Source organism: Pseudomonas citrullilanati, from assembly GCF_030580855.1.
Lineage (GTDB): Bacteria > Pseudomonadota > Gammaproteobacteria > Pseudomonadales > Pseudomonadaceae > Aquipseudomonas > Aquipseudomonas citrulli.
This window is the reverse complement of the sequence record NZ_JAUQOP010000001.1, coordinates 1-57,671: the sequence shown is the minus strand read 5'-3', so window position 1 is coordinate 57,671 and position 57,671 is coordinate 1. Positions and strand designations below refer to the sequence as shown.

Sequence of the window (57,671 nt, the reverse complement as noted above, 5' to 3'; positions counted from 1 at the left end):
GCCAAATCATCGAACGTGAACTCATCCAGCGCATCATCCTGCTCATCCAGCACCTGGCGCGGATGATCATTGCCGGGGATGCTGCTGTCGATCAGGCTCAACAACCTTGAGCCACGGGGCGTCAACACAAAGTTCTCACCATTGCCGCCCTCTTCCTCCGGCCGAGGCTCGATGAAGCCCCGCTCCAGCAGTAACTTTTCGTACTCCCCGGCGACCGCTTTCAGATGATCGAGATTCTCGATCTCCTCACCCTGCGCCGCCTTGGCCGCCGCGTGCTGCTCCGCATAAGGCCGAGGGGTAAAGCTGTGGCCGGCGCCGTTTTGCACTTCGTGCAGCAACCGTTCGATCAAGTCCCAGTTATAAGTCGTCATCCTGGTCCATCCTCCAAAGAGTGAGATGCCTACCTAGGGTGTGACCGGGACGCCGCGCAGCCGTTCAGCCAGGTTTCCAGGCGGATCGTCTCGCCAACCGACCGACGGTCTGTCGAATTCATCCAGGGCCAGACGACCACGTGTTGAAACGCCCAGTCTCCAGGAGAAATCATCATGAACGTAGAGAACCATCCAGTCGTCTCGCGGGAAGAATGGCTCGCCGCCCGCCGCCAGCACCTGGCCCACGAAAAAGCCTTCACCCGCGAGCGGGACACACTCAGCGCCGAACGCCGCGCCCTGCCCTGGGTCAAGATCGAGAAGCCCTACCGCTTCCAGGGCCCCGACGGCGAACTCAGCCTGGCCGACCTGTTCGGCCGCCGCAGCCAACTGATCGTCTACCACTTCATGTTCGGCCCGGGCTGGACAGAAGGCTGCCAAGGCTGCTCCTTCCTCTCCGACCACATCGACGGCGCCAACCAGCACCTGGCCCACCACGACGTAGCGGTAGTGGCCGTCTCCCGCGCCCCGTTCGCCGAATTCCAAGCCTTCAAACGCCGCATGGGCTGGAAATTCGATTGGGTCTCGTCCAACGGTTGCGACTTCAACTACGACTTCGGGGTCAGCTTCAAAACCGAAGACACCGCTGGCGGACAAGCTACCTACAACTACGAAAAAACCGACACCACCGAAGGCGAACTCCCCGGCCTGAGCGTCTTCTATCGCAACGCAGCCGGCGACATCTTCCACACCTACTCCACCTATGCCCGCGGCCTGGACATGCTCGTCGGCACCTACCACTACCTCGACCTCACGCCCAAGGGCCGCAACGAAGACGAAATCATGGATTGGGTGCGGCATCACGATAAATACGAAGAAGCCAAGCAACACGGCTGCTGCCACAGCTGACGCGCCAACCCGCCCAGTCGAGCGCGATCCCCGTGGCGAGGGAGCTTGCTCCCGCTCGACTGCGCAGCAGTCGCCTGCTTTGCCTGAACCAAAGCCGACAACTGCCAGGCCAAAGGTCCTACATGAAGCTCGGAAAGCGGTGTCTTGTAGCTCAAGAGCGGATCGCCCTATAGTCCCTCGTCACCCAAAAAGGCGACCGGGTTTGGCGACCCGATCTACAGAGAGACTCATCAACTTTCGAGACTCTGATTATGACCAGATACATGCCCATCACCGGAATCGACTGCACCCCCGCCACCCTGCTCATCGACACCGAAGCACCACTCGACGTCCTGTTCGAAACCGCCGACTACCGCATCCGCAGCGTGACCCAAGTGCTGGAAAACATCGCATTCCGTTCCGACATCAGCTCAGACACCGTCGTACTGTCGGACTTCTGCAAACTGCTGACGATATCGCTGCGTGACGGATGCGATGTGATGGATGTAATTGGCCGCCGATTGCGGGCACAAGCGGCGCAGTGATGAAGACGGGCGACCTCGAGGTCGCCCGTCTCGCGTTCAAATCGGATCAGAGACCCGCTGCGCTGGCAACGGGGCTACGCTCAAACGTGGGGAAGAGCATCGAACATAGAACTTACAGTTTCGTAGAGTCAGGGTCGAGCACTGGATCAGTATTCAACAAAAAAGCAACCGCAAGACGATTTTGGCGAAGCAACCCGACCATACTTAGCGTCCCGGCCTCCGTTATTTTCTCCCTCATGCCTATTACTCTAACTCATCAAACGACCATACTTTTTTTATAAACCACACCATGCCCTTCATTTAACGCATATACGCTATCGTACTGAAAGGAAAAAACAAAGCGCGCTGACGATACCAACGATAACTCCTCCATGACATGTCTGATCTCCCGCCAACTCTGCTCGAGTTCATGCAAGGGACAATGAAATGCCCCCATGACGCCCACAAGCCAATCCACCATACAACCCTCAGCAGATACAGTACTGGGGGGCTCAAGCATCTCAAAATAAAAAAAACCATTGGAGGCGGAAAAATAGCCTTCTAACGAGTTTTTCCCCACCGTCACAGTATTGGCGATGTTCTGCACGACATGCTGGATAGTCCCCAACGTAGCGCCGCTCTCTATTTCCAAGAACATAGTAATCGTCATCGCTGAGCCTCAACAACTCTTTTACTGTCGCCCTTCATCACAAAAAACCGCTTCGGCTTGTCAATAGCGCTCGATTTCAATGCCTACTTTAACGTCTCAATGTTAAAAAAGAGACCGAGGATACTTGACTCCTCCGTGGAAGCTTTCAGCGCAGCAAAGAATCAAAAAATAAATCTGCCCCCTTTTTCCATTGGCATTTGACCAAGACCAACCTTTTTTTCATTTTTGCAGATGCATCAGTTAGTTAGCCACTACATAAACACCATTCAAATCTGCCTCTTTTTTTTCCATAGATCATTCAAAATAATTACCAACCTAGAATAAGCTAACAATTGCACTTCCAAAGCCAAAACCCTCTCAGGAACATGAATCTCCAAAGGAACTTTTACATCCACACTCTGACTCTCCGAGGCCTTTGAAAACACCTCCGCAGAGAGATGACTAACTATATTCAAAACATCAGAATAAAACACATCTACTCTCTCAGCTTTAAAATTTACAGTAAAACCTTTTTCGAAAAGCTTTAAGACACAACCCTCTAAGACAATTTCGTACACCCCTTGCCCCAACATAGGATCGTTAGCAAAAGAAGTATACGACCCATAACCAGACGAACTTAGACTCTCAAGATACCTATCAATTGGTTTTACATGGGTCATTTTTTAAGCTCCCTTAAGAAATTCTTAAGACCTTCCTTCGTAGCAGGAAAACTAAAAGAAAACCTCTCACCCACTTTCCCCGCACCTAATGCCGCGCCCTCTTCGGATGCATAATAACCCCTTAAGGTCACAGTCGTGCCGCCTTGAGACCTAGAGTACTCTAGGAGTTTTTTAAGCGGCCCGACTAATTCAGCAGCCCCGTCCGGACCATAGCCCATAAAACCTTTCGACGTACCAACAGCAAAATCGTCAAATATAACCTCACCAGCACTCAATGTCACTTTTGGAGAATATATAGTTCCGACCCCATTAGCAGCATCAAATGAAACTTTCCCGAGATCGGTTACGACAGACGGGGTTGCTTTCCCCCCCCACAAACCAAGCTTCCCTATAAAGGAGAGTAGCCCCAACCCTGCAGCCTCTGCAGCCATGAATTCGCCCCACGCTTTAACGAATTCGTTAGCAGGTAGAACGCCATCAAAACCTTGCCCCCGCGCGAGGTCTTGTTGCGCCTGTGCAATCTCCTCGGCAGTCGCACCGTTGCGTTGCATATATTCAGCAAGCGACGCTGCTGCCTGCCCATAGCCGTGATCACCCAAAAAGTTGTACTGCGTAGCATTTTTGGCAATCCAGCCGCCCTTATCCATCTTGCTGGCATCCGCATCCTCTTGCGCCGCTGCGGCCAAAACGCCAATAATTTGTGAGCTCATACTCAACAGATCTTCATTACCTTTAACCAGCGTGTTGAGATGCGTAACGAGCGCCTCGTTCGCCCCTGCTGCCAGGGCACCGGTTCTGAAATCTCCGCCAGTTGCTTCTGCCAGCAAACCTCCTACCATCGCGTGAACGGCGATCTTCGGCAAAGAACCGTCAGCTAGAACTCCTTTGGTGTAATCCCCAATAGCGTTGAAACTGGCCGCCGCCAGGGTATTGAACAACGCACCTTTCAATGCATCACTCGCGCTGCCCCCTTGCCCCAATGCCTTGCTTAAAAGCATGGACGTACCGTTCTGTAACGCCTGATTAGCGGCGAACTGACCGACTCCACTCCAAGTGCTCAAAGAGGGGGTAATGATCTTGCCCGTTACCGTATTAGTCGTGGTGCCAGTCCAGCCGTTGAAATATGCTGCCGTGAGCCCGGCAGTGGCCGCCGAGATGACATAACCTTTCATCGCATCCGAGGAGGTCACGTCCTTGAATACCGCGCCAAGATCGCCACGGTTATTGACGGTACTGACTGTTGCGTTCGTCGCCGCATTCGACGCAACAGCACCAACCATACCGCCTCCCACGCCTCCTCCAGCCATACCTGCCACGGCAGGCCCAACAAACGCGGCCATAAGGATCGCGATGATGATTTGAGAAGCAGGCCCCAGACCGGAATTGCTGTACTTGAAAGACTCGTGAATCTCCTTAACTTGGCGCCAATCCACATCACCGCGCGCTTCAGCCTGCTTCAACCAAGCCAATTGAGGATCGGCCTTTACCATTGCATCGATGGATTGACTAACAGTTTGCTGATCAACCTGTTTGATATCGATTGTCAGACCATTGACAGCATTAATTACGATATCGCCAGCAGCCTTCATTTGAGTTTGGCGGAAGGTTTCATCAGTGTTTCCTTTACCTTTTGATGAAACCCAAAAAGCGCTGTTGTTGGTCTTCTCGTGGCTCTCTTGGTGGAGATCTTTCACCCCTTCGAAGGTAACTGAACCGCCACTTTGTAACGTCAGGTCGTCACCGCTGGCCAGTTTGGCAACCTGATACCTCTGATCCCCGCCGCTGATCAGCACCAGATCGCCGCCGGTTGTTATCTCGCTTCCGACATGGGTGATTTTGGTGACTTCATCACGCTTGGTTTGCTTGCTACCCCAACTGCCCTTTTTCTTCTTGTCATACAGTGAGTAATCACTGTCTTGCGCAGCTAGTAGTTCAAGTTTTTCACCGGCTATCAGATAGGCTTCGTCGCCAGCAGCAACGCGGGACGAGATCAGTCTCATGTCCTTGCCAGCACTGAGGGAAACATCGCCGCCAGCAGTCAGCGTGCTGCCTACCTGCTTAACGTGATCTTCTTGTGTCGTAAGTTTTTTGGACTTGGAATAAGAGTGACTTTCGTCCGCCGCAGAGCTCAGCAGTATATTTTCGACGGCCGTCATGCCAATGTCGCGCTTGGCTTCGATCTGACTGCCGATCTCTGCAAGGTCCCGGCCAGCACGCACCGATAGGTCGCGGCCGATGTCGAGTGTGGATCCATATTGAGTGGTACTGGAACCTTGTTTCCCACCTAGATTCGAGCTGTTTCGCTGTTCAGCGGTAACGATATTGGCGTCGCGACCCGCATTGATGCTGGTGTCTCGTCCGCTCTCGAGCACGCCACCGTTGCTGATGAAATCACGCCCAGCATTAATACTCAGATCATTCGCAGCCTCGACGCGCGCAGCACTGTCGACGTATTCCCTGTGTAGATGCGTGTTGTCCCCAGTGGCGGCCATGGAACGCTCGATGATCACGTCACCTGCTGCTGCGAGTAGACTCACATCCCGCCCGGTAACAACGCCACCTGCTCTATTGACGAGATTATTGCCCGCCAACAGATCCAATCGATTACCCGCTTCGACCAGTCCACTGTTTACTATATCGTTGCCAGCCGTGGCACTAAGGTCCTTGGTCGCACGCAAAGTCCCGGCATTATTCAAATCCCGGCCGGCAATCAACTTGACATCCGCCCCTTGAATCAACGCCCCATTAGGCGCCAGGCGATTGTTGGCCTGGGCCATGTACAGCACCGGCACCAGGACTTTCTCGCCGTTCACCTCATGCTCTTCAAGCCAGACAATATCGTGGGTCAGCGCCGCGACCTGCTCCGACGTCAGCGTCACGCCCATCGACAAGCCGAGCTCTTGCTTGCTGGCGATGGCGTTGTTCATCAGGTACTTGAACATATCCTCGTTGGAGGTCTGGCCGTCGATGAAGCGCTGACCGGTGCGGGCGACGACGGCTTCCTGGAGCATCTTCTGCTCATAGAAACCATCGCCTAGACGCTTGGCACTGGCATCCGGGTTGTAGCCGAGCTTTTCCAACAGGTAGTCCGAACTCATGAATGGCTTGAGGTCGGTGAGCACCGGGTTGGTTTCGATCAGGTATTTCTGTGGGTTGGTTTTGAACGAGGTGTCCGGCAAGCCCTGAACCCGCGTGACGGTCTGGCTGGCCGTTGGCGTGGTGACCACATTCCCCGCCAGCGGGACGAGGTTGGTGGTTGGGGTCGGGCTGGCGCCATCGACATTGACGGCACCCACTTGGGTGACGATGACAGCGCCGCTGTTGTGGGCCGGCATTGGAGTTGAGTGGCCGCTTTCGACGGGCGCACTGACATTGAGGGCACTGGCGCTGACATTGCTGTCGGTGGTTTGACGAGTGGTCGTGGTCAGTTGTCGGTCGCTGGAGGCCACTGGGGCGCTCGCACCGATCTGCACGCTACGCGCCTGGGTATCCGGCAAGTCCTGCTGACGCTGGGCCGTGCTGATGGAGGCGCTGCTCATGTTCCAGCTTTGTGGCGCGGTATTAGCTTGGGTCGCTTGCTGGGCCGATCCCCCTTGGCCGCTCAAACGAAACAGGCCGTTTTGCCCCGTGGGTAGGCTGAAGCCCGGCAAGGTCAGTGGGTTGACCTGTTGTTGGGCGAGATTGGGTGGGAGCTGCCCATTGATCTGTATGACCGCCGGGGCCACCTGGCCGCCGAGTTGGGTGGAGCCTAATTTCGAGGCGCCGGGACTTAACGTGACACCTTCGCGAACGACGCTGTTGGTTAGGTTCTGGCTTGCATTGATGTGCACTGCGCCGCCGGCCTGTACCACCGCGTTTGCGAAAGTCGACGGGCCATCGTAGGTGATGGTGTTTTCAAAGAAGGCGGCGTTTTTAACAAAATTGGGGACTTCGGTCCGTACTCCGTCGCTGTAATGCGCGGGAGTAAAGCCGTAGTTTCCACCGTCATACTCCACCCATATTGACCCAAAGCGGATGTAACGCATTGCCTCGCCACCCGCACGACGGCCACCTATGCGGGACAGAGATTCAACCCCTTGGCTGTTCCATACATGCAAGTTCGGGCTGATGAAATCACCATTCAAATACCCGGCGGGACCCGAATCATAAGAAGGGTCATTGGCGGCGTTGTAATCCATGATCGCCCGCCACGCACTCAGGTTTTCGCCCGGGGCATTGAGCGAACGTCTTACGCTGTAATTCCCAACCGCCGCCCCCTGGTTAGTGAAGTTCTGCAGGTTCAACGTCAGGTCGCTGCCTGCGCTGATCGTGGAGGCGTTGTTCAGCAGCTCTCGCCCGTTACCGATAAAATTTCGACCTGCCGTCAAACTGGCGGAAGCAGAGTCCTGGACGATCTGCGACTGGTAGTTTTCCACCCAAACCAGATACCCGGGAAAATGGGGTTCAAAGCCATCAAACGACGAACACGAATAACACTGCACCCCAATCGCACCCGAAACCAACCCACCCGAAGCCTCGAACACATCCTTGCGGTTCTCGATATGATCGGCGGCCAGGGTCAAGTCACCGCCGCTTTCGATCGAAGCCGAGATATTGGCAATCGAAGCACTCCAGCCATTGCTGTCATCGCGGCTGATGCTGACGTTGCCAATGCCATAGACATCGGCATAACGGTTGGTGAAGTTGTTGACTCGCAGCGCCATGTCGGCGCCGCTGAAGATCAAACCATTCTGGTTCAGCAGGCTGGACGCAGCCAACCGAAGGTTGCCGGTGCTGCCCAGGGTTCCGAAGTTGTTGATTGAACCGGCGTTGACAACCATTTCGGAGGCGGACGTCATCCGCCCCTCGTTGTTGAGTAGCCCAGTGACACCGATCGTGGAGGTGCCGCCGCTGGCGACACTGCCTGCACTGCCCAGGCTCATCGAGGCCGCCATGAGTGCCAGGTCACCCCGGCTGCTATAGCGCCCATTACCGCTATAACTGCCGCTCAGAGTAAGACTGGCCGTACCATCACTGGCAACCAACCCCTCGTTGCTCCAATTCCCCCCGCTGCCCACCAGGCTGGTGGACGCCAGCAATTGCCCAGTACTCGTCTGGGTCAGGTTGTTGACATTGACCGTCAACCTTCCCGCCTGGATCACGCTGCTGTTGGTCCAACTGTCAGCCGTAAGCGTGAGCCCTCCGCGCGTCACGAGGCTGCCGCCTGCGTTGGTGATATTGGCCGTGGAGATATCGAAGGTGCCGCTGCCCACATGCAACAGCCTGCCGCCCTGGTTCTGGAAGCTCGCGGCATTGAGGGTCAGGTCACTGTTAGCACTCTCCAAAACCCCATTACGGTTATCAAACACCCCACCAATCTGGAAATCGGTCTTGCCCCCCGCCCCCAACGCCCGCAATTGCCCGGTCTGGTTATCAAGACGCGCCGCCTTGATCGCCAGGGTGCTGTCGCTCTCGATGATGCCCAGGCGGTTGTCCAGCACGCCGGTCAGGTTCAGGTCGATCTGGCTGCCGGCGATCTGGCCGTCGTTGTCGCCGCTGTTATCGAAGTCGTTGCCGGTGACGTTGACCTTGCCTTTGGCGTAGAGGCCGCCGTTGCGGTTGTCGACGTTGCGTGTGACGACGATGGCGTCGCCGCCCTGGGCCGAGACGCGCCCGCCGTAGTTATCCAGCCCGCCCAGGGCAGTCAGGTTCAGGCGCTGGGCCTGGGTGATGCCGCCCTGGCGGTTGTTGTTGAGGTCGTAGCCGTTTTTCAGCACGCCGGTCAGTTGGGTGCTGAGCAGGCCCTGGAGGCTGGCGAGGACGCCGCCGCGGTTGTCGAGGTCGCGGCCGATGAGGGTCACGTCACCGCTCTTGGCTTGGAGGCGGCCGCTCTGGTTGTCGATATTGCCCGCCACGGTGAGGTTGAGGGCGCCCTGGCTTTGCACCACGCCCTTGCCGTTGGAGACGCTGGCCGCATCGATCTGCACGCCGCTGTTCTGGCTGTAGATCAAGCCATCGGCGTCGTTCTGCAGCGCGCCGGTGGCGGTCAGGATGAGTTGGTCATTGGCGGCGACGGTGCCTTTGTTACGGTTGTCCAGGCCACCGGTGAGCAGGGTCAGCAGGCCTTGGCTGGCGATCTGGCCGCCCTGGTTGTCGGTTTGCGTGGCGCGTTCGAGCCGCAGCGGGCCGACGCTGGCGATCTTGCCTTGGGTGTTGGTCAGGGCGCCGAGCAGGTCCAGGGTCACGGCGGCATTGCCGATCAGGTTGCCGCCGCTGTTGTCGAGGCTGGTGCCGGTGAAGTTCAAGGCTTTTTGAGCGTTGACGGTGCCGCTCGCGTTGCCCAGGGTCATGGCGTTCATCACCAGCAGCGCGCCGCTGTCGATCAACCCACCTTGGGCGTTGTTCAGCAAGCCGGTGACGGTCAAGGTCTGGTCGGCACCGCTGGACAGGATCCCGCCGTTGCTGTTGTCCAGGCTGGCTGCGCTGACGGTGAGCTGTTGCTGGCCGACCAGCGCACCGGCGCCGCTGTTGAGCAGCGCACCGGTGAGTGCGACGCCGACGTCGCCATGGCGGCTGGAGAGCGTGCCGTTGTTGCGGTTGTCCAGGTTCGCGCCGCTGACCTGCAGCCCTTGCCAGCCGGAGATCAGGCCACCCTGGTTGACCAGGCTGGTGCCCTTGAGGCCCAGGTTCTGGCTGCTGATCAGTTTGCCGCCGCTGTTATCGAGTGTCCGGCCGCTGAGCTCGAAGCCCTGGCTGCTGGAGATTTCGCCGCCCTGGTTGTTCAGGTCGCGCAAGCCGTTGAGGGTCAGCGGGCCTTTGGCGGTGATCAGGCCGTTGCGGTTGCCCAGGTCATGGCCGCCCAGGGTCAGGGTGAGGGCTTGCTCGCCCAAGAGGCGCCCGCCATTCTGGGTCAGGGCCGCCAGGGTCAGGTTCAGGTCGCCCTTGGCCGAGACTTCGCCGCCGTTGCTGGAGTCCAGCGAATCGGCGCCGAGGGTGAGGTTGGCCTGGGCATTGATCAGGCCGTTGGCGCTGTTGTCCAGGGCCATGGCGTTGAGGACCAAAGCGCCACCCGCCAGCACACTGCCGCCCTGGTTGTTCAAATTGCCGCTGGTGAGGGCCAGCAACTGCGTGGCACTGATGAGACCTTGCGCCTGGTTATCCAGTTGTTGATCGATCGTCAGGACGAGGTTGCCGCGACTGGTGAGGGTGCCGCCGTTGTTGTTCACGCTCTGCGCACGGCCATCGATGGTGGCCGCACCGATCAGGCCCTTGACGTTGTTCAGCGCCTGGGCAATGCGCAGGGTCAGGCCCTGGTTGCTGAGCAGCCGGCCGCCGTTGTTGTTGAGGGTTTGCGCCGCGAGGGTGAACGCCTGTTGGCTGGACATTTCACCGCCCTGGTTGTTCACGCCGTTGAGGTTTTTCAGCAGCAGTGCGCCGGGGGCGTTGATCAGGCCATTCTGGTTGTCGAGCTGGCCGCTGTTCAGGTCCAGGCTCAACGACGTATTGCTGAACAGCGTGCCACCCTGCTGGTCCAGCCCGGAAACAGAAGCGGTCAACGCGCCTTGGCTGCCAATGCGGCCGCCGTCGCGGTTGGTGACCTGGGCCGCCTTGAGGTCCAGCGTGCCGCCACTGCTGAGGCGACCGTTCTGGCTGTTGTCGAACGCGCCGCTGGTGACGCTGACCGTGCCTTTGCCGCTGATGTTGCCCTGCTGCCGGTTGTCCAGCGCCTGGCTGGTGAGCCGCAATGCGCCGTCGGTGATCAGTTCGCCGCCCTGGTTGTCGAGACGCCCCAGGCTGTTCACGGTCAGGTCCGCGGCGCTGGACAGGCTGCCGCCAGCATTTATCAGGTTGGCGGCGCTGACAGTCAACGTGCCTTCGCTGCTGAGCTGGCCTTGGCTGTTGGTCAGGTCGCCACTGAGGTCGACGCGCTGGTTCTGTTGGCTGACCAGGTAACCGCCGCTGTTGTCCAGGGAAGCGCCATCGAGGCTCAACTGAGTCTTGGCACTGAGCAGGCCTTTGTTGCGGTTGAGCAGTTTGTCCACGGTCAGCTTCAGCGCTTGCCCGGCGAACACCTGGCCGCCGTCGCTGTTGTCGAGGCTCTGGCTGACCAGCGTGACGTCAGCATTGCCCGACAATTCACCGCCTCGGTTGTCGAGGTCGTCGACGTCGAGGTCTAGCGCTTTTGTCGCGCCGATCAAACCGGCCTGGCGGTTGTCGAGGCTGGCCGCTTTCAACGTCAGGTCGGTGGTGCTGACCAGCGTGCCTTGACGGTTATCCAAGGTGTCGACGGTGACGTCGAGCCCGGCCTTACCGGCGACGCTGGCGCTGCGGTTGTCCAGGCGGCCAGCGACCACGGACAGCGCGCCGTCAGCCACCAGCGAACCGCGCTGGTTGTCGAGTGAAGTGTCGACATGCACATCGAGCCGATCGCGGCTGCTGATCAGGCCGTCACGGTTATCCAGGCTGTCGCTGCGACTGTCCACCGATGCAGCGGAGATGACCCCTTTGGCGTTGGTCAACGCCTGCACCGTCCGCAGGGTCAAGCCTTGTTGGCTGATCAGCTTGCCGCTGCTGTTGTCGAGGTTTTGCGCCGCCAGGGTGAACGCCTGCTGGCTGGACATTTCACCGCCCTGGTTGTTGACGCCCTTGAGGTTGCTCAGCAGCAACAGGCCCGTGGCATTGATCAAACCGCCCTGGTTATTCAATTGGCCCTGGTTCAGGTCCAGGCTCAGGCGGGTGTTGCTGAACAGCTCCCCTTGTTGCTGGTCCAGCCCGGTGACCGACGCGGTCAAGGCCTGGCTGCTGGCAATCCGGCCAGCGGCATTGGTCACCTGCGCGGCCGTCAGCTTGAGCGTGTCGCTGGTGATCAGGCGTCCGCCCTGACTGTTATCGAAGGCGCCGGTGCTGACCTGGGTCGCGGCGCTGCCCGAGATCAGGCCTTTGTGGCGGTTGTCCAGCTCGGCGCTTTGCAGGGTCAGGGTGGCATCGGTATTGATGGAACCGCCCTGGTTGATCAACAAGCCCGTGGTGACGAGCGACAACGCACCGGCACTGCCCAGGTTGCCGGCGGTGTTGTCGAGGCTGCCCGCCTTGACCTCCAGCTCACCTTCGCTGTTGATCAGGCCCTGGTTATTCGCCAGTGCGTGATCGAGCGTAATCACCAGGCCCTTGAGGCTGTCAAGCGTGCCGCCGGTATTGTCCAGGGTGCTGCCGATCAGCGTCATGCGGCCTTGGGCGTGGACCAGACCCTTGCTCTGGTTGATGAGCTGGGCCACTGTCAATTCCAGGTCCGTGCTGGCGATGAGTTTGCCGCCGTCGCTGTTGTCCAGCCGTTGGCCGTCGATCTTCAAGCCCAGGCCTGCGGACACTTCGCCTGCGCGGTTGTCGATCTCTCCGACCTGCACGTCCAGCGCCTTCGTGGTGCCGACCAGTCCGCCCTTGCGGTTATCCAGCGTGTTGCCAGTCAGGCTCAAGTTGCCTTGGGCCACCAGCGCACCGCCCTGCTGTTGCAGGGTGCCGATCACGGCGGTGAGATCGCCCTGGCTGGAGACGCGACCCAGGCCGTTCTGGACTTCGCCGGCCTTCAGGGTCAGCGGGCCGGCGCTCGTCAGCAGGCCGCCGCTGTTGTCCAGCCGCACGCCTGCGTAGTCGACACGGGCCTTGCCGGTGATGATGCCGTTGCTGCGGTTGTCCAGTTGCGCGACCTGCAACTGCAGCGCCTTGTCGGCGCGGACGCTGCCGCCACGGTTGTCGAGCGAATCGCTGCGCAAGGTCAGCAGATCCTTGCCGGTCAGGCGCCCCGCTCGGTTGTCGAGGCGACCGGTTTGCAAGTCGAGCGCGCCTTTGGCCGTCACCTCGCCCTGGTCCTGGTTGTCCAACAGGCCGCTGATACGCGCACTCAAGGTGCCGTCGCTGACCAGCTGCCCGCCATTGCTGTTGTTCAGGCTGGCCGATTCAATATCCACGGCCTTGCCCGAGCCGAGCACGCCGTTGCGGTTGTCCAGCGCGCCGCCAAGGCGGACAGTCAGGGCGTTGTCGCCCAAGACCTGGCCATTGCCGTTGTCCAGTGCCATGGCGTTGAGCCGGGTCAGGCCCGCGCTGGACAGCTCGCCGTCAAGGTTGGTCAGCGTGCCATCGATGCTCACGGCCAAGTCGGCGTTGCTGCCCAGGGTGCCGCCGCTGTTATCCAGGTTGGCGGCGCGCACGTTGAGGCCCTTGGCCGAGATCAGGCCCTTGGCGTTGTTCAGGGCCTGGGCGATGACCAGGTCGAGGCTCTGCTTGCTGGCGATCAAGCCGGCGCTGTTGTCCAGGCTCGTGGCGTTCACGCTGAAGGCCTGGTCGCTGGATATCTCGCCGTTGCGGTTGCTCACGGCTGCCAGGTTTTTCAGCAGCAGGTTGCCCGGGGCACTGATCAATCCGCCCTGGTTGTTCAACTGCCCGTGGTTGAGATCGAGGGAAAGGCGGGTGTTGCTGACCAACTGGCCGTTCTGTTGCTCCAGGCCGCTGACGCTGGCGTCCAGGGCCTTGGCACTGGCGATACGGCCAGCGGCGTTATTCACCTGCCCCGCCTTCAACAGCAGCGTGTCACTGCTGATCAGGCTGCCGCCGACGTTGCTGAGCGCCCCCGCGCTGTCGAGGTCCAGCGCACCGATGCTGGAGAGCTGACCTGCGTCGTTGTTCATCTGCGCCGCTTTGACAGTGGCGGCGGCGTCGCTTTTCACACTGCCCTGGGCATTGAGCAATTGCCCGCGCAGCCCCAGGTTCAGCCCCTGCCGGGCATACAGCGATCCCTGGCGGTTATCCAGTTGCCCCGCGTCGATGGTCAAGGCCGCCCGCGTGGAGATCGACCCCTTGGCCTGGTTGGTCAAGCGGTCGAGGGTCAGGCCCAGGTCACCATAGGCAATCAGCTTGCCTCTGTCGCTGTTGTCCAGTGCCGTGCCGGTCAACGCCAGGGCCCCCTGGCTCGACACTTCGCCGCCTCGGTTATCCAGATTGCCTAGTTTCAAGGTGGCGGCCTGGACCGTGGTGACGACGCCACCTTGCCGGTTGTCCAGGCTCGCCGCGTCGAGGGTCAGCAGCCCGGCCGACGACAGCAAGCCGGCCTGGTTGAGCAATTGCGTCGAGAGGCGGGCGGTGAGCGCACCGTCACTGAGCAAGCGACCTGCGGTGTTATCCAGCGATGCGGCCGCCAATTGCGCGCCTTTGCTGGCGGTGAGGCGCCCGCCCTGGTTGTTCACCCGGCCACTGGCGTTGATGTCCAGCACCTGACCGGCGGCCACCAGCCCCGCCACGTTATCCAGGGACGCCACGCGCAACGTGACGTTGCTCAAGCTGTTGAGTTCGCCGTTGCTGTTGTTCAGTTGCCCGACGTTGGCCGTGAGGTTGCCATTGCCGCTGACCAGGCCCTGGGCATTGATGAGCTTGTTGGCGGTGACATCCAGGGTGCCGCTGCTCAACAGCCGCCCCTTGTTCTGGTTGTCCAGGGTCCCGGCGTTCAGCGTGCCGGCTTGCCCGGCGCTCAAGGTCCCGCCCTGGTTGTTCAACGTCTGCGCGACGCTGGTCGTCAGGTTGCGGCTGGCGATCACGCTGGCGCTGTTGCTGAGGTTTTGCGCCGTGAGGCTCACATCGCCTGTTGCATTACGGGTGTTATCCCCATTGACCCCGGCCTCGATGATGCCGCTGTTGGTCAGTTGCCCATCCGCCTTCAGGGTGATGCTGTCCCGCGCCGCGAGGGTCCGTTGGTTGTTCAGGTTGCCTTGGGTCTGCACGTTCAGTGCGCTGCCGGCATAGACCGCGCCCTGCACATCGGCGCTGGCGGCCTTGACGTTGACCGCCCCGGTGGCCGACGCATCGGCCAGGCTCAGGTGCCCATTGGCATCGAGTTGAATATCACCGCCGCTGGCAATCAATTTGCCGTCCAGCTTCACGCCGACGCCGGCTTCGGTGCCCACCAGCTTGATCGCCCCCGCGTACATCCCGCCCAGGGCCGAGGAATCGATCGCCAGTTGCGGCTTGGCGCTGCCGTCATCGGCGCGGGCGGTGGCGTCGAGGGTGGCGGCGTTGACGTCGTTGCGCCCGGCGACGATGGCCAGGTTTTTCGCCTGGATCTCGGCATTGATCTTGGCGCTGCGGGTGATGATCTCGAAACGGTCGACGTTGGTGGCGTTGAGGCCGGCACCTTCAACGGTCACGCTGCCCTGGTCCACTTGATAACGGTCCAGTTGGCCGTTTTCCACCACCGGCTTACCCGTGCTCAAGGTCACTTGCGGGCTATTGATGAAACCACAACCGTTGCAGGTGATGCCGTAGGGGTTGGCAACGATGACCCGGGCCGACTGCCCCGCCACCTCGGTGTAGCCGCGCAACTGGCTGGGGTTACCGCCGTTGACTTCATTGAGGATGGTCGTGGCCGCGGTGCCCGTGAGGTTCGGGTTGCCCAGGATGATCCCGCCCAACTGCGTGGATTGGGTCCGGGCGGTGGCGTTGTTGAGGATCACGCCGTTGCTGCCGACGTTGTAGTCGCTGAACTGGTTGTGCGACAGGCCATTGCCGTTGGGCCTGGCGATGTTGACGATCGGCACGCCATTGCCTGCCCGGTCCAGGCCAGTGCCCGGCGCACTGACGGCAATCCCGTCGGCCTGGGCCCACATCGGTTGCCAGAACATGACGTTCGCCAACAAAAATGCCAAGCCGCGCTTGGGCATGCCGCAGAACCGTTCACGGGTTTGCAGGGCAGCGGAAGGTTGGCGGGCCAGGAAGGCGTATTGGCGATCGTCCATGTTCAAGTCTCGTTGCAGCTAAAAATTAAAGAAGTACATCCAGGCGGAAATAGATCGGCGCTTCGCGCTCGGTCAGGGGATCCGGCCGTTCAAGGGAATGGGCGAAGGTGACGCTGGCGGTGAGGTGCTGCCCGCGGGCGAACATCTCCACCGAGTTGCTCGACATGCGCCCGTGCTGGTCACCGTTATAGCGATCGCCGCGGATCACGCCCTGGTCATAACCGAGGCTGGCGCCGTATTCGGCGAACACCGGGCGCAACCAGGCCTGTGAGACGGGGCGGCTCCAGCGCAGGTCGTTGCGCCAGTAGCCACCGCTGTCACCGGACAACGACTGGTCCTTGTAGCCACGAATCGACGACTGCCCGCCCAGGCTCATGCGCTGCGGGCTGAACAGCACGTCTTCGCTGCGTTGGCCGGTCATCAGGCTGCTGAAACTGAACGACTCGTCCCACAGCTTGAACGGCATCAGGTAGCTGGCGGTGGCGGTGTATTTGCGATAGCGAGCGTCGGCCTGGCCGGGACCCGGGCTGTTGTTGTCCTGGGCATCGAAGGCGCCGATGCCCTGCTGCATGCCCAGGTCCAGGTTGACGAAGGCACTGCCGATCCGACGGCCGTGGTTGATACCGAACTGCGCTTCGCTCAGGCGATTGCTGCTGACCGCGAGCTTGCTGTCCTCGATGAAGTTGTTGCTGCGCAGGTAGGCCAGGCCGGTGTTGAGTGACGTCTTGCTCAGCGCATCGCGATGGATCACGCGCTCGACGCGCAACTGGTGGTTCTGGCTGTCGCCGGTCTGCTTGAAGTTGAAGCCATTGGCCGCGATCTGCGAGCGGTATTCGCTCTGGCTGTAGGTGTAGCTGACGTTCCACCAGCCAAACGGCAGGTTGTAATAAAGCATCGCGTTGTTGGAAGTGTGCTGGTGGTCGGTCATGGCGTCGTGGCCACCGCGCAACATCAATTGGTCGGCCAGCCCCAGCGGGCTGTCCCATTCAAAGCTGCTGCCCCACTGCTGCTCGCCGGTGCTGCGCTGGCCGTCGTTGCTGCGCGACAGGCCGGCACGCCAGGGTTTCTGCGGGTCATTGGTGACGCGCACTTCACTGCCGCCGACGTTCTGGCCGGGGGTCAGTTCCATTTTTGCCTGGTTCGACGGCAGGCGATTGAGCTGGTCGACCATCTGCTCGATCTCGCGCAGGTTGACCAAGTCGCCGCTTTTTCCCGGAAACGCCATCGCCAGTTCACGCTCCGACAGCCGGCTGTCCTCGGCGCCTTTCAGGCTTTCGAGCCGCCCTTCCACCACCAGCACGCTCAAGTGCCCGCCCGACAGATCCTGCTGCGGCAGGTAGGCACGGCTGGTGACGAGGCCTTTCTCGATATAGTAGTCGGTGATGACCTTGAGCAGTTCGTTGAGCTGGGGCACGCCCAGGCATTGACCGATGTAGGGCTTGAGCAGACGTTCACGCTCGCTGGCGGAAAGGCTGTCGGCGCCCTTGAGTTCGACGGTCTTGATGGGGAAACAACGGGTGTCGGCAGGCGCTGTCGGCTGGGCCGGTTTCGCTTCCTGGCCCGGCAGGTCCTTGAGCTCTTCCAGCCGACGCTGCTGCTCCTCAAGCAGGCGGTTCTGGCGCTCACGGATCAGGTCGGTTTCACCGGGCGTGGGGGCGGCGTTAGCGTCGGTCAGCGGAGAAAGGCACAGCAAAGCCAGGCACAACCTCGCCCAATGGGCGGGTGAGGACATGTTCGATCCCTCGAAAAGTGACATCAAAATAGTGGCGCGATATTAGAGAGCCATCATTTTGGCGTCAATTAACTATTCCTCCAGGACCGAAAAAATTTCGAACCGTTGATCGCCAACCTGACGGCACGGGTTTGAGCCTCCATCAGTGAACTTTCATCCCCAGATCGACCTCAACCCCTTACCCGCCCAACAAGGAATACGAGGCCCGCCCCATGAAGACCCTCCTGAAATTCACCCTCGCCGCCACCCTCGCCTGCGCCCTGCCCGCCTGGGCCTGCACGCCCGAGGAAGCCACGGCCAAGCGCGAACAACTGGCCCAGGAAGTGACCAAGCTCACCCAGCAGAACCCGGCCAAGGCCAAGGAAATCAATGATGAGCTGCAGGCCATGGACCTGGAGACCGCCAGCAAGGACCTGCCGGACAAGTGCCAGTTGATTGATAAGCGCTTGGAAGAGTTGAAGAACGCGGAAAAGAAAGCCGGGTAATCAGCCAAAACCGAGCACCACCCGCTTTTGTGGCGAGGGGATTTGTGGGAGCAAGGCTTGCCCGCGATGAAAGCGATGCGGTTTTCAGAAATCGAGGCGTCTGTGTCGCGAGCAAGCTTTGCTCCCACAAATCCCCCATAAAAAAACCGGACCCAAGGTCCGGTTTTTTTATGCGGCGCTACTGCCCATTCACTCCGCGGCCGGTGCCTCCGGCTTGCGGCGCTTGAGCGGGGCCATGCCGTCCTTGCTGACCAGCGACGGCGCGTCGGCTTTCGGGCGGTTGGCGGTCTTGCGCTTGGTCGGGGACTTGGCGGCGGTTTTCTTCTTGTCGCCCTTGCCGTCGACCTTTTTCTTCTTCACGCCCACGGCCTTGCCCGAGGCCTTGACCTTTTTCGGACCGCTGTAGGTGCCCTTGACTTCCTTGATGGTGCGGCGCTCGAAGCTCTGCTTGAGGTAGCGCTCGATGCTCGACATCAGGTTCCAGTCGCCGTGGCAGATCAGCGAGATCGCCAGGCCATCGTTGCCGGCACGGCCGGTGCGGCCGATGCGGTGAACGTATTCGTCGCCGCTGCGCGGCATGTCGAAGTTGATGACCATGTCCAGGCCGTCCACGTCCAGGCCGCGGGCGGCGACATCGGTGGCGACGAGGATCTTCACGCCGCCCTGCTTGAGACGGTCGATGGCCAGCTTGCGGTCCTTCTGGTCTTTCTCGCCGTGCAGCACGAACGCCTTGTACTCCTGGGCCACCAGGCGACCGTAGATGCGGTCGGCCATGGCCCGGGTGTTGGTGAACACAATGGCTTTTTCGTAGGTTTCGTTGGCCAACAACCAGTTCACGATCTGTTCTTTGTGCTGGTTGTGGTCGGCGGTGATGATCTGCTGGCGAGTGGTGGAATTCAGCTGGCTGACCGCGTTGAGCTGCAAATGCTCCGGGTTATTCAGCACCTTGGCGACCATCTCGCGCAGGCCCGAGCCGCCCGTGGTGGCGGAGAACAGCATGGTCTGCTGGCGATTGGCGCATTCGTCCACCAGGCGTTGCACGTCTTCGGCAAAGCCCATGTCCAGCATGCGGTCGGCTTCGTCCAGCACCAGCACTTCGACTTCCTTGAGGTCAAGGTTGCCGGCGTTCAGTTGCTCGATCATTCGCCCCGGGGTGCCGATCAGGATGTCCGGCACCTTGCGCAGCATGGCGGCCTGGACCTTGAAGTCTTCGCCGCCGGTGATCAGGCCGGACTTGATGAAGGTGAATTGCGAGAAGCGTTCCACTTCCTTCAGGGTCTGCTGGGCCAGTTCACGGGTCGGCAGCAGGATCAGGGTCTTGATGCTGACGCGGACCTTGGCCGGGCCGATCAGGCGGTTGAGAATCGGCAGCACGAACGCGGCGGTCTTGCCGCTGCCGGTCTGCGCCGTCACCCGCAGGTCACGCCCTTGGAGCGCGAGCGGGATAGCCGCTGCCTGCACGGGCGTTGGCTCGACAAATTTAAGCTCGGCCACGGCTTTGAGCAGGCGTTCGTGCAGGGCGAATTCGGAAAACACGGGTGCTACCTCGAAGAAATGCAAAAAAACAGCTGCATAGGGTAACGGTTTCGAGCGCGAAGGCCGAGTTTCTTTGTGCAAACGCCGACAATAAGCGGTTTTTTTTCGCCGGTTCCTCCCGCAACGGTTACCTGGACCGCCTTAAATGCTCTAATCGCGCCATTGCGTCTTTATAGAAGAACCGTTTCGTTCATGGATATCAAACAACTCTGGGTCCACCTTCAAGACCTCTGGGGTGCCCTGGACCAGCACCCGCTCCTGCATTCCGGCCTCGGCCTGGTGTTGCTGCTGGTGATTGCGCTGGTGCTCGGGCGCGTGGCCCGTTACCTGGTCCTGCACGCGGCCAAGCTGCTGGGGCGCCAGCCGGCCCTGCACTGGGTCAACGACCTGCGCCAGAACAAGGTCTTCCATCGCCTGGCGCAGACGACGCCGTCGCTGATCATCCAGTTCGGCCTGCACCTGGTGCCGGAATTGAGCAAGGCCAGCCTGGTGTTCCTCGGCAATGTCGCCACGGCCTTCACCATCCTGTTCATGGTGCTGGCCCTCAGTGCGTTGCTCAGCGCCCTGCTGGATGTCTACGCCCGCACCGAGCACGCGCGCACCCGCTCGATCAAAGGCTACGTGCAACTGACGAAGATGGTGCTGTATGTATTCGCCGCGATCATCATCGTCGCCACCCTGATCGACCGCTCGCCACTGTTGCTGCTATCGGGCCTGGGTGCGATGTCGGCGGTGATCCTGTTGGTCTACAAGGACACCTTGCTGTCGTTCGTCGCCAGCGTGCAACTGACCAGCAACGACATGCTGCGGGTCGGCGACTGGATCGAGATGCCCCAGGTCGGCGCCGACGGTGACGTGGTGGACATCACCTTGCATACGGTCAAAGTGCAGAACTTCGACAAGACCATCGTCTCGATCCCCACTTGGCGCCTGATGTCCGAGTCGTTCAAGAACTGGCGCGGCATGCAGCAATCCGGCGGGCGGCGGATCAAGCGCAGCCTGTTCATCGACGCCAGCGGCGTGCGCTTCCTGCATGACGAGGAAGAACAGCGCCTGACCCAGGTTCGCCTGCTGACCGACTACATCAGCCGCAAGCAGGCCGAACTCAAGGCCTGGAACGAAGCCCAGGGCAATGTCGCGGCGATGTCGGCGAACCGTCGGCGCATGACCAACCTGGGCACGTTCCGCGCCTATGCCCTGGCGTACCTGAAAAGCCACGCCGAGATCCAGCCGAACATGACCTGCATGGTCCGCCAGTTGCAGACCACGGCCCAGGGCATCCCGTTGGAAATCTACTGCTTCACCCGCACCACCGTGTGGGCCGACTATGAACGTATCCAGGGGGACATCTTCGATTACCTGCTGGCGGTGATGCCGGAGTTCGGGTTGAACCTGTACCAGCAGCCCAGCGGCACGGACTTGCGCTCGGGCTTGCTGCCGGCGGTGCTGGGGGCGAGTCATCTGCCGGAGCCGCAGAAGCAGCTGGTCTAAAGCCAACCCCATTCCCCTGTGGGAGCGAGCTTGCTCGCGATAGCGGAGTATCAGTCGGCATCTATGTTTCTGACACACCGCTATCGCGAGCAAGCTCGCTCCCACAGAAGAGATACGCGAGCCGAAAACAGGAAAACCCCGGCGGGGACGAGCACGCTCGACTCCCACCAGGGTTGTGTCCCGCCGCCGGGTTACTTGACCTGGCGTTGCGGCGCCTTGTGCACCATGGTGTAGGCGTAGTCCACGCCCATGCCGTAGGCGCCGCTGTGTTCCAGTACCAGCTCCATGACCGCCTCGTAGGTGTCCTTGTGTGCCCAGTCGCGCTGGTATTCCAGCAGCACTTGTTGCCAGGTCACCGGCACCGCGCCTGCCTGAATCATCCGCTGTACCGACATGTCGTGGGCTTCTTTGCTGGTGCCGCCGGAAGCATCGGTGACGATGTACACCTCGTAGCCTTCGGCCAGTGCTTCCAGTGCCGGGAAGGTCAGGCAAACCTCGGTCCACAGCGCCGCGATGACCAGTTTCTTGCGCCCGGTGGCCTTGACCGCGTCCACCAGCGCCTTGTCTTCCCAGGAGTTCATCGAGGTGCGCTCGATCGGTTTCTGGTCCGGGTGGACCGCCAGCAACTCAGGCCAGATATAGCCGCTGAAGCTCTCGGTTTCGACCGAGGTGTAGATCGTCGGCACGTTGAAGATCTTCGCCGCCTTGGCCAGGCCGACGGTGTTGTTCTTCAGGGTCTGGCGGTCGATCGACTGCACGCCGAAGGCCATTTGTGGCTGGTGGTCGATCAGGATCAGCGCGGAGTTGGTTGGGTTCAGCAGTTCGCGGATAGACATGACGTGTTCCTTTTTAATGTCGTTAATTCAATGAGTTAGGTAAGTCTTCGTGGCCTTCGTCAGTGTTGTCGTCGGCATGGGTGCTACTTTAGGGGCTGGCACCTTTAGGGACAATTACCTAAAATCGAGAATCATTGATTCCAAATAAGGGACAGTCATGGATCGCATCGAATGCATGCGCGCGTTCGTCGTCACGGTCGGCGAGAACGGCTTCGCCGCCGCCGCACGGGCCATGGACGTACCGAGGTCGAAAGTCAGCAAGCAGATCCAGGCGCTGGAGGAAGCGATCGGTGTGCAATTGTTGCAGCGCACCACCCGCAGCCTGCATCTCACCGAGGCCGGGGCGGAGTATTTCGAAGCGGCGCGGGAGGTGCTGGCCGCCCTGGACGAAGCCGAGCAGCGGGCCCGGGACGGGATCGGTGAGTTGCGGGGGGTGTTGCGGGTCAATGCGCCGATGTCGTTCGGCCTGCGACGGCTGGGCAAGCTGATCCCGCTGTTCCATGAACGGCACCCGAACATCGAACTGCAAGTGGTGCTCAGCGACCAGCAGGTCGACCCAGTGCGCGGCGGCTTCGACGTCACCATCCGCATTGCCAGCATGCCCGACTCGACCATGATCGCCCGGCAACTGGCGCCGGCACCGCGAATCATGGTGGCGGCCCCCGCGTACCTGGCGCGGGCGGGCGTGCCGCAGGTTCCCCAGGACCTGCGCACCCACCAGTGCCTCAACTACGGCTACCTGCAAAGTGGCGTGAGCCTGCAACTGTGCAATGGCAAGGAGACGCAACGGGTCAACGTCACCGGCCCGTTGCACGTCAACAACGGCGACTTGCTGGCCCAGGCCGCCGAGGCCGGCATGGGCATTGCGCTGTTGCCGGACTTCATCGTCGAGGACGCCCTGGCCGCCGGGCGGCTGGTGCCGGTGCTGTGCGAGTGGCAGGCGCCGGCGATCAGCATCAACGCGGTGTATTCGTCGGCCCGGCGCCTGCCGCAGAAGACCCGGGCCTTCGTCGAGTTCCTGGTGGAGCAGTTGGCGACTAGACCACCGGCGCCCGGCGCAGGCCCAGGCTACTGATCCACACCGCTACCAGGATGACAGCGCCGCCCAGCAGCAACCGGCCCAGTTCCTCGTGCTGGTTCCAGATCAGCAGGTTCAGCAACAGCCCCACCGGCACGTGCAGGTTGTTCATCACCGCCAGCGTGCCGCCGTTGACCAGGCAGCCCCCTTTGTTCCACCAGTACAGGCCCAACGCGGTGGACACCAGGCCGAGGAACAGCAACACGCCCCATTGCAGCGGCGCTTCGGGCCAGAAGTCGGCCTTGCCGAACAGCAGGAACGCCGGCAACGCCACCGCCAGTGCGCCGAGGTAGAAGTAGCCGAACCGCCGGTAGTGCGGCAGGTCGCTGGGATGACGCGCCACCAGGTGCTTGTACAGCACCTGCCCGGCCGCGTAGGTGAAGTTGGCCAGTTGCAGCAGCAGGAAACCCATGAAGAAATCCGGGTTGATCCGGTCGTAGCGAATCACCGCCGCGCCGGCCACGGCCACCAGCGCCGCGATCAGCGCCCAGGGGTTGAAGCGGCGGTTCAGCGCGTCTTCGATCAAGGTCACGTGCAGCGGCGTCAGGATGGTGAACAGCAGCACCTCAGGTACCGTCAGCACCCGGAAGCTCAGGTACAGGCAGACGTAGGTCACGCCGAACTGCAAGGCCCCGATCACCAGCATGCCACGCATGAACGACGGCTCGACCTGGCGCCAGCGCGTCAACGGAATGAACACCAGCCCCGCCAGCAACACCCGCACCAGCACCGCGAAATAACTGTCCACGTGCCCGGCCAGGTATTCGCCGATCAGGCTGAAGGAAAACGCCTGGATCAGCGTCACAAAAAGTAGATAGCCCATACCGCCCCTCATGTCGAATGGCGGCGAAGATAGCGGTTTTGCGCAATGGCGTCAGCCCAGCCAACACATCTGCAAACTGACCCACCGCTATCGCGAGCAAGCTCGCTCCCACAGGGATTGTGGTGATGACGCAGGTTTGGGGTCTGGCCCCGATCCTGGTGGGAGCGAGCTTGCTCGCGATGGCGTCAGCCCAGCCAGCCCATCTACCAACTGACCCACCACTATCGCGAGCAAGCTCGCACACACGAAAATCACAGGCAAAAAAAAGCCCGATCTCGCTAAAGCGTTCAATCGGGCTACTGCACTCAGGAGCAACAAGTGCAAAGGGAGGTTCGATGCGCAAAACGGTTTGAAGGGAAGCGCCAGGTCACTAGACCACCTGGCGATTACCCGAGGATTAACGGATCAGGCGACCTGGGACAGCTGGGCTTTGGCCTGGTTCAGCCCCTTCTCCTGGAAGTCGCCCCCCAGGTTCAGGCCTTCGGCGTGGATGAAGGTCACGTCGTGGATGCCGATGAAACCCATGACCTGGCGCAGGTAGGGTTCCTGGTGGTCCGTGCTGCCGCCGGCGTGGATGCCGCCGCGGGCGGTCAGGACGAAGGCGCGTTTGCCGGCCAGCAGGCCTTGTGGGCCGGTGGGGGTGTACTTGAATGTCACGCCGGCCCGCAGCACATGGTCGAGCCAGGCTTTCAAGGTGCTCGGAATCGTAAAGTTATACATCGGTGCCGCCATCACCAGCACATCGGCGGCCAGCAGCTCATCGGTCAATTGATCCGAACGCTCCAGCGAAGCGTTCTCGCTGTCGTTGCGCTGTTCGGCGGGCTTCATCCAGCCACCCAGCAGGTTGGCGTCAAGGTGCGGCACCGGGTTGACGGCCAGGTCGCGGACCTTGATTTCATCGACCGGGTGCGCGGCTTTCCACTGGTTGATGAACGTCTGGGTCAGTTGACGGGAAACCGAGTCTTGCTGGCGGGCACTGCTTTCGATGATCAGGACGCGGGACATGGGTTGTAGGCTCCATCTGAGAATGTTGTCAGTCGATGGAGTGAAGATTAAACATGAGCATATCGATGAAAAAGCGCAAATAACTGCTATATAGCATCGATAAATTCGTTTATAAGCGGAGCACGCACTTGGGCCCTGCTCCGCCATCGGCTATTTCGGCTGGCAGGTGAGCACGATGCGCAGCTTGATGATGTTGCGATTGAACTTGGCCGTGGCGTTCTTGAACTTGCCGGCGGCGACGTCGAGCTTGCGGGTGCGCGGCGCTTCGGGGCCGTTACGGAACACCACGGTGCAGGCCGCGTCGACGTTGCCGTAGTTGTTGACCTGGATCGAGCCGATGTCGGCATCGGTGTCGTAGGCGTTGTAGTCGATGCTCAGGCCGTTGAGGTGCTTCTCCACATCGATCGGGTACGCAAACGCGGTCAGCGGCAGCAAGGCCAGCACCACACAACAGATTTTTTTCATTCGGCAGTCTCCACCCAGGGATCGCCAGCTTAGGACAAGAGGAGCTCAATATGAAAGCGCCCCGCGTGACCCTCGATCAATGGCGAACGTTGCAGGCCGTGGTGGACCACGGCGGTTTCGCCCAGGCCGCTGAGGTGTTGCATCGCTCCCAGTCATCGGTCAGCTACACCGTGGCCCGCATGCAGGATCAACTCGGCGTACCGCTGCTGCGAATCGACGGGCGCAAAGCCGTGCTGACCGAGGCCGGCGGCGTGTTGCTGCGTCGTTCGCGGCAACTGGTGAAACAGGCGAGCCAACTGGAAGACCTGGCCCACCACATGGAGCAGGGCTGGGAAGCCGAAGTGCGGCTGGTGGTCGACGCGGCCTACCCCTCGGCGCGCCTGGTGCGGGCGTTGACGGCGTTCATGCCGCAAAGCCGCGGCTGCCGGGTCCGGTTGCGCGAAGAGGTGCTGTCGGGGGTCGAGGAAGTGCTGCTCGAAGGCGTGGCCGACCTGGCGATCAGCAGCTTCAGCATTCCCGGCTACCTCGGCGCGGAGTTGAGCGACGTGGAGTTCGTCGCGGTGGCCCACCCTGAACATGCCCTGCACCGGCTCAACCGCGAACTGAGCTTCCAGGACCTGGAGAGCCAGCTGCAAGTGGTGATCCGCGACTCCGGACGCCAGCAACCGCGGGACGTCGGCTGGCTCGGCGCCGAGCAGCGCTGGACCGTCGGCAGCCTCGCCACCGCCGCCACGTTCGTCGGCAGCGGCCTGGGCTTCGCCTGGTTGCCCCGGCACATGATCGAGCGCGAACTCAAGGAAGGCACGCTCAAACGTCTTCCCTTGGACCAGGGGGGCAGCCGCAACCCGAGTTTCTACCTGTATTCGAACAAGGAAAAACCCCTGGGCCCGGCGACGCAGATCCTCGTCGAACTGCTGCGCACCTTCGACACCGCGCCGCTGGATGCGCCGTTCGCCGCCCCCGAACAAGCCTGACAAGGATTTCACCCGTGGCCTATTTCGAACACCAAGGTTGCAACCTGCACTACGAGGAATACGGCCACGGCACGCCCTTGCTGCTGGTCCATGGCCTGGGCTCCAGCACCCGCGACTGGGAAAGGCAGATCCCGGTGTTGTCCGCCCGCTATCGCCTGGTGGTGCTCGATGTACGTGGCCACGGGCGTTCCGACAAGCCGCGCGAGCGCTACAGCATCCCGAGCTTCAGCGCCGACGTGGTCGCCCTGGTGGAGCACCTCGGCCTCGGCCCGGTGCACCTGGTGGGTTGGTCCATGGGCGGCATGATCGGCTTCCAGCTGGCGCTGGACCGACCCGACCTCGTCAGGAGCCTGTGCATCGTCAACAGCGCGCCCGAGGTCAAGGTCCGCACGCCGGATGATGGCTGGCAATGGTTCAAGCGCTGGAGCCTGATGCGCCTGCTCAGCCTGGAGACCATTGGCAAGGCCCTGGGCGCCAAGTTGTTCCCCAAGCCCGAGCAGGCCGAGTTACGCCTGGAAATGGCTCGACGCTGGGCAATGAACGATAAACGTGCTTATCTCGCCAGCTTCGACGCCATCGTCGGGTGGGGCGTCCAGGAACGACTGCCGCGGATCGCCTGTCCAACCCTCGTCATCTGCGCCGACCACGACTACACCCCAGTGGCGCTGAAAGAAGCCTATGTGAAGCGGCTGCCGAATGCGCGACTGGCGGTCATCGCCGATTCACGGCACGCTACCCCGCTGGATCAACCCGAACGCTTCAATCAGACCCTGCTCGACTTTTTGACCGCAACCGACTCTACCACTCAGGATCATTGACCCCATGCTGAAAAAAATCGCCCTCGCCGCCAGCACCGTACTGTTTGCCGCCAACCTGATGGCCGCGCAGCCGACCAAAGCGCCACATGTGCTGCTGGACACCACCAATGGCCAGATCGAAATCGAACTGGACCCGGTCAAGGCCCCCATCAGTACCAAGAACTTCCTCGAGTACGTGGACAGCGGTTTCTACAACAACACGATTTTCCACCGCGTGATCCCTGGCTTCATGGCCCAGGGCGGCGGTTTCACCCAACAGATGCAGCAGAAAGACACCAAGGCGCCGATCGAGAACGAAGCCAGCAATGGCCTGCATAACGTACGCGGCACCTTGTCGATGGCCCGCACCTCCAACCCGGATTCGGCCACCAGCCAATTCTTCATCAACGTCGCCGACAACGCCTTCCTCGACCCGGGTCGTGATGCCGGCTACGCGGTGTTCGCCAAAGTGGTCAAGGGCATGGACGTGGTGGACATCATCGTCAATTCCCAGACCACCACCAAGCAAGGCATGCAAAACGTGCCAATCGACCCTGTGATCATCAAGTCGGCCAAGCGCATCGACTGAAGAGGCACATGGCAAGCCTGGGCGACGACGGCGATCCCGCGCCGCCCACAGCAAAAAAGGAGAGCCCCTGCCAGGGCATTGACCGATGGTTTATCGCCGTTTCGAACAACTGATCGACATCTTCCGCGACGCGCCCACCTCGGCCCCGCCGGACCGCGTCCTCCCCTTCTACACCTACTACCTGAAGCAGGTCTGGCCGAGCTTCGCCGTGCTGCTGGTGGTGGGCCTGATCGGCGCCCTGATCGAAGTGGCGTTGTTCAGCTACCTGAGCCGCATCATCGACCTGGCCCAGGGCACGCCCAACGTCGACTTCTTCAAGATCCACGGCCTCGAGCTGGCCTGGATGGCCGTGGTGGCGCTGGTTTTCCGGCCGATCTTCGTGGCCTTGCATGACCTGCTGGTGCACCAGACCCTGAGCCCCGGCATGACCAGCCTGATCCGCTGGCAGAACCACAGCTACGTGCTCAAGCAGAGCCTGAATTTCTTCCAGAACGACTTCGCCGGGCGCATCGCCCAGCGCATCATGCAGACCGGCAACTCCCTGCGCGACTCGGCGGTCCAGGCGGTGGATGCGTTGTGGCACGTGCTGATCTACGCCATCAGCTCGCTGGTGCTGTTCGCCGAAGCCGACTGGCGCCTGATGATCCCGCTGTTGCTCTGGATCGCCGCCTACATCGGCGCCCTGTGCTACTTCGTGCCGCGGGTCAAGGAGCGCTCGGTGGTGTCGTCCGATGCCCGTTCCAAGCTCATGGGCCGGATCGTCGACGGCTACACCAACATCACCACCCTGAAGCTGTTCGCCCACACCAACTTCGAACAGCAATACGCCCGCGAAGCGATCCAGGAACAGACCGAAAAAGCCCAGCTGGCCGGCCGCGTGGTGACCAGCATGGACGTGGTCATCACCAGCATGAACGGCCTGCTGATCGTCGGCACCACGGGCCTGGCGCTGTGGCTATGGACCCAATCGCTGATCAGCGTTGGCGCGATCGCCCTGGCGACCGGGCTGGTGATCCGCATCGTCAACATGTCCGGCTGGATCATGTGGGTGGTCAACGGCATCTTCGAAAACATCGGCATGGTCCAGGACGGCCTGCAAACCATCGCCCAGCCGGTCAGCGTCACCGACCGCGACCAGGCCAGGCCCCTGGCCGTGGCCCGGGGCGAGGTGCGTTTCGAGCACGTGGATTTCCACTACGGCAAGAAAAGCGGTGTGATCGGCGACCTCAACCTGACCATCAGGCCAGGGGAGAAGATTGGCCTGATCGGTCCGTCCGGCGCGGGTAAATCCACCTTGGTGAACCTGCTGCTGCGCCTTTACGACGTGCAGGGCGGGCGCATTCTCATCGACGGTCAGGACATTGCCGAAGTGAGCCAGGAAAGCCTGCGCTCGCGCATCGGCATGATCACCCAGGACACCTCGCTGCTGCATCGCTCGATTCGCGAGAACCTGCTCTACGGCAAGCCCGACGCCACCGACGCGCAGCTCTGGGAAGCCGTGCACAAGGCCCGCGCCGATGAGTTCATCCCGCTGCTGTCGGACGCCGAGGGTCGCACCGGCTTCGATGCCCATGTGGGTGAGCGCGGGGTGAAACTCTCCGGTGGCCAGCGCCAGCGCATCGCGATCGCCCGGGTGCTGCTCAAGGACGCGCCGATCCTGATCATGGACGAAGCGACGTCCGCCCTGGACTCGGAAGTCGAGGCGGCGATCCAGGAAAGCCTCGAGACCCTGATGCAAGGCAAGACCGTGATCGCCATCGCCCACCGCCTCTCCACCATCGCCCGGATGGACCGGCTGGTGGTCCTGGAAAACGGCCGCATCGCCGAGACCGGCAGCCACGCCGAACTGCTGGCCCACGGCGGCTTGTACGCGCGCCTGTGGCAGCACCAGACGGGTGGCTTTGTAGGGATCGACTGAAACAGGGGCACGCCACGATGGGCGTGTGACCATAAGACGCCTCGCCACAGCTGGATACCGACCGCACAGGCAGCACTTCACCCTGTGGCGAGGGGATTTATCCCCGCTGGGCTGCGCAGCAGCCCCCTCCAAAAACCGACCGAGTTCCAACGACCAAAATCGCAGTGCCTGATGTCAGGGCCGCTGCGCGCCCCAACGGGGATAAATCCCCTCGCCACAAACGGCGGTGTGAGTCATGGGCGGCCAGCCAACCTGATCAACCCTGCCGATAAGGCAGCGCCGCCCTCGCTTCTTCGGCATAGGCCAGCACCCCTTCGTGTTCGCGCGCGAGGAAGTCGGCAACCGCCGCCTTCAACCCCGGGTGCCGCAAGTAATGCCACGAGCGGGTGATCACCGGTTCGAACCCGCGAATCAGTTTGTGCTCGCCCTGGGCGCCGGCGTCGAAGCGTTGCAGGCCGTGGGCAATCGCATAGTCCATCCCTTGGTAGAAACAGGTCTCGAAGTGCAGGCGGTCGAACTCCGCCAGGCAGCCCCAGTAACGTCCATAGAAACTGTCGCCCCCCACCAGGCTGAATGCCATCGCCACCGGCCGTGCGCCTTGCTTGGCCAGGACCACGCGAATGGCCTCGGGCATGCGTTCGGCCAGCAGACTGAAGAACGCCCGGGTCAGGTACGGCGCCTGGCGACGCACCGCGTAGGTGTTGGCGTAGCAGGCGTAGACAAAATCCCACTGCGCCTGGTCCAGTTGATGCCCCTCGAGCCATTCGAACGCGATGCCCTGCCCCGCCACTTGCTCGCGCTCCTTGCGCATCTGCTTGCGCTTGCGGGAGCTGAGCGCGTCGAGAAAATCCTGGAAGTCACGATAACCGCGATTGCGCCAGTGATACTGGCAGCCGATCCGCTGCAACCAGCCCTCCTGCCCGCCCAGCGCCGTGTCGGTGAACGCGTCGGTAAAGTTGACATGGGCGCTGGAAAGGCCCTCGATCTCCAAATACCCCGGCACGCTGCCCAGCAACGCCAGCCCATCCTCCACCCGCGCCGCCAGCAGCCGTGGCCCACTGACCGGGCTGAACGGCACCGCTGTCAACAACTTGGGGTAATAGTCGATGCCGGCCCGGGCACAGGCATCGGCCCAACCGTGGTCGAACACGTATTCACCGTAGGAATGCCACTTGCGATAGCTGGGCATGGCCGCCAGTAGACAACCGTCTTCGATGTGCAGCAAATGCTCGGGCTGCCAACCGGATTGCGGGCCGAGGCTGGCGCTGTCCTCCAACGAACTCAGGAAGGCGTGGCGCAGGAACGGTTGATTGGCGGGCACCAGCGCGTCCCACTCTTGAGACGCGATGGCGGACAGGCTATTCAAGACTTGAAGCGGCATGCGGTTCCTCGACATCCGGACGGCGGTGGAGCGAGTATCGCCGATCTGGAGCGAGTGAGACGAGGAACCGCTAATTTTCGACAACTGCTACTGATCATTAATCCGCTTGAATAACAACCCTCAGACATCGCCGGCATCCACGAGTAAACTTAGAAAGTTTTACTAATGCCATCGACTCCCAAATAATTCCTGATTCTGTCACGGGAACGCCCGGCAGCTGCAATTTTTTCTTCCTGAAGTTGTTCAGCTTGCCATTGTAAAAACTTAGCTTTATTTTTATTGGCTTGCGCTTTTTTCAAATTAGCCAATTCTTGCGAAGAGTATTTAGCCGCCGCTCGTCCATATTTAGTTATCAACCTCTCACCCAAATTCCTCCTGGCAAAGTTATACGCTTCAAAATTTTTATCATATTGCATTAGATACTCAGAATACTTATTCGGATCGCCTTTAACTTGCAAAGCACGCTCCAACTGCAGGTCTGCCCTATCCATCAAACGATGGACATCTTTACGCCTAATAGGGAGCAGACTCGTCGACCTGTTTTTTTTATGCGGATTGAGGCCCAGAACCCCAGGTAAATTCTGACCCTCCGGAGTTGTAGTGGTAGGTCTATTTGATCCGATTAGTCCTCTGAAACCACGTGAAAAAAATCCAAAAATACTATGCCCCGTCGGATCCACATGATTAATCGGATCCCCCACACAATACATATACGCATTCAGCCCCCCTTCACCAAACGGGCTCAAAGTGTCCGGGCTGTGAAATCTCATCAGCAACGGATTGAAGGCGCGATACCCCTTGCCCAACAGGTACCAACCGGTGTGCGCTTCGCGGCGTTCGCCGTTGTAGCCCAGGTGACTGTTGATCATCGCGCCTTCCATGCGATGACCGTACGGGGAATAAGCCACGCCCGCGGCAACACCCTGGCTGAGTTCGTACAACACGCTGTTCTTGTCATCGCCGGCCAATAAACGGGATGTTGCTTCTCCTCCCGCCCGATGCTCGGCGAGCACCACGCCCTCTGCCCGGACGAACGTGCGGCTGGCGGGCCCCTGGATTTCATTCACCAACTCATCGTTTCGGTAGAACCGACCTTCCTTGGCGCCGGGTAGGCCGAGCCCGGTCAAGCTATCCAGGCCATCGTAGTGGAAGCTGATCAGCGTTTCGCCGGGTGCAAGCTGCTCTGTCTTGTTTGAACCTGCCATGCTGTCCTCCGTTAGCCGTTCGCCGCCATGGGTGCCCCCGGCGCGTCTCGTTGCGCAATGGGACAAAGTAAGCGCTTTCTTCCAGAACCGTGAAACTGTCAGGGTTGACAGGTGACTGCCCATACAGTGGTCCGGACGAACACAGCAGGTACTCGACCAAGCCAAAAAAAACCCCGCCAGGTGGCGGGGTGGAAAAGGAGCTTTAACGGATGAAGCGAGAGCGGTGTAACCGGTACGTGGCTTAGAACACGTACTGGGCGCGGACTACGAAGCCATCGCCGTCGTCGTCACCGTTGACGTTGGTGACTTTGTCGGTCTTGGCCTTGATGTAGGCGGCAGAGATCTTCACCGCCTCGTTGGCGTACCAGTTCACGCCCAGGTTGTGCACCTTGGCTTCGGCATCGCCCACGTCACGGGTGGCGCTGGCGGTGGTGATGTTGTCGTCTTCGACGGTCATGCTGTCGTAGCGATAGAACACTTCCCAGGCGCCGATGGACTTGTTCTGGGGCTTGATCGCGTCGAACTTGCCGACTTTATAGCCGCGGGATTCGCCGGTGAGGGTGTAGGCACCCTGGACATAGAAGCCATGGCCCTTGATGTCTTCGAAACCGTCGGCATCCGCCTTGGTCTTGCGGGTGATGTATTCACCCTGGATCGACGCAGGGCCCATGGCGAAGGCGGCTTCCAGGCCGAACGCGGTGTCACGGTCGTAGGAGCCGGCCGGCGAGTTGTTGGCGCCGCCCAGTACCGGACGGTTGCCGTTCGGACCGGCATCGTTGCCGCCGAGGGTTTCCACACCGCGCATGCCCAGGCGGGAACGATAACGTGCGTCGAATACGGTGTCGGAAACGTCACGCGATGCCACGTTCAGGCCGAAGTGCAACACGTTGCCGGCTTCGTGCATCGGGGCGAAGACGAAGCGACCGTTGACTTGCTTGACGCTGTCGCCGTCGGTGTCGTCGGTGTCCTTGCTGAACACGCCAGCCGAGGCGTAGAACGAATCGGCGAAGGTGCTGGAGGCTTGCAGGCCCAGGCCGTTCTGGTGGCTGTTGGCCCAGTCGATCAGGTCGTAGGCGGCGTTGCGCTCAGGGGCGGTGACCCACTTGGAACTGGTGGCTTTTTCCAGGCCGAAGTCGGGGTCGAAACGACCGACCTTGATCGACACCGGCTTGAAGCCGTTGTAGGCCAGGGACGCTTCGTCGAAGTAGCCGTTGTCCGAGTCGCCCGTGTTGTGGGACATGTCGTAGTTGATGGTGTAGGCCCAGTCCGTGTACAGCACGCCGGACAGTTCCAGGAAGGCGCGACGGAAGTAAGCGGCGTCAGCCGATTTACCGTTGTCGGTGTAGATCCCGTCGAACTGGCTGTAGTCAGCCTGCAAACGACCGCCGAGCTTGAAGCTGAACTCTTTGTCCGTGGTAGCGACCTCAAGGCCGCCCTTGGTTTTGACAACGATATCGGCGCCATCGGTGGTGACGGTGCCGGCGAAAGCCTGGGCGGTTACTGCCATTGCCAGTGCGCTGGCGGCAACACCTGCGAAGTGCTTACGGATCATCGAAGAATTCCCCTAGTTGGTAGTCTATGCGTTAGAAAACACGCGGAACTGGGCCCGCTGGTGTTGGGAGGGGATCTTGGCGGCGGTGTGTGTCAGGCAAGTTGCTATCACATAAAGATTTTATGACAGCGGAACTTTTTACTTCGAATTGGAATAACCAAAACAGCCATGGACAACCTGTGGGCGCGAGCTTGCTCGCGATAGCGTTGGTTCAGTCTGAAGTGATTTGACTGATACGCCGCTATCGCGAGCAAGCTCGCTCCCACATGGAGCCGGTGGTGTTTCGAGTTTTAGCGGATGTTTTTGCGGCGCTCGGCGGCGAGCTTTTCGGCGAGGTGGTCGAGGTTGGGCACGGGCGGTTCGGGGAGTTTTTTCAGGGTCGCCTGCATCAGGCGCATCTGGCGGATGAAGCGCCGGCAGTTGGGGCAGAACATCAGGTGGTGGCGCACCATCAGGCGTTCACGAAAGCTCAGTTGCCCGTCGAGATAATCGCTGGAGCGCGCCACTTGTTCCTTGCAGGTCAGCATTCGCCGGTTTCCTCGAAATGTTCCACGGTCGCGAAGACCTTCAGCCGGGCGCGATGCAGCAGCACACGAACGTTGGAGAGCGAGATGTCGAGAAGATTACAGATTTCTTCCAGCTCCAGCCCCTGGCGTTCACGCAGGGTCAGCACGCTGCCTTGCAGTTCCGAGAGGCTGAGCAAGGTGTGCTCCAGGCAATCGCGCAGTTCGCTTTCGGTGAGCAGCGCTTCCGGCGTGTCCTGGTGCCAGGCGAACGGTGCCAGCAGCCAATGGCCGTCAGCGGCGAAACGCTCGTCGCCCAGGGTGCCGTGGGGCGCCGGGATATCGTCGAGCAGCACTTCCCGGCGGTTCTGTTTGTAGCGACCCTTGGCGGCGTTGGCGGTGATGGTCAGCAGCCAGGTCTTGAGGCTGGAACGGCCCTGGAAACCGCTGAGGTTGCGCACCACCGACAACCACGCGTCCTGCACCACTTCGTCGGCGTGACGGCTGCCGACGATGGCATAGGCGACCGCGCGCATCGGGCCCTGGTAGGTGCTCACCAGCTCCTTGTAGGCGCGCTGCTCGCCGGCCAGCAGGCGCTGGAGCAGGAAGGTGTCATCAGTGACGGTCATTCAACATCCCAATATCTGCAAGACTGCGATGCTTTTGTGGCGAGGGGATTTATGTGGGAGCAAGGCTTGCCCGCGATGCAGGCGACGCGCTCCATAAATCGAGGCGCCTGCATCGCGAGCAAGCTTTGCTCCCACAACCACTGGGGATAAATCCTTTAGCCAACCAAAATGGATCAACGCTTGCGCAAAATCACACTGCCAATCGAATAGCCGGCGCCAAACGAGCTGAGGACGGCCACGGAGCCGGCCGGCAGGTCATCCTGGTACAGGTGGAAGGCGATGACCGAGCCGGCCGAGCTGGTGTTGGCGTAGCGGTCGAGAATCACCGGGGCTTCCGCTTCGGTGGCTTCGCGTCCCAGCAGCTTGCGCACGATCAACTGGTTCATGCTCAGGTTGGCCTGGTGCAGCCAGAAACGCTTCACCTGGCCGACGTCCAGCTGGTTCTCTTGCAGGTGGGCGCCAATCAGTTCGGCCACCATCGGGCAGACATCGCGGAACACCTTGCGGCCTTCCTGGACGAACAGTTTGTCACGCGTGCCGATGCCCTCTTCTGCCGCGCGGTTGAGGAAGCCGAAGTTGTTGCGGATGTTGTTGGAGAACTTGGTCAGCAGCTTGGTGCTGACCACGTCGAACTGGTGGGCCGAGGTGGCCTGGTCGGCGCGCTCGATGACCACCGCGGTGGCCGCGTCGCCGAAGATGAAGTGGCTGTCGCGATCACGGAAGTTCAGGTGGCCGGTGCACACTTCCGGGTTGACCATCAGGATCGCCCGGGCCTGGCCCAGCTGTACGCTGTTGGCGGCGGCCTGGATGCCGAAGGTGGCCGAGGAACACGCCACGTTCATGTCGAAGCCGAAACCGTCGATGCCCAGGGCTTCCTGGACTTCGATGGCGATGGCCGGGTACGGACGCTGCAAGTTGGAACAGGCGACGATCACACCGTCGATGTCGGCAGCGCTGCGGCCAGCACGCTCCAGGGCTTGGCGGGCGGCAGCGACGGCCATTTCGCAGAGCACCGACCACTCGTCGTTGGAGCGTTCGGGCAGGCGCGGCGTCATGCGTTGCGGGTCGAGGATGCCGTCCTTGTCCATGACGAAGCGGCTCTTGATCCCCGAGGCCTTTTCGATGAACGCGGCATTGGATTCGGTCAACGCTTCCACTTCACCGCGCTCGATGGCCTCGGCGTTGTCGGCGTTGAATTGAGCGACATAGGTATTGAAGGATTGCACCAGCTCTTCGTTGGAAATGCTGTTGGCCGGGGTGTACAGGCCGGTTCCGCTGATGACGACGTTATGCATGGGCGTGTCTCTGATCTGTTCAGGCAGAAAGCATTGGCACCGACGTACCAATACACAAAGGGACTTTTCCCATCCGGGGAAGCAGCCCTGGCAGCGCTTTATTCCGATCCGCCCGAGGGAGTGAAGCTCAAAAACCACGGGACCGGCATTTATAGCCGCGAAGTTTGCCATAAACCCGGGGGTTTGGCCCATTCCCTGTGAGGGATCACTCAGACCCCTGTGGGAGCGAGCTTGCTCGCGATGGCGGTGTATCAGTCAACATCAATGCAGGCTGAACCACCGCTATCGCGAGCAAGCTCGCTCCCACAGGGGCTAGGGGCTTTGCCATCAACCCTCCACCTGCCCCCACTGCTTGCCCAGGCGCTTGTCGGAAATCGGCACCTTGGTGCCCAACTGCTGGGCGAACAGCGACACCCGGTATTCCTCCAGCCACCAGCGGTACAGCTCCAGTTGCGGGTCGCGCTTGCCTTCCTGGGCGTGTTTGTCGGCGCGAGCCTGGTATTGGGCCCAGAGGTTCGACAGCTCGCCGCTCCAGACCCGGTCCTTCTGCACCTGGCCGCCAAGTTTCTCGAAGCGCTGCTCGATGGCCTTGAGGTAGCGTGGCAGTTCCTTGAGCCATTGATGCGGGGTTTCCCGCACGAAGCCCGGGTACACCAGGTGGCTGAGCTGCTGCTTGATGTCGTTCAGGGCCACGGCCTGGGCCAGGTCGATCTTGCCCTTGAAGCGTTTCTGCAGGCCGTGCCAGAGCTTGAGGATGTCCAGGGTCAGCTTCGCCAGGCGCTCGGCGTGCTCGGTCCAGCCGCCGCGCTTGCGCTCGGCCAGGGAGGCCAGCGCAGCGCCGTCGCGAGGCAGGCTTGCTTCGCCTTCGAGCACGCAACTGTCGAGGCTGGCCAGCAGGATGTCTTCCACCAGGTTATCGACGCGCCCCAGCTCGCGGTACAACAGGCCCAGCTCCGTCAGCCCCGGCAACTTGCCGCGCAGGAACTTGGCCGACTCGGCCAGTTGCTGCATCAACAAACGCTGCAAGGCGCGGCGATGCTGGTACTCGGCCTCGGCCGGCGTCGGGAAACGCCCTTCCTTGACCACCCCGCCCTCTTCCACCAGCGCCGGGTAGACCGTCATCGACAGCCCGGCGATCTTCTGCTGGGTCTTTTGCGCCACCGGCGCGAAGACTTTCGCCTCCACCGGTTCCTGGCTCTTTGCGGTTTGCGGTACGGCCAATGCAGCCTGGCTGGCTTCGGCAAAACGCGCGGTCAGCTCGGCCAGGTCGCGCCCCTCGCCGAGGAACTTGCCCTGGCCGTCGACGATTTCCAGGTTCATGCGCAGGTGGCTTTCCACCTGTTGCGCCGCTTCCGCCCAGGCTTCGTCGCTGACCCGCGCACCGGTCATGCGCAGCAGTTCACGGCCCAGGGCCTGGGGCAATGAGCCCTCGGCAAAGGTGATGCGTTGCAATGCGGCCTTGACGAAGTCCGGCACCGGCACGAAGTTCTTGCGCAGGGCCTTGGGCAAGTTGCGCACCAGGGCAATGCACTTGGCCTCGATCATCCCCGGCACCAGCCATTCCAGGCGCTCGGGCGGCAGCATCGGCAACAGCGGCGCCGGTACGCGCAGGGTCACGCCGTCGCGGGGATGGTTGGGCTCGAAGTGATAGGTCAGCGGCAAGGTCAGGTCGCCGACGCGCAAGGTGTCCGGGTAGTACGCGGCGGTGACTTCACTGGCCTCGCGGGCCAGCACGTCTTCCTCGCGCATGATCAGCAATTGCGGGTCTTTCTGGCTGTTGATCCGGTACCAACTGTCGAACGTCGCGGTCTGGTGGATCTCCGCCGGCAAGCGCGCATCGTAGAAACCGAACAGCGTTTCCTCGTCCGCCAGGATGTCGCGACGACGGGCCTTGGCCTCCAGTTCGTCCAGTTGCTCCAGCAGCCGGGTATTGGCCCCCAGGCACTTGGCCCGGGACTGGATCTCGCCGCGCACCAGCGCTTCGCGGATAAACAGCTCGCGCGAGACCACCGGGTCCACCGGCCCGTAATGCACCGGCCGCCGACCGACCACGATCAGCCCGAACAGGGTGATCTGCTCATACGCCACCACTTGCCCGCGCTTCTTTTCCCAATGGGGTTCGAAGTGGTTTTTCTTGATCAGGTGCCCGGCCAGCGGTTCGATCCAGTCCGGCTCGATCTTGGCGACCATGCGCGCATACAGCTTGGTGGTTTCCACCAGCTCGGCGGTCATCAGCCATTGCGGGCGCTTCTTGCCCAGGCCTGACGACGGGTGGACCCAGAAGCGCCGTTGCCGGGCCCCCAGGTAGTCGCCGTCCTCGGTCTTCTGGCCGATCTGGCTGAGCAACCCCGACAGCACCGCCTTGTGCAGCTTCGGATAATCCGCCGGCTCCTTGTTGAGGCTCAACTGCATGTCGCGGCAGATCAGGCTCAGTTGGCGATGGGCGTCGCGCCACTCGCGCAGGCGCAGGTAGTTGAGGAAGTTCTTGCGGCACCAGTTGCGCAGCGGGCTCGCGGTCAGCGCCTGGCGCTGTTCTTCGAAACCGCGCCACAGGTTGACCAGCCCGGCGAAGTCCGAGTCGGTGTCCTTCCATTGGGCGTGGGCCTGGTCGGCGGCTTGCTGGCGCTCGGGCGGACGCTCGCGCGGGTCCTGGACCGACATGGCGCTGGCCACGATCAGCACTTCCTGCAAGCTGCCCAGCTTCGCCGCTTCCAGCAGCATGCGACCCATGCGCGGGTCCACCGGCAGGCGGGCCAACTGGCGGCCCAACGGCGTCAGTTGGCCGTTGCGGTCCACCGCCGACAGTTCTTGCAGCAGGTTGAAACCGTCGCTGATGGCCTTGCCATCCGGCGGCTCGATGAACGGGAAATCGGTGATCTCGCCCAGGCGCAGGTGCAACATCTGCAAGATCACCGCCGCCAGGTTGGTGCGCAGGATTTCCGGGTCGGTGAACTCCGGCCGTCCGAGAAAATCCTCTTCGCTGTAAAGCCGCACGCAGATCCCAGCCTCGACCCGCCCGCAACGGCCCTTGCGCTGGTTGGCGCTGGCCTGGGAAACGGCTTCGACCGGCAGGCGCTGGACCTTGGCGCGATAGCTGTAGCGGCTGATGCGCGCGGTGCCGCTGTCGATCACGTAGCGGATGCCCGGCACGGTGAGCGAGGTTTCGGCGACGTTGGTCGCCAGCACCACCCGACGGCCCGGGTGGGACTGGAAGATCCGCTGTTGCTCGGCCGGCGACAGGCGCGCGTACAACGGCAGGATCTCGGTGTGCTTGAGCTGCGCCTTGCGCAGCATTTCCGCCGCGTCACGGATCTCCCGCTCGCCCGGCAGGAACACCAGCACGTCCCCGGGGCTGCGACGTTCGCTGCGCTCATGGGCGGCGATTTCATCGAGGGTGGCGAGGATCGCCTGGTCGACGGTCAGGTCGTCCTCGACCCGGTTGCCCTCTTCGTCCTGCTCCAGGGTCAGCGGGCGGTACCAGGTTTCCACCGGGAAGGTACGGCCCGAGACCTCGACGATCGGTGCGTCGTCGAAGTGCTTGGAAAAACGCTCCAGGTCGATGGTGGCCGAGGTGATGATGACTTTCAGGTCCGGGCGGCGCGGCAGCAGGGTCTTGAGGTAGCCCAGCAGGAAGTCGATGTTCAGGCTGCGTTCGTGGGCTTCGTCGACGATGATCGTGTCGTAGCGTTCGAGGTAGCGATCGTTCTGGGTCTCGGCCAGGAGGATGCCGTCGGTCATCAGCTTGACCAGGGTGTTGGCGTCGCTCTGGTCCTCGAAGCGCACCTGGTACCCCACCAGCGCCCCCAACGGCGTCGCCAGTTCCTCGGCGACCCGGCTGGCCACGCTGCGCGCGGCGATCCGGCGCGGCTGGGTATGACCGATCAAGCCATATTGGCCACGGCCGATCTCCAGGCAGATCTTCGGCAACTGGGTGGTTTTGCCCGAACCGGTTTCGCCGGCGATGATCAACACCTGGTGCTTGAGCAGCGCGTCCTTGATCTCATCGCGCTTGGCCGCGATCGGCAGATTGTCGTCGTAGCGGATCACCGGCAGGCTGGCCTTGCGCGCCAGCACCTGGTCACACGACGCCTGCATGCGCGCCACCCACTGGGCCAGCTTGGCCTCGTCGGGTTTCTTGCGCAGCTCGAACAACTGCCGCCGCAACCGATGACGGTCGGCGAGCATGGCGTGGTCGAGGTTTTTCAGCAGCTTGTCGAAAGCGGGGGCTTGGTCAGTCATCAGGTACGCAATGGGGCCTTGGGGTTGAGCTAGGGGCGATTGTCGCAGATTTGTGCACATGTGGGAGCAAGGCTTGCCCGCGATGAGGATGACGCGGTCTCCCAGGGGACCGAGGCGCCTGCATCGCGAGCAAGCTTTGCTCCCACAGGTTTTTTGAGGGCTCTTGCCGGGTTATTCGCTGTCCAGGTCCTTGCGCCGAGCTTGGTTTGTCATCAGGTACGCAATGGGGCCTTGGGGTTGAGCAAGGGGCGATTGTCGCAGATTTGTGCACATGTGGGAGCAAGGCTTGCCCGCGATGAGGATGACGCGGTCTCCCAGGGGACCGAGGCGCCTGCATCGCGAGCAAGCTTTGCTCCCACAGGTTTTTTGAGGGCTCTTGCCGGGTTATTCGCTGTCCAGGTCCTTGCGCCGATACGGGAACACGTCGATCACCTTCCCCGCCCGGATGGCTTCTTGCAGGCCTTTCCAGTAATCGGCGTTGTACAGCTCGCCGTGCAACTGGTCGAACAGCTTGCGCTGGCCCGCGTCGGCGAACAGGAACGGCGGGAATTCCTCCGGGAATACGTCCAGCGGCCCGATGGAGTACCAGGGCTCGGACGCCATTTCGTCCTCCGGGGTGCGGGGCTGGGGAATGTGGCGGAAGTTGGCTTCGGTGAGGAAGCAGATCTCGTCGTAGTCGTAGAACACCACACGGCCATGGCGGGTCACGCCGAAGTTCTTGAGCAGCATGTCACCGGGGAAGATGTTCGCCGCCGCCAGTTGCTTGATCGCCAGGCCATAGTCTTCCAGCGCCTCGCGCACCTGGGCCTCGCTGGCGTTTTCCAGGTAGAGGTTCAACGGCGTCATGCGGCGCTCGGTCCAGCAGTGGCGAATCAGCACCGTGTCGCCCTCCACCGACACCGTGGAGGGCGCCACCTCCAGCAGTTCCTCCAGGCAGGCCGGTTCGAACTTGCCCAGGGGAAAACGGAAGTCGGCGAACTCCTGGGTATCGGCCATGCGCCCGACCCGATCGACACTTTTCACCAGGCGATATTTCTCGATCACCGTGGCCCGGTCGACGTTTTTCGACGGCGAAAAACGGTCCTTGATGATCTTGAACACGGTGTTGAAGCCCGGCAGGGTAAACACGCTCATGACCATGCCGCGCACCCCGGGCGCCATGATGAAGCGGTCGTCGGTGTTGGCCAGGTGGTTGATCAGCGCCCGGTAGAACTCGGACTTGCCGTGCTTGTAGAAACCGATGGAAGTGTACAGCTCGGCAATGTGCTTGCCCGGCAGGATGCGCTTGAGGAAACCGATGAATTCGGCCGGCACCGGTACGTCCACCATGAAGTAGGAGCGGGTGAACGAGAAGATGATCGACACCTGCGCCTCGTCGGTGATCAAGGCGTCGATCTGGATGCCCCGGCCCTCGCGGTGCAGCAGCGGGATCACCAGCGGCCATTGGTCGTCCTGGGTGTAGATACGGCCTACCAGGTAGGCGCCCTTGTTGCGGTAGAGCACTGAAGAAAACAACTCCACCGTCAGCTCCGGGTCCTTGCAGACCCAGTCCGGCAGGTTCTCCCGCAGCTGGGCTTCGAGGCGTTGCAGGTCGCCCGGCAGGTCGGCGTAGTCCTCGTTGAAGCGGTAGTCGGCGAAGATGCTTGCCAGCATCCGGTCGAGCTGGCCCTGGGGCTTGTAGGTGCGGGTCTGGGCGGCACGGGCGCGGCGCAGGCTCGGCCGGGTGGTGTGGATGAACATGGTGCCGTCGCTGATCAGGTCGTGGCTGAACAGCCCGCAGAAGATCGAGTTGTACCAGGTTTCCGACAGTTCATCGTCGAAGCGCAGGTCGATCAGGCTGATGTAGGCGCTCTTGACCAGCGGCCAGCAGCTCACGTCCATCAACGCCTCGGCTTCGAAGGCCTGGCGCAGGCGCGCCACGGTCTCGAAGACTTTCTCTTCGTACAAGTTGATCCGCGCCGCCGATGCCGCCTGCGCTTCCAACCACTGGGCCTGCTCGAACCGGGCGCGGGCGCCGTCGGTGATCTGCCGGAAATGCTCGCGGTAATCGTCGAAGCCGTCGAGGATTGAACGGGCGATATCGGTAGCGGGCCATGATTGCGGCATAAGGGTGAACCTCGGCGGGTCAGGCTTGTTATGGGCGACTGAGCTTAGAGGCCAATCACGCGCCAGCGCAACCATTGCCATCGGTACCCGGGACGGCGACACTGGTCGGCCCCGCCTGCCAGGAATGCCCTGTGAACTTCGTCGACACCTTGCGCTTGCTGTCACTGGCCGCCATCTGGGGGGCGAGTTTCCTGTTCATGCGCATTATCGCCCCGGTCATTGGCACGATCCCCACCGCGTTCTTCCGCGTATCCATCGCCTTCGTCGGCTTGCTGGTGATCCTGGCGCTGATGCGCGTCGACTTCGACTTTCGCGGCAAGTTGAAGGTGGTGATGGGCCTGGGCCTGATCAACTCGGGCATTCCGGCCACCTTCTATTCGCTGGCGGCCCAGACATTGCCAGCCGGCTACTCGGCCATCTTCAACGCCACCACTCCGTTGATGGGAGTGTTGATCGGCGGCCTGTTCTTCAGCGAAAAACTCACCCTGGCCAAGGTCAGCGGAGTGACCCTGGGCCTGCTCGGCGTGGGCATCCTCACTGGCGCCGGGCCAGTGGCCTTCGACCTGCAATTGCTGATGGGCGCCCTCGCCTGCCTGCTGGCGACCACGTGCTACGGCTTTGCCGGTTTCCTCACCCGCCGCTGGCTCGATCATCAAGGTGGGCTGGACAGCCGCCTCGCCGCGCTCGGCAGCATGTTCGGTGCCACGGTGTTCCTGCTGCCGCTGTTTGGCTACACCGCCATCAGCCAACCCCCGGCCAGCTGGGGCGGCTGGAGCGTCTGGTTGTCGCTGCTGGGGCTGGGCCTGGTGTGCACGGCCCTGGCGTACATTCTTTATTTCCGGCTGCTCAGCTCCATCGGCCCGGTCAAGTCCATGACCGTGACCTTCCTGATCCCACCGTTCGGCGTGTTGTGGGGAGCGTTGCTGCTGGATGAGCAGCTGGGCATGGCCCACCTGTATGGCGGCGTGCTGATTGCGGCGGCGTTGTGGCTGGTGTTGAAGCCCGGGGCGGCGAAGCCAGCCGGGGTGGCGGCCAGGTAATGAGCAGTGGGGCGGGATGCGCTTTCGCGAGCAGGCTCGCTCCCACAGGGGCCAGTGGCCTGCTCGCGATCGCGGTATGAAATTGTCGGTCTCTAGCCGAACAACCAGTAGCCAAGCACCGTCAGCACCGCCACCGCCAACACCGGACGCATCACCCGGTACGCCTTGGGATGCTTGCGCTTCCACTGCTTGACCCGGCCGCTGAAGCTGTCGCTGAACGACTTGCTCCAGGCGTAGGCCTGGTTGATACCGCCGACGCGCTCGTCGTCGAGGTTCTGCGGCGCGGTGGCACGGCCGAGGAAGGCGCTGATAGCGCGGTTGAGACGGGTCATCAGCCGGCTCTTCAGGGGGCGCTCGACGTCACAGAACAGGATCACCCGGGTTTGCGGGGTTTCGTTCTTGACCCAGTGCACGTAGGTCTCATCGAACATCACGTCCTCGCCATCGCGCCAGGCATAGACCTGGCCGTCGACGAAGATCCGGCAATCGTCGGAATTGGGCGTGGACAGCCCCAGGTGATAGCGCAGGGAACCGGCGAACGGGTCGCGATGGGGGTTCAAATGGCTGCCACCTGGCAACAGGGCGAACATCGCGCCCTTCACATTAGGGATGGCACTGACCAACGCGACGGTTTTCGGACAAAGCAGCTCGGCGGACGGCAGCGGTTTGTCGTACCACTTGAGGTAGAAGCGCTTCCAGCCTTTCTTGAAGAACGACCCGAAGCCGGCATCGTTGTTCTTTTCCGCCGCCCGGATGTAGCCCTCGTCGAACAGGTGCATGGCCTCGTCGCGGATGACGTGCCAGTTGTCCTTGAGCACATCGAGCTCGGGAAACTTGCTGCGGTCCAGGTAAGGCTTGGAGGGCACGCCGGAGAACAGGTACATCAGGGCGTTGTAGGGGGCGAACAAGGCCGAGTGATTGACGAACTGGCGCAATACCGGCAAGCGCGCGCGACCCCGCAGGTGCACATACAGCGTGCTGCCCAGGAACAGCAGCAATACCGCGGCCTTGGCGACAAACGAAACGGTCATTGTAAAAACTCCTTGTCGAAAACGGCTTGCGCAGCGCCATCAGCCCGGCGTGGCAGCCGGCCATGGTATAGAGCCTTGCACGGGGAAGAAACCGCCCGCGGCAATATTCACTGTTGAGAAGGGCGTAACAATACCCTTTCCAGCCTGAACCCTGGCTGACCCAGCCCCTTGCACCGCGCTTGTGGCGAGGGGATGCCCCACGCCACAAAAACCCGATGCTTGGCCGTTACTGCTGGATCTCCTGGTCGGTGAACAGGTCACTGAACAACATGCTCGACAGGTAGCGTTCGCCCGAATCCGGCAGGATCACCACCAGCGTCTTGCCCTGCATTTCCGGTTTTTCCGCCAGGCGCACGGCCACGGCCATCGCTGCGCCGCAGGAGATGCCACAGAGGATGCCCTCCTCCTGCATCAGGCGCAAAGCCATGGCCTTGGATTCTTCGTCGGTGACGCGCTCGACCTGGTCGACGATCGACAGGTCCAGGTTCTTCGGCACGAAGCCGGCACCGATCCCCTGGATCTTGTGGGGGCTGGGCTTGATTTCCTGCCCCGCCATCGCCTGGGTAATCACCGGCGAGGTTTCCGGCTCGACCGCCACCGACAGGATCGGCTTGCCACACGTGTTCTTGATATACCGCGAAACGCCGGTAATGGTTCCGCCCGTGCCGACGCCCGCCACCAGCACGTCCACCGCGCCATCGGTGTCGTTCCAGATTTCCGGGCCGGTGGTCTTTTCGTGGATCGCCGGGTTCGCCGGGTTCTCGAACTGCTGCGGCATGAAATAAAGCGAAGGGTCGCTGGCGAGGATCTCGGCGGCCTTGTCAATGGCGCCTTTCATGCCCTTGGCCGGCTCGGTGAGCACCAGCTCCGCGCCCAGTGCCTTGAGCACCTTGCGCCGCTCCACGCTCATGGAGGCCGGCATGGTCAGCATCAGCTTGTAGCCCCGAGCGGCGGCGACGAACGCCAGGCCGATGCCGGTGTTGCCCGAGGTCGGTTCGATGATGGTCATGCCCGGCTTGAGCCGGCCGGTGCTTTCAGCGTCCCAGATCATGTTCGCGCCGATCCGGCACTTGACCGAATAACCCGGGTTGCGCCCCTCGATCTTGGCCAGGATGGTCACGCCACGCGGGGCGATGCGATTGATCTGCACCAGCGGCGTATTGCCAATGGAATGGGCGTTATCAACGAATATGCGGCTCATGACCGGTCCTTAGGCAACGTGAATTTAAGCGCTTTAAGGTAAGCCTGTTGCCCATGGGCGTCCAGTTGCACCGAACGTTCCCACGGTGACGACGGTCAATGGCTGTAACAACGCCGGAGACTGACTGACATGAAGCGTCGATACAGCTGGCCACTGTGGACACTCGCCGCCCTCGTTGTGCTGCTGGTGGCCGTGCATTTCACCTTGCCTTACCTGGTGCGCAACTACCTCAACGACAAGCTGGCGAACATGGGCGACTACCGCGGCCAGGTCACCGACGTGGACCTGGCGCTGTGGCGCGGGGCCTATCGGATCAACGGCCTGAAAATCGTCAAGGTCGATGGCAAGGTCCCGGTGCCGTTCGTCGATGCGCCGCTGGTCGACCTGTCCGTCAGTTGGCATTCGCTGTGGTATGACCATGCCGTGGTGGCCGAGGCGGAGTTCGCCCGGCCGCAAGTGAACTTCGTCGACGGCGGCGGCGACCGACAGAATTCCCAGACCGGCCAGGGCACCAACTGGCGCGAGCAACTGAGCAAGCTGCTGCCCATCACCTTCAACGAGTTGCGGATCCGGGACGGCCAGGTGACTTTTCGCAACTTCAATTCGAAGCCGCCGGTGAACCTGCGGGCCAGCGACGTCAATGCCAGCTTCTATAACCTGACCAATGTGGTGGACACCGAAGGCAAGCGTGACGCCCGTTTCGAAGGCAAGGCCCTGGTGGCCGAACACGCGCCACTGGAAGTGCAGGCCACGTTTGATCCGTTGAGCAAGTTCGAGGATTTCGATTTCCGCCTGCGGGCCACGAACATCGAACTCAAGCGCCTCAATGATTTCGCCGCGGCCTATGGCAAGTTCGACTTCAACGCCGGCCATGGCGACCTGGTGATCGAAGCCGAGGCCAAGGACGCCCAGCTCAGCGGCTACATCAAGCCGTTGCTGCGGGACGTGGACGTCTTCGATTGGCAGCAGGACGTGGAGAACGAGAAAAAGAACATCTTCCGCTCGGTCTGGGAGGCGCTGGTCGGCGCCGGCGAGACGGCGCTGAAGAACCAGCGCAAGAACCAGTTCGCCACCCGGGTCGAACTCAGCGGCAACGTCCATCAACAAAACATCAGCGCTTTCGAAGCCTTCCTGCAGATATTGCGCAACGGCTTCGTCCAGGCGTTCAACGCCCGCTATGAACAGCCGCCGCCCAAGGCGGACTAAGGTGTTTGCGGCTGTTTTGTGGCGAGGGGATTTATCCCCGCCGGGCTGCGCAGCGGCCCCCAACCCAGGCAACTCGGTGTGCCTAGAGGATTGAGTTCACTACTTTAGGGCTGCTTCGCAGCCCAGCGGGGATAAATCCCCTCGCCACAAGACCGGGTCAGCATGTGACGCGCCATTCAGAGACTGAATACAGCGTCTGCGTTCACAGTCGGCGGGACGTCGCGTTATAGTCGGGCACGCCATTTATTTTCGTGCGCCCCGCCTCGCCGGGCCGACGACACGTTCGAGGAATCCGCAGATGAAGTTCGAAGGCACCCGCGCCTACGTCGCCACCGATGACCTGAAGCTGGCCGTGAACGCCGCCATCACCCTGGAGCGGCCGCTGCTGGTCAAGGGCGAACCGGGCACCGGCAAGACCATGCTGGCCGAGCAGCTGGCCGAGTCCTTCGGCGCGCGCCTGATCACCTGGCACATCAAGTCCACCACCAAGGCCCACCAGGGCCTGTACGAGTACGACGCGGTCAGCCGCCTGCGGGACTCGCAACTGGGCGTGGACAAGGTCCATGACGTGCGCAACTACCTGAAGAAAGGCAAGCTCTGGGAGGCGTTCGAGTCCGAGGAGCGGGTCATCCTGCTGATCGACGAAATCGACAAGGCCGACATCGAGTTCCCCAACGACCTGCTGCAAGAACTCGACAAGATGGAGTTCTACGTCTACGAGACCGATGAAACCATCAAGGCCAAGCAGCGGCCGATCATCATCATTACCTCCAACAACGAGAAAGAACTGCCGGACGCCTTCCTGCGCCGCTGCTTCTTCCACTACATCGCCTTTCCGGACCGCGCGACGCTGCAGAAGATCGTCGACGTGCACTACCCGGACATCAAGAAAGACCTGGTCAGCGAAGCGCTGGACGTGTTCTTCGACGTGCGCAAGGTGCCGGGCCTGAAGAAAAAGCCCTCCACCTCCGAACTGGTGGACTGGCTCAAGCTGTTGATGGCCGACAACATCGGTGAAGCGGTCCTGCGCGAGCGCGATCCGACCAAGGCCATCCCGCCGCTGGCCGGCGCCCTGGTCAAGAACGAACAGGATGTGCAACTGCTCGAACGGTTGGCCTTCATGAGCCGCCGCGGCACGCGCTGAAGCCTCTTCGTCCAACAAGAGCGAGGGCGCTAGCCATGCTGCTTAACCTGTTCAATGAGATGCGCGCCGCCAAGGTGCCCGTGTCGGTGCGTGAATTGCTGGATTTGATCAACGCGCTGAAGCAACGGGTGATCTTCGCCGACATGGACGAGTTCTATTACCTGTCCCGGGCAATCCTGGTGAAGGACGAACGGCACTACGACAAGTTCGACCGGGCCTTCGCCGCGTATTTCAACGGCCTGGAAAAACTCGACGATCATCTCCAGGCGCTGATCCCCGAAGACTGGCTGCGCAAGGAGTTCGAGCGTTCGCTGACCGACGAAGAGCGGGCCCAGATCCAGTCCCTCGGTGGCCTGGACAAGCTGATCGAGGAATTCAAGAAGCGCCTGGAGGAACAGAAGGAACGCCATGCCGGCGGCAACAAGTGGATCGGCACTGGCGGTACCAGCCCGTTCGGCTCCGGCGGCTTCAACCCCGAAGGCATCCGCGTCGGCGACGCCGGCAAGCGCCAGGGCAAGGCGGTGAAGGTCTGGGACCAGCGCGAGTACAAGAACCTCGACGACCAGGTGGAACTGGGCACCCGAAACATCAAGATCGCCCTGCGCCGCCTGCGCAAGTTCGCCCGCCAGGGCGCGGCCGAAGAGCTGGACATCGATGGCACCATCGACCACACCGCCCGGGATGCCGGCCTCCTGAACATCCAGATGCGCCCGGAACGCCGCAACACCGTCAAGTTGCTGTTGCTGTTCGACATCGGCGGCTCGATGGACGCCCACGTGAAGATCTGCGAGGAACTGTTCTCGGCCTGCAAGACCGAGTTCAAGCACCTGGAGTATTTCTACTTCCACAACTTCGTGTACGAGTCGGTGTGGAAGAACAACCTGCGCCGCACCTCGGAACGCACCTCGACCCAGGACCTGCTGCACAAGTACGGCGCCGACTACAAGGTGATCTTCATCGGCGACGCCGCCATGGCGCCCTATGAAATCACCCAGCCCGGCGGCAGCGTCGAGCACTGGAACGAAGAAGCGGGCTATGTGTGGATGCAGCGCTTCATGGAGAAGTACAAGAAACTCATCTGGATCAACCCCTACCCCAAGGACACCTGGGGCTACACCGCCTCGACCAACATCGTGCGCGAATTGGTGGAAGACCGGATGTATCCGCTGACCTTGCGCGGGTTGGAGGAAGGGATGCGGTTTTTGTCCAAGTAAAATTCAGTGCCTTCAAGGGCCTCTTCGCGAGCAAGCCCGCTCCCACGGGAAACCGTTTTCCAATGTGGGAGCGGGCTCGCTCGCGAAGCTTTTCAGCGCTTCAAAAACACCTTCAGGCACTCCACCTGCTGCCGATGCGCAACCTCCTGCACCACCGGCCGCAACCGCACCTGTGCCCCCGGCAGGCATTGCGCCAACCGGGCCAGCGCCAGTGGCGTCAAGGCGCCCAGGCGTGGATAGCCGCCGATGGTCTGCCGGTCGTTGAGCAGGACGATCGGCTGGCCATCCGGCGGTACTTGCACCGCGCCCAGGGGAATGCCTTCGGAAATCATCGGCGCCCCCTGGTATTGCAGCGCTGTTCCAAGCAAGCGGATGCCCATGCGATCGGCGCGGCTGTCCAGTGTCCAGGGCGTGTTGAACGCGTCGAACAGGCTCTGGCCGCTGAAGGCGCCGTTCTGCGCGCCCAGGATCAGGTCCAGCGGCTGGACCTGTTGGAAATCCGGGATCAGCGTGTGCGGCATCGGCCGAGGCGTCGCCGCGCCTGAGTAGCTCAGGTGCGCACCGCGACTCAGCGCCTTTCCTCGTCCATCCAGGCCACCGAGTTCTTCACGCACCACCGTCGCCCGGCTGCCCAGCACCGCCGGTGCCTCGAAGCCGCCGGGGGCCGCAAGGTACGCCCGGGCGCCGAGCACTGGCTGGGTGAGCGCCAGGGCCTGGCCTTTGCGCAGGCTGAAGAAGCGCCACGGCGCCACCGCCTGGCCGTCTATTCGGGCGCCCAGGTCCGCCCCGGCCAACGCCAGCACGCAATCCTCTTCGGCCACCACGGTGAAGCCGCCGAGGGTGATCTCCACCACCGGCGCGTCCAGGTCATTGCCCAGCATCCAGTTGGCCCAGGCCATCGACCACCAATCCGCCGCGCCGCCCTGGGTCACGCCCAGGTGCCGGACGCCAAACCGCCCGGCGTCCTGCAACAGGCACAGCGCCGTGCTGGCCTCGATCGATAAACGGCTCATGCCTGGGCCTCCTGGGGGGTGTCGTCGCCACCGAGGCGAATGAACTCGGCATGGTCCACGGCGACGAACCGCACCGTGTCGCCGGGTTGCATCAGGCTGTAGCCGTCACGTTCACGGTCGAACAACTTGGCCGGGGTGCGGCCGATGAGGTTCCAGCCGCCGGGCGATACCAGCGGATACGCGGCGGTCTGGCGCTCGGCAATGCCGACACTGCCTGCGGCCACCCGCTTGCGCGGCGTGCCCAGGCGCGGTGCGGCCAGTGCTTCGTCCACCAGCCCCATGAAGGCGAAACCGGGAGCGAAGCCCAGGGCGAAGACCTGGTATTCGTGCTCGCTGTGGCGTCGGATCACTTGCTCCACGGTCAACCCGCTGCGGCCCGACAACAGCGCCAGCTCCGGTCCGACACGCGGGTCGTACCACACCGGCACCTGGTGACACTGGCCGACCGAACGGGCGTCGGGCGACAGGTGCTCCAGCGCCTGGCCGACCAAGGCCCGGGCCTGCGCCGGGTCCAACGCCAGCAGGTCGTAATGCACCATCAACGTGGTGTAGGACGGCACCAGGTCGATCAGGTGTTCGCCAAACACCGCTCGCAGGCGCTCGCTGGCGGCGAGCATCCACGGCATGTTGTCCTCGGCGATTTCATCGAACAGGCGCACCATCAAGCCGTCCACCGCGACCACTTCCACCCGTGGCTTCATGGCGCGCTCTGCCGGTCCAGCGCTTCACGAATGCGGCGCACGGCCGCCACGGAGCTGGCGTTGTCGCCATGCACGCACAAGGTATTGGCGTGCAGGACCAACGCGCTGCCGTCGCTGGCGGTGAGCGCGTCGCCACGGGCGATGCCCAGCGCCTGGGCGATGATGACCTCGGCATCGTGATGCACCGCCCCCGGCAACTGCCGCGAAACCAGGTGGCCGGCGCTGTCGTAGGCGCGGTCGGCGAAGGCTTCGAACCACAGGGTCAGGCCGTACTCGTCGCCCAGGGCCTGGGCGGCGCTGTTGTCCCGGGTCGCCATGAGCATCAGCGGCAGGCCCGGGTCATAGGCGGCCACCGCCTGGATCACTGCGCGCAACTGTTGCGGGTTGGCCATCATGTCGTTGTACATCGCGCCATGGGGCTTGACGTAGCTGACCCGCCCACCCTGGGCCCGGCAAATGCCGTCGAGGGCGCCGATCTGGTAGTGCAACAGGTCTTGCAGCTCCTGGGCGCCATAGGCCATGGAGCGGCGACCGAAGCCCGCCAGGTCCTGGTAGGCCGGATGCGCGCCGATGCGCACATTATTGGCCAGGGCCAGGCTGACGGTCTTGCGCATGATGCTCGGGTCGCCGGCATGAAAACCGCAGGCGATGTTGGCGCAATCGATGTAGGGCATCACCTCGGCGTCCAGACCCATGGTCCAGTGACCGAAGCTCTCGCCGATGTCGCAGTTCAATAGCAGGCGGTTCACGGTGAACGCTCCTGTAGGTTCTTTCTTCTCTGGCCCGGGGCATGCACCCCGGGCTTACCCGTTACTCGGCTTCCAGTTGCTTGCCTTGGGTTTCCGGCAGGCTCAAGGCCGCCAGGATCACCACGCCGTAGGACACCGCCGCAAACGCACCGATACCGACGCTCAGCGGCACCCGCTGGCTCAGCAGACCGATCAGCAGCGGGAACAACGCCGCCACCGCCCGGCCAATGTTGTAGCAGAAACCCTGGCCCGATCCACGGATACGGGTCGGGAACAGTTCGGTGAGGAACGAGCCCATGCCGCTGAACATCCCGGAGGCGAAAAAGCCCAGGGGGAAGCCCAGCCAGAGCATCACGTTATTGCTCACCGGTACCTGGGTGTACAGCAGCACGATGGTGAACGAGCCGACGGCGAACAGGACGAAATTCTTCTTGCGCCCCAGGATGTCCGACAAATAGGCGCTGATGACGTAACCCACGTAGGATCCGACGATCACCATCGCCAGGTAGCCACCGGTGCCCAACACGCTCAAGCCGCGCTCGTTCTTCAGGAACGTCGGCAGCCAGGACGTGATCGCATAGTAGCCACCCAGGGCCCCGGTGGTCAGCAGCGAGGCGCGAATCGTGGTGAAGAGGATGCCCGGGGCGAAGATCTCGTAGAACCGGGCAGGGTTGCTCGGCGTCAGGCGGGCCTTGGTCTGGTTATAGACCTCCGGGTCCTTCACCAGCCGGCGGACGAAAATCACGAACACCGCCGGGACAATGCCCAGGATGAACAGCGCGCGCCAGGCGTCTTCCGGCGGCAGCACCGAGAACAGCAGCGCGTAGAGGATCGCCGTCATGCCCCAGCCCAGCGCCCACCCCGATTGCACCATGCCTACCGCCTTGCCACGGTCCTTGGCGCGGATCACCTCGCCCATCAGCACCGCGCCAGCCGTCCATTCGCCGCCGAAACCGAAGCCCATCAGCGTGCGGGCGATCAGCAGTTGGTCGTAGTTCTGGGCGAAGCCGCAGAGGAAGGTGAAGAAAGCAAACCACAGCACGGTCAGTTGCAGGGTACGCACCCGGCCGATGCGGTCCGAAAGAATACCGGCCACCCAGCCGCCCAGGGCCGAGGCGATCAGCGTGCTGGTGTGGATCAGCCCCGCCTGCCCGGTGGTGATGCCCCACATCGCGATCAGCGTCGGCACCACGAAACTGAGCATCTGCGTGTCCATGCCATCCAGGGCGTAGCCGATCTTGCAGCTCCAGAAGGTGCGACGTTCCTGTTGGTTGATGTTGCGATACCAATCGAACGGGCCGGAACGGGCCTGGGGTTGGGGGACGCCGAGTGTGTCGGGTGCACTCATGGTGGTTCTCCACGGTTTTATTGTTCTGAGCCTCGGCGCTGTGAACGTCGGGGCCGGGTGCCATGATTCTTGAGCGCAGGCGCCGGCGCGTCCAACTAATAAAACCTCGGACGGGTCATAAGAAAAACTTGATTGTTCATCGGAGGGTCTGACTGAACACTGTTTGTGGGAGCAAGGGTTTGTGGGAGCAAGGCTTGCCCGCGATGAAGCCGACGCGGTCATCCAGAGACCGAGGCGTCTGTTTCGCGAGCAAGCTTTGCTCCCACCCAGCGGGGATAAATCCCCTCGCCACAGAGGTTCGCTGCGGCGCTACAACCCGCGCAGATCCCGCTCTTCGATCGGCCGGCTCTGGCGCAGGCGCTTGCCGCCCAGCACCACCCAGTCGATCAGGCGGAACAGGCACTCCAGCCCGAACGACAGCAGCATCGCGCCGCTGATGCCCCAGACCATGGCTTCGGGGGTCAGGAGGATCTGGTAGCTGTAGCCGTTCCAGGTTTCCTTGCGGATGTCCGGGTCGGCGGCCAGCGCCACTTGCAGCAAGCGGATGTACCAGGGCCCCTGCATCGCCTGGAACTGCTTGTCCAGGGCCTGCTGGCGCACGAGCAAGGTGTTCAGGCTGTCGGCGTCGCTGCGGAATATCGGGTCTTCGCTGGCGCGGTAGTGGGCCACCAGGGCCTGCATGTCACCCTTGAAGAACTGGTTGGCGGTGCCCTGGAAGCCTTGCAGGCCCGTCTGCGCCTCGATCAGATGGGCCTCGACCCGCTTGGCATAGTCATTGATGAAGCCCGGTACCTGGACCCCCACCAGCAGGCCAATCGCGAACAACACCAGGCGGAGATAACTGAGCAGCATAGCGTGACGTCCTTATTCGGTCCGGCCCTGGCTGACGCATTCGCCGCGTCGCCACAGGCTCCATTGGCCCGGCTCGTAGCGGGTCCAGGTTTCGTTTTCGGTCAAGGGCTCGGTGGCGATCACCGTGACCACGTCATTGGGCGTGGTCTCGGCCTGGAAATCGACGATCATGTCGACATCCTTGAGCCGTGCCGGGCCGAACGGTGCGCGCCGGGTGATCTGGACCAGTTTGGTCGAGCAATAGCAGAACAGCCAGTCGCCGTCGCTCAACATGCAGTTGAACACGCCCTTGCCGCGGTATTCGCTGCAGGCCTCGATGAGCGAGGGCAGCAGTTGCTCCACGTCCACCGGCTCCGGGAACGCCTGGCGCACGCGGTTGAGCAGATCGCAGAACGCCGCCTCGCTGTCGGTGTCGCCCACTGGACGGTAGAAACTCACCGCTGGCTGGAAATCGGCGAGCTGGCCGTTGTGGGCGAAACACCAGTTGCGCCCCCACAACTCCCGCACGAACGGATGGGTGTTGGCCAGGCAGACCTTGCCGACGTTGGCCTGGCGAATATGCCCGATCACCACTTCGCTCTTGATCGGGTAGCGCTGCACCAGGTTCGCCACTTCCGACTCGCTGCTGGCGGCCGGGTCCTGGAACAACCGCAAGCCGCGGCCTTCATAGAAGGCGATGCCCCAGCCGTCACGGTGCGGCCCGGTCCTGCCACCGCGCTGCATCAGCCCGGTAAAGCTGAACACGATGTCGGTCGGCACATTGGCGCTCATGCCCAGTAACTCACACATGCTCGGACTCTCGCTTCAAGGGGCAGGCCTGGCTACAGGCGCGGTTCGATGCGCGAACGCTGGGGATTGCTCGGCACCGGTGGGCGCCCATAGCGGTCATCGCCAGCCACGCCGAACGGCGGCTCATCCTCGGGCTCCTCCGCCGCGGCGGCGGCTTTCGCGGCGGCGGCCCGCTCCTGGCGGGCATTGGACGCGCGCTCGATAGGCAAGCGCACCAGCACGAACAGCAGGTAGGCGCCGAACGCGATCATGCCGTACATGACCAGGTCGGAGGCGGCCCGCCAGACGTTGTTGCCGACCTTGAACAGCACGTCCAGGGCGACAATGGCCACGGCAGGGGCGAACTTGTCCTTCACCGGGTCGACAATGGTCGGGCAGAACAGCAACACCGCCACCAGCAGGCGCAGCGGCTCGCGCAACCAGCGCCACATCCAGCGGGTCATGCGCATCCACACCAGCAGGCAGCCCAGGGCCGCGAAGGCGTAGAGGCCCCAAGCGATCAGATAGTCGTTCTCGGTCATGGTGTCCATGGCAAGGCAGGCAAAGAGGCGCTTATAGTAACGACTTTTCGCTCGTCAGGCTGCCCCGGCGTCTGCCAAGCTCCTTTTCGTACAACGTTCGAGAGCCTTTCATGTCCTTATCTGCCCACGTTTCCAACGCCCCGATCGCCCGCAGGGACGCCGGGGTGGACCCGTACGCCTGGCTGCAGGAACGCGACACCGACGCCGTGCTCGACTACCTCAAGGCCGAAAACAGCTACCAGGAAGACCAACTCGCCGACCAGGCCGAGCTGCGCGAAAGTCTGTTCCAGGAGATCAAGGGGCGGATCCTCGAGACCGACCTGTCCCTGCCCTCGCCCTGGGGCCCGTACCTGTACTACACCCGCACCACCGCCGGTGACGAATACCCGCGTCATTACCGCTGTCCGCGCCCGGCCGACGACAGCCTGGACGTGGATGAAAGCCGCGAACAACTGCTGCTGGACCCGAACGCCCTGGCGGGCGGCGGCTTCTTTTCCCTCGGTGCGTTCAGCATCAGCCCCGACCACCAGCGCCTGGCCTACAGCCTGGACACCACGGGCGACGAGATCTACACGCTGTTCATCAAGGAACTGTCCAACGAGAAGGTCAGCGAACTGTCCTTCGACAACTGCGACGGCAGCATGACGTGGGCCAACGACAGCCTGACACTGTTTTTCGGCGAACTGGACGACACTCATCGCCCTCACAAACTCTGGCGCTACCGCCTGGACGGCACCGCCGCCGAAGAAGTGTTCCATGAGCCGGACGGGCGTTTCTTCCTGCACTGCTACCGGTCGAGCTCCGAGCGCCAGTTGATCCTGTCCCTGGGCAGCAAGACCACCAGCGAAGCCTGGGTGCTGGACGCCGCGCAGCCGCAACAGCCCTTCACGTGCCTGGCACCCCGGCGCGAACACCACGAGTACGACGTCGACCACGGCCTGCTCGATGGCCAGTGGACCTGGCTGGTGCGCACCAACCGCGACGGCATCAACTTCGCCCTGTACCAGGCCGCCGACACCGGCGTGGCGCCGACCGAGGTCGATTGGCAGAACCTCATCCCCCACAGCGACACGGTGATGATCGACGGCCTGAGCCTGAACGCCGGGGCCATGACCTTGAGCCTGCGCGAAGGCGGCCTGCCGATCATCGAAGTCCACCCACAGGACCTGCCGGCCTATCGGGTGCAGTTGCCGGACGCGGCCTACAGCCTGCATGTGCAGAACAGCCTGGAATTTTCCAGCCCGCGCATCCGCCTGCGCTATGAGGCCTTGAATCGCCCGGCGCAGATCCGTCAGCTGGACCTGGCCAGTGGCGAGCAGGTGGTCCTCAAGCAGACCCCGGTGTTGGGGCCGTTCGACGCCGATGCCTACGTCAGCCAGCGGATCTGGGCCACGGCGCCGGACGGCACGCAGGTGCCCATCAGCCTGGTGGTCAAGCGCGAAGCCCTCGGCCAGCCGGTACCGCTGTACCTGTACGGCTACGGCGCCTATGGCCAGAGCCTCGACCCGTGGTTCTCCCACGCGCGGCTGAGCCTGCTCGACCGCGGCGTGGCGTTTGCCATTGCCCATGTGCGCGGCGGCGGCGAGCTGGGCGAAGCCTGGTACCGCGCCGGCAAGCAGGAACACAAGGCCAACACCTTCAGCGACTTCATCGCCTGCGCCGAACATTTGATCGCCAACGGCTTCACCACCGCCGGGCAACTGGCGATCAGCGGCGGCAGCGCCGGTGGCCTGTTGATCGGCGCGGTGCTCAACCAGCGTCCGGAGCTGTTCAAGGTCGCCATCGCCGAAGTGCCGTTCGTCGATGTGCTCAACACCATGCTCGACCCGGAGCTGCCGTTGACCGTCACCGAGTACGACGAATGGGGCAACCCGCAGGAGCCGGAGGTCTATGATCGGATCCGCGCCTACGCCCCGTACGAAAACGTCAAGGCCCAGGCCTATCCGGCGCTGCTGGTCATCGCCGGCTACAACGACAGCCGCGTGCAATACTGGGAAGCGGCCAAGTGGGTGGCGAAGCTGCGCGCCACCAAGACCGACGACAACCCCTTGCTGCTCAAGACCGAACTGGGCGCCGGCCACGGTGGGATGAGCGGGCGTTACCAGGGATTGCGTGACGTAGCGCTCGAATATGCGTTTGTCCTGAAGGTTTTGGGCAAGGCCTGAGGAACTCTGGATGAGGGCCGGGTCTTAGCTCCATGAGCCACACAAGCCCCTGTGGGAGCGAGCTTGAACTGGCCTAATGATTTTGGACACTTCAATCGGGCGCTATGATGGCGCCCAAATCTGAGGTGTTTGGCTATGCGTAAATCTTATTCGAGTGAGTTCAAACTCAAGGCTGCCAGCATGGTGCTGGA

Annotated in this window: 41 protein-coding genes (1 of these 41 running past the window's edge); 14 read left to right on the top strand and 27 right to left on the bottom strand. The window is 62.1% G+C overall.

Annotation, left to right across the window (positions count from 1 at the left end; all coding sequences use genetic code 11):
* A protein-coding gene (locus tag Q6A48_RS00205; protein ID WP_042732336.1) for a transcriptional regulator crosses the window boundary here: on the bottom strand, positions 1 to 371 show its 5' portion. 22 nt of this gene lie to the left of the window's left edge; only the first 371 of its 393 coding nucleotides appear in the window; it begins with the start codon at positions 369 to 371; the stop codon falls past the left edge of the window.
* A 174-nt stretch (positions 372 to 545) separates the two neighbouring features.
* On the opposite strand from Q6A48_RS00205, the gene Q6A48_RS00200 reads away from it, so the two are divergent.
* A complete protein-coding gene (locus Q6A48_RS00200; RefSeq protein WP_304550960.1) occupies positions 546 to 1,277 on the top strand; it encodes a DUF899 domain-containing protein in 732 nt (243 codons plus the stop codon).
* 251 nt (positions 1,278 to 1,528) lie between these two features.
* A complete protein-coding gene (locus tag Q6A48_RS00195; RefSeq protein ID WP_304550958.1) occupies positions 1,529 to 1,801 on the top strand; it encodes a hypothetical protein in 273 nt (90 codons plus the stop codon).
* Between the two features lie 256 nt (positions 1,802 to 2,057).
* On the opposite strand, the gene Q6A48_RS00190 is transcribed toward Q6A48_RS00195, so the two are convergent.
* The 4 genes from Q6A48_RS00190 to Q6A48_RS00175 form a co-directional block, all read right to left on the bottom strand.
* Positions 2,058 to 2,450, bottom strand: coding sequence for a hypothetical protein (locus Q6A48_RS00190; protein ID WP_304550957.1), 393 nt, complete (start codon positions 2,448 to 2,450; stop codon positions 2,058 to 2,060).
* A gap of 266 nt (positions 2,451 to 2,716) precedes the next feature.
* Complete coding sequence (locus tag Q6A48_RS00185) at positions 2,717 to 3,109, bottom strand: hypothetical protein (RefSeq protein WP_304550955.1); 393 nt, start codon at positions 3,107 to 3,109, stop codon at positions 2,717 to 2,719.
* A complete protein-coding gene (locus Q6A48_RS00180) occupies positions 3,106 to 15,867 on the bottom strand; it encodes a two-partner secretion domain-containing protein (protein ID WP_304550953.1) in 12,762 nt (4,253 codons plus the stop codon). The genes Q6A48_RS00185 and Q6A48_RS00180 overlap by 4 nt, the downstream gene beginning before the upstream one ends.
* Positions 15,868 to 15,892: 25 nt before the next feature.
* Positions 15,893 to 17,599: a ShlB/FhaC/HecB family hemolysin secretion/activation protein gene (locus tag Q6A48_RS00175; protein WP_304550952.1), complete on the bottom strand. Its 1,707-nt coding sequence runs from the start codon at positions 17,597 to 17,599 to the stop codon at positions 15,893 to 15,895.
* 212 nt (positions 17,600 to 17,811) lie between these two features.
* Between Q6A48_RS00175 and Q6A48_RS00170 the strand changes: the two genes are divergently transcribed.
* A complete protein-coding gene (locus Q6A48_RS00170; protein WP_304550950.1) occupies positions 17,812 to 18,084 on the top strand; it encodes a hypothetical protein in 273 nt (90 codons plus the stop codon).
* A gap of 189 nt (positions 18,085 to 18,273) precedes the next feature.
* On the opposite strand, the gene Q6A48_RS00165 is transcribed toward Q6A48_RS00170, so the two are convergent.
* On the bottom strand, positions 18,274 to 19,620 hold the full coding sequence (locus Q6A48_RS00165; RefSeq protein WP_304550948.1) for a DEAD/DEAH box helicase: 1,347 nt from the start codon (positions 19,618 to 19,620) through the stop codon (positions 18,274 to 18,276).
* Between the two features lie 192 nt (positions 19,621 to 19,812).
* On the opposite strand from Q6A48_RS00165, the gene Q6A48_RS00160 reads away from it, so the two are divergent.
* A complete protein-coding gene (locus tag Q6A48_RS00160) occupies positions 19,813 to 21,111 on the top strand; it encodes a mechanosensitive ion channel family protein (RefSeq protein ID WP_304550946.1) in 1,299 nt (432 codons plus the stop codon).
* 191 nt (positions 21,112 to 21,302) lie between these two features.
* On the opposite strand, the gene Q6A48_RS00155 is transcribed toward Q6A48_RS00160, so the two are convergent.
* A complete protein-coding gene (locus Q6A48_RS00155; RefSeq protein WP_304550945.1) occupies positions 21,303 to 21,947 on the bottom strand; it encodes a hydrolase in 645 nt (214 codons plus the stop codon).
* Positions 21,948 to 22,104: 157 nt separating this feature from the next.
* On the opposite strand from Q6A48_RS00155, the gene Q6A48_RS00150 reads away from it, so the two are divergent.
* Positions 22,105 to 23,022: a LysR family transcriptional regulator gene (locus tag Q6A48_RS00150; RefSeq protein WP_304550943.1), complete on the top strand. Its 918-nt coding sequence runs from the start codon at positions 22,105 to 22,107 to the stop codon at positions 23,020 to 23,022.
* Here Q6A48_RS00150 and Q6A48_RS00145 read toward each other — a convergent pair.
* The 3 genes from Q6A48_RS00145 to Q6A48_RS00135 form a co-directional block, all read right to left on the bottom strand.
* Positions 22,985 to 23,848, bottom strand: coding sequence for a carboxylate/amino acid/amine transporter (locus Q6A48_RS00145; protein WP_304550942.1), 864 nt, complete (start codon positions 23,846 to 23,848; stop codon positions 22,985 to 22,987). The genes Q6A48_RS00150 and Q6A48_RS00145 overlap by 38 nt on opposite strands.
* 405 nt (positions 23,849 to 24,253) lie before the next feature.
* Positions 24,254 to 24,853 carry an FMN-dependent NADH-azoreductase gene (locus Q6A48_RS00140; RefSeq protein WP_304550940.1) on the bottom strand — a complete coding sequence of 200 codons (600 nt, stop codon included), beginning with the start codon at positions 24,851 to 24,853 and terminating at the stop codon, positions 24,254 to 24,256.
* Between the two features lie 150 nt (positions 24,854 to 25,003).
* Complete coding sequence (locus tag Q6A48_RS00135) at positions 25,004 to 25,318, bottom strand: 3-phosphoglycerate kinase (protein ID WP_304550939.1); 315 nt, start codon at positions 25,316 to 25,318, stop codon at positions 25,004 to 25,006.
* Between the two features lie 50 nt (positions 25,319 to 25,368).
* Between Q6A48_RS00135 and Q6A48_RS00130 the strand changes: the two genes are divergently transcribed.
* The 4 genes from Q6A48_RS00130 (at position 25,369) to Q6A48_RS00115 (ending at position 29,596) form a co-directional block, all read left to right on the top strand.
* Positions 25,369 to 26,292: a PA3225 family LysR-type transcriptional regulator gene (locus tag Q6A48_RS00130; RefSeq protein ID WP_304550938.1), complete on the top strand. Its 924-nt coding sequence runs from the start codon at positions 25,369 to 25,371 to the stop codon at positions 26,290 to 26,292.
* A 14-nt stretch (positions 26,293 to 26,306) separates the two neighbouring features.
* Positions 26,307 to 27,110 (top strand): alpha/beta fold hydrolase, encoded by an 804-nt coding sequence (locus Q6A48_RS00125; protein ID WP_304550936.1) that lies wholly within the window; start codon positions 26,307 to 26,309, stop codon positions 27,108 to 27,110.
* A gap of 4 nt (positions 27,111 to 27,114) precedes the next feature.
* A complete protein-coding gene (locus Q6A48_RS00120; protein ID WP_304550934.1) occupies positions 27,115 to 27,678 on the top strand; it encodes a peptidylprolyl isomerase in 564 nt (187 codons plus the stop codon).
* An 85-nt stretch (positions 27,679 to 27,763) separates the two neighbouring features.
* Complete coding sequence (locus Q6A48_RS00115) at positions 27,764 to 29,596, top strand: ABC transporter ATP-binding protein (protein ID WP_304550933.1); 1,833 nt, start codon at positions 27,764 to 27,766, stop codon at positions 29,594 to 29,596.
* Positions 29,597 to 29,852: 256 nt separating this feature from the next.
* Here Q6A48_RS00115 and Q6A48_RS00110 read toward each other — a convergent pair whose 3' ends face one another.
* The 8 genes from Q6A48_RS00110 to aceK all read right to left on the bottom strand — a co-directional run bounded on the left by Q6A48_RS00110 (position 29,853) and on the right by aceK (position 42,506).
* Entirely contained in the window at positions 29,853 to 30,977 is a 1,125-nt protein-coding gene (locus Q6A48_RS00110) for a GNAT family N-acetyltransferase (protein WP_304550932.1), read from the bottom strand.
* Positions 30,978 to 31,126: 149 nt separating this feature from the next.
* On the bottom strand, positions 31,127 to 32,182 hold the full coding sequence (locus Q6A48_RS00105; protein WP_304550930.1) for an RHS repeat-associated core domain-containing protein: 1,056 nt from the start codon (positions 32,180 to 32,182) through the stop codon (positions 31,127 to 31,129).
* A 241-nt stretch (positions 32,183 to 32,423) separates the two neighbouring features.
* Positions 32,424 to 33,734: an OprO/OprP family phosphate-selective porin gene (locus Q6A48_RS00100; protein ID WP_304550928.1), complete on the bottom strand. Its 1,311-nt coding sequence runs from the start codon at positions 33,732 to 33,734 to the stop codon at positions 32,424 to 32,426.
* Between the two features lie 290 nt (positions 33,735 to 34,024).
* Entirely contained in the window at positions 34,025 to 34,261 is a 237-nt protein-coding gene (locus Q6A48_RS00095; RefSeq protein ID WP_304550926.1) for an anti-sigma factor family protein, read from the bottom strand.
* Positions 34,255 to 34,866: an RNA polymerase sigma factor gene (locus tag Q6A48_RS00090; RefSeq protein ID WP_304550924.1), complete on the bottom strand. Its 612-nt coding sequence runs from the start codon at positions 34,864 to 34,866 to the stop codon at positions 34,255 to 34,257. The genes Q6A48_RS00095 and Q6A48_RS00090 overlap by 7 nt, the downstream gene beginning before the upstream one ends.
* A 173-nt stretch (positions 34,867 to 35,039) precedes the next feature.
* Entirely contained in the window at positions 35,040 to 36,161 is a 1,122-nt protein-coding gene (locus Q6A48_RS00085) for a beta-ketoacyl-ACP synthase III (RefSeq protein WP_304550921.1), read from the bottom strand.
* 327 nt (positions 36,162 to 36,488) lie between these two features.
* Entirely contained in the window at positions 36,489 to 40,400 is a 3,912-nt protein-coding gene (hrpA, locus tag Q6A48_RS00080; RefSeq protein ID WP_304550920.1) for an ATP-dependent RNA helicase HrpA, read from the bottom strand.
* 384 nt (positions 40,401 to 40,784) lie between these two features.
* The gene (aceK, locus tag Q6A48_RS00075; RefSeq protein ID WP_304550918.1) at positions 40,785 to 42,506 is read right to left on the bottom strand and encodes a bifunctional isocitrate dehydrogenase kinase/phosphatase; all 1,722 of its coding nucleotides are present in this window, start codon (positions 42,504 to 42,506) and stop codon (positions 40,785 to 40,787) included.
* A 131-nt stretch (positions 42,507 to 42,637) separates the two neighbouring features.
* On the opposite strand from aceK, the gene Q6A48_RS00070 reads away from it, so the two are divergent.
* Entirely contained in the window at positions 42,638 to 43,546 is a 909-nt protein-coding gene (locus tag Q6A48_RS00070) for a DMT family transporter (RefSeq protein ID WP_304550917.1), read from the top strand.
* A gap of 92 nt (positions 43,547 to 43,638) precedes the next feature.
* Here Q6A48_RS00070 and Q6A48_RS00065 read toward each other — a convergent pair whose 3' ends face one another.
* Positions 43,639 to 44,577, bottom strand: coding sequence for an aspartyl/asparaginyl beta-hydroxylase domain-containing protein (locus Q6A48_RS00065; RefSeq protein WP_304550915.1), 939 nt, complete (start codon positions 44,575 to 44,577; stop codon positions 43,639 to 43,641).
* Between the two features lie 226 nt (positions 44,578 to 44,803).
* Positions 44,804 to 45,778, bottom strand: a complete 975-nt coding sequence (gene cysK / locus Q6A48_RS00060; protein ID WP_304550914.1) for a cysteine synthase A — start codon at positions 45,776 to 45,778, stop codon at positions 44,804 to 44,806.
* A 129-nt stretch (positions 45,779 to 45,907) separates the two neighbouring features.
* Here cysK and Q6A48_RS00055 point away from each other — a divergent pair, with 129 nt between their 5' ends.
* From Q6A48_RS00055 to Q6A48_RS00045, 3 genes are all read left to right on the top strand, one after another.
* A complete protein-coding gene (locus Q6A48_RS00055; RefSeq protein WP_304550911.1) occupies positions 45,908 to 46,984 on the top strand; it encodes a DUF748 domain-containing protein in 1,077 nt (358 codons plus the stop codon).
* Positions 46,985 to 47,282: 298 nt separating this feature from the next.
* Positions 47,283 to 48,128 (top strand): AAA family ATPase, encoded by an 846-nt coding sequence (locus Q6A48_RS00050; RefSeq protein ID WP_304550908.1) that lies wholly within the window; start codon positions 47,283 to 47,285, stop codon positions 48,126 to 48,128.
* Positions 48,129 to 48,163: 35 nt separating this feature from the next.
* The gene (locus Q6A48_RS00045) at positions 48,164 to 49,342 is read left to right on the top strand and encodes a vWA domain-containing protein (protein ID WP_304550906.1); all 1,179 of its coding nucleotides are present in this window, start codon (positions 48,164 to 48,166) and stop codon (positions 49,340 to 49,342) included.
* A 92-nt stretch (positions 49,343 to 49,434) separates the two neighbouring features.
* Here Q6A48_RS00045 and Q6A48_RS00040 read toward each other — a convergent pair whose 3' ends face one another.
* From Q6A48_RS00040 to Q6A48_RS00010, 7 genes are all read right to left on the bottom strand, one after another.
* Entirely contained in the window at positions 49,435 to 50,355 is a 921-nt protein-coding gene (locus Q6A48_RS00040) for a 5-oxoprolinase subunit C family protein (protein ID WP_304550904.1), read from the bottom strand.
* On the bottom strand, positions 50,352 to 51,056 hold the full coding sequence (gene pxpB / locus Q6A48_RS00035; RefSeq protein WP_304550903.1) for a 5-oxoprolinase subunit PxpB: 705 nt from the start codon (positions 51,054 to 51,056) through the stop codon (positions 50,352 to 50,354). Before pxpB ends, Q6A48_RS00040 begins: the two co-directional genes overlap by 4 nt.
* A complete protein-coding gene (locus Q6A48_RS00030) occupies positions 51,053 to 51,805 on the bottom strand; it encodes a 5-oxoprolinase subunit PxpA (protein WP_304550901.1) in 753 nt (250 codons plus the stop codon). Before Q6A48_RS00030 ends, pxpB begins: the two co-directional genes overlap by 4 nt.
* Positions 51,806 to 51,866: 61 nt before the next feature.
* Positions 51,867 to 53,153 carry an MFS transporter gene (locus tag Q6A48_RS00025; RefSeq protein WP_304550900.1) on the bottom strand — a complete coding sequence of 429 codons (1,287 nt, stop codon included), beginning with the start codon at positions 53,151 to 53,153 and terminating at the stop codon, positions 51,867 to 51,869.
* 309 nt (positions 53,154 to 53,462) lie between these two features.
* Entirely contained in the window at positions 53,463 to 54,005 is a 543-nt protein-coding gene (locus Q6A48_RS00020) for a DUF2937 family protein (RefSeq protein WP_042732979.1), read from the bottom strand.
* 12 nt (positions 54,006 to 54,017) lie between these two features.
* Positions 54,018 to 54,794, bottom strand: a complete 777-nt coding sequence (locus tag Q6A48_RS00015; protein WP_304550898.1) for a class II glutamine amidotransferase — start codon at positions 54,792 to 54,794, stop codon at positions 54,018 to 54,020.
* A 32-nt stretch (positions 54,795 to 54,826) separates the two neighbouring features.
* Positions 54,827 to 55,324 carry an MFS transporter gene (locus Q6A48_RS00010; protein ID WP_304550896.1) on the bottom strand — a complete coding sequence of 166 codons (498 nt, stop codon included), beginning with the start codon at positions 55,322 to 55,324 and terminating at the stop codon, positions 54,827 to 54,829.
* A gap of 101 nt (positions 55,325 to 55,425) precedes the next feature.
* On the opposite strand from Q6A48_RS00010, the gene Q6A48_RS00005 reads away from it, so the two are divergent.
* Positions 55,426 to 57,480 carry a S9 family peptidase gene (locus Q6A48_RS00005; RefSeq protein ID WP_304550894.1) on the top strand — a complete coding sequence of 685 codons (2,055 nt, stop codon included), beginning with the start codon at positions 55,426 to 55,428 and terminating at the stop codon, positions 57,478 to 57,480.
* Positions 57,481 to 57,671: the final 191 nt, after the last annotated feature.

Excerpts from the sequence above, each read along its gene's own strand:
- Q6A48_RS00200 (WP_304550960.1), top strand. The coding sequence starts at position 546 with ATGAACGTAGAGAACCATCCAGTCGTCTCGCGGGAAGAATGGCTCGCC.
- Q6A48_RS00195 (WP_304550958.1), top strand. The coding sequence starts at position 1,529 with ATGACCAGATACATGCCCATCACCGGAATCGACTGCACCCCCGCCACC.
- Q6A48_RS00190 (WP_304550957.1), bottom strand. The coding sequence starts at position 2,450 with ATGACGATTACTATGTTCTTGGAAATAGAGAGCGGCGCTACGTTGGGG.
- Q6A48_RS00185 (WP_304550955.1), bottom strand. The coding sequence starts at position 3,109 with ATGACCCATGTAAAACCAATTGATAGGTATCTTGAGAGTCTAAGTTCG.
- Q6A48_RS00180 (WP_304550953.1), bottom strand. The coding sequence starts at position 15,867 with ATGGACGATCGCCAATACGCCTTCCTGGCCCGCCAACCTTCCGCTGCC.
- Q6A48_RS00175 (WP_304550952.1), bottom strand. The coding sequence starts at position 17,599 with ATGTCCTCACCCGCCCATTGGGCGAGGTTGTGCCTGGCTTTGCTGTGC.
- Q6A48_RS00170 (WP_304550950.1), top strand. The coding sequence starts at position 17,812 with ATGAAGACCCTCCTGAAATTCACCCTCGCCGCCACCCTCGCCTGCGCC.
- Q6A48_RS00160 (WP_304550946.1), top strand. The coding sequence starts at position 19,813 with ATGGATATCAAACAACTCTGGGTCCACCTTCAAGACCTCTGGGGTGCC.
- Q6A48_RS00155 (WP_304550945.1), bottom strand. The coding sequence starts at position 21,947 with ATGTCTATCCGCGAACTGCTGAACCCAACCAACTCCGCGCTGATCCTG.
- Q6A48_RS00150 (WP_304550943.1), top strand. The coding sequence starts at position 22,105 with ATGGATCGCATCGAATGCATGCGCGCGTTCGTCGTCACGGTCGGCGAG.
- Q6A48_RS00145 (WP_304550942.1), bottom strand. The coding sequence starts at position 23,848 with ATGGGCTATCTACTTTTTGTGACGCTGATCCAGGCGTTTTCCTTCAGC.
- Q6A48_RS00140 (WP_304550940.1), bottom strand. The coding sequence starts at position 24,853 with ATGTCCCGCGTCCTGATCATCGAAAGCAGTGCCCGCCAGCAAGACTCG.
- Q6A48_RS00135 (WP_304550939.1), bottom strand. The coding sequence starts at position 25,318 with ATGAAAAAAATCTGTTGTGTGGTGCTGGCCTTGCTGCCGCTGACCGCG.
- Q6A48_RS00130 (WP_304550938.1), top strand. The coding sequence starts at position 25,369 with ATGAAAGCGCCCCGCGTGACCCTCGATCAATGGCGAACGTTGCAGGCC.
- Q6A48_RS00120 (WP_304550934.1), top strand. The coding sequence starts at position 27,115 with ATGCTGAAAAAAATCGCCCTCGCCGCCAGCACCGTACTGTTTGCCGCC.
- Q6A48_RS00115 (WP_304550933.1), top strand. The coding sequence starts at position 27,764 with ATGGTTTATCGCCGTTTCGAACAACTGATCGACATCTTCCGCGACGCG.
- Q6A48_RS00110 (WP_304550932.1), bottom strand. The coding sequence starts at position 30,977 with ATGCCGCTTCAAGTCTTGAATAGCCTGTCCGCCATCGCGTCTCAAGAG.
- Q6A48_RS00105 (WP_304550930.1), bottom strand. The coding sequence starts at position 32,182 with ATGGCAGGTTCAAACAAGACAGAGCAGCTTGCACCCGGCGAAACGCTG.
- Q6A48_RS00100 (WP_304550928.1), bottom strand. The coding sequence starts at position 33,734 with ATGATCCGTAAGCACTTCGCAGGTGTTGCCGCCAGCGCACTGGCAATG.
- Q6A48_RS00095 (WP_304550926.1), bottom strand. The coding sequence starts at position 34,261 with ATGCTGACCTGCAAGGAACAAGTGGCGCGCTCCAGCGATTATCTCGAC.
- Q6A48_RS00090 (WP_304550924.1), bottom strand. The coding sequence starts at position 34,866 with ATGACCGTCACTGATGACACCTTCCTGCTCCAGCGCCTGCTGGCCGGC.
- Q6A48_RS00085 (WP_304550921.1), bottom strand. The coding sequence starts at position 36,161 with ATGCATAACGTCGTCATCAGCGGAACCGGCCTGTACACCCCGGCCAAC.
- hrpA (WP_304550920.1), bottom strand. The coding sequence starts at position 40,400 with ATGACTGACCAAGCCCCCGCTTTCGACAAGCTGCTGAAAAACCTCGAC.
- aceK (WP_304550918.1), bottom strand. The coding sequence starts at position 42,506 with ATGCCGCAATCATGGCCCGCTACCGATATCGCCCGTTCAATCCTCGAC.
- Q6A48_RS00065 (WP_304550915.1), bottom strand. The coding sequence starts at position 44,577 with ATGACCGTTTCGTTTGTCGCCAAGGCCGCGGTATTGCTGCTGTTCCTG.
- cysK (WP_304550914.1), bottom strand. The coding sequence starts at position 45,778 with ATGAGCCGCATATTCGTTGATAACGCCCATTCCATTGGCAATACGCCG.
- Q6A48_RS00055 (WP_304550911.1), top strand. The coding sequence starts at position 45,908 with ATGAAGCGTCGATACAGCTGGCCACTGTGGACACTCGCCGCCCTCGTT.
- Q6A48_RS00050 (WP_304550908.1), top strand. The coding sequence starts at position 47,283 with ATGAAGTTCGAAGGCACCCGCGCCTACGTCGCCACCGATGACCTGAAG.
- Q6A48_RS00045 (WP_304550906.1), top strand. The coding sequence starts at position 48,164 with ATGCTGCTTAACCTGTTCAATGAGATGCGCGCCGCCAAGGTGCCCGTG.
- Q6A48_RS00040 (WP_304550904.1), bottom strand. The coding sequence starts at position 50,355 with ATGAGCCGTTTATCGATCGAGGCCAGCACGGCGCTGTGCCTGTTGCAG.
- pxpB (WP_304550903.1), bottom strand. The coding sequence starts at position 51,056 with ATGAAGCCACGGGTGGAAGTGGTCGCGGTGGACGGCTTGATGGTGCGC.
- Q6A48_RS00025 (WP_304550900.1), bottom strand. The coding sequence starts at position 53,153 with ATGAGTGCACCCGACACACTCGGCGTCCCCCAACCCCAGGCCCGTTCC.
- Q6A48_RS00020 (WP_042732979.1), bottom strand. The coding sequence starts at position 54,005 with ATGCTGCTCAGTTATCTCCGCCTGGTGTTGTTCGCGATTGGCCTGCTG.
- Q6A48_RS00015 (WP_304550898.1), bottom strand. The coding sequence starts at position 54,794 with ATGTGTGAGTTACTGGGCATGAGCGCCAATGTGCCGACCGACATCGTG.
- Q6A48_RS00010 (WP_304550896.1), bottom strand. The coding sequence starts at position 55,324 with ATGGACACCATGACCGAGAACGACTATCTGATCGCTTGGGGCCTCTAC.
- Q6A48_RS00005 (WP_304550894.1), top strand. The coding sequence starts at position 55,426 with ATGTCCTTATCTGCCCACGTTTCCAACGCCCCGATCGCCCGCAGGGAC.